This is a genomic window from Rhodosalinus sediminis (assembly GCF_003385555.1).
Taxonomy (GTDB): Bacteria; Pseudomonadota; Alphaproteobacteria; order Rhodobacterales; family Rhodobacteraceae; genus Rhodosalinus; species Rhodosalinus sediminis.
This window is the reverse complement of record NZ_QOHR01000004.1, coordinates 55,912-112,135: the sequence shown is the minus strand read 5'-3', so window position 1 is coordinate 112,135 and position 56,224 is coordinate 55,912. Positions and strand designations below refer to the sequence as shown.

General features: G+C 72.0%; 51 protein-coding genes (2 of these 51 running past the window's edge). 22 read left to right on the top strand and 29 right to left on the bottom strand.

The window, feature by feature from the left end; genetic code table 11:
• A protein-coding gene (pyrC, locus tag DRV84_RS05175) for a dihydroorotase (protein WP_115978813.1) crosses the window boundary here: on the top strand, positions 1–624 show its end. Its footprint begins 657 nt before the window's first position; 624 of the gene's 1,281 nt are visible here — the last part of the coding sequence; its start codon lies beyond the left edge, outside the window; its stop codon occupies positions 622–624.
• Positions 624–1,238 carry a glycerol-3-phosphate 1-O-acyltransferase PlsY gene (plsY, locus tag DRV84_RS05170; protein WP_192881398.1) on the top strand — a complete coding sequence of 205 codons (615 nt, stop codon included), beginning with the start codon at positions 624–626 and terminating at the stop codon, positions 1,236–1,238. The genes pyrC and plsY overlap by 1 nt, the downstream gene beginning before the upstream one ends.
• 31 nt (positions 1,239–1,269) lie before the next feature.
• Here the strand turns inward: plsY and DRV84_RS05165 are convergent, their stop codons facing one another.
• Complete coding sequence (locus DRV84_RS05165; RefSeq protein ID WP_115978812.1) at positions 1,270–2,115, bottom strand: alpha/beta fold hydrolase; 846 nt, start codon at positions 2,113–2,115, stop codon at positions 1,270–1,272.
• Between the two features lie 2 nt (positions 2,116–2,117).
• Positions 2,118–2,723 carry a 2-hydroxychromene-2-carboxylate isomerase gene (locus tag DRV84_RS05160; protein ID WP_115978811.1) on the bottom strand — a complete coding sequence of 202 codons (606 nt, stop codon included), beginning with the start codon at positions 2,721–2,723 and terminating at the stop codon, positions 2,118–2,120.
• Positions 2,724–2,829: 106 nt separating this feature from the next.
• Between DRV84_RS05160 and DRV84_RS05155 the strand changes: the two genes are divergently transcribed.
• Positions 2,830–3,846 carry a ribose-phosphate pyrophosphokinase gene (locus DRV84_RS05155; RefSeq protein WP_115978810.1) on the top strand — a complete coding sequence of 339 codons (1,017 nt, stop codon included), beginning with the start codon at positions 2,830–2,832 and terminating at the stop codon, positions 3,844–3,846.
• 225 nt (positions 3,847–4,071) lie between these two features.
• On the opposite strand, the gene DRV84_RS05150 is transcribed toward DRV84_RS05155, so the two are convergent.
• From DRV84_RS05150 to DRV84_RS05125, 6 genes are all read right to left on the bottom strand, one after another.
• A complete protein-coding gene (locus tag DRV84_RS05150) occupies positions 4,072–4,509 on the bottom strand; it encodes a F0F1 ATP synthase subunit epsilon (RefSeq protein WP_115978809.1) in 438 nt (145 codons plus the stop codon).
• A 55-nt stretch (positions 4,510–4,564) separates the two neighbouring features.
• Complete coding sequence (gene atpD / locus DRV84_RS05145; protein WP_115978808.1) at positions 4,565–5,989, bottom strand: F0F1 ATP synthase subunit beta; 1,425 nt, start codon at positions 5,987–5,989, stop codon at positions 4,565–4,567.
• An 18-nt stretch (positions 5,990–6,007) separates the two neighbouring features.
• Entirely contained in the window at positions 6,008–6,883 is an 876-nt protein-coding gene (locus DRV84_RS05140) for a F0F1 ATP synthase subunit gamma (protein WP_115978807.1), read from the bottom strand.
• A 32-nt stretch (positions 6,884–6,915) separates the two neighbouring features.
• Positions 6,916–8,454, bottom strand: coding sequence for a F0F1 ATP synthase subunit alpha (gene atpA / locus DRV84_RS05135; RefSeq protein ID WP_115978806.1), 1,539 nt, complete (start codon positions 8,452–8,454; stop codon positions 6,916–6,918).
• Positions 8,455–9,015, bottom strand: coding sequence for a F0F1 ATP synthase subunit delta (locus tag DRV84_RS05130; protein ID WP_115978805.1), 561 nt, complete (start codon positions 9,013–9,015; stop codon positions 8,455–8,457).
• 415 nt (positions 9,016–9,430) lie between these two features.
• Positions 9,431–10,162 (bottom strand): methyltransferase domain-containing protein, encoded by a 732-nt coding sequence (locus DRV84_RS05125; RefSeq protein ID WP_115978804.1) that lies wholly within the window; start codon positions 10,160–10,162, stop codon positions 9,431–9,433.
• Between the two features lie 62 nt (positions 10,163–10,224).
• On the opposite strand from DRV84_RS05125, the gene gloB reads away from it, so the two are divergent.
• The 3 genes from gloB (at position 10,225) to DRV84_RS05110 (ending at position 14,448) form a co-directional block, all read left to right on the top strand.
• Positions 10,225–10,992, top strand: coding sequence for a hydroxyacylglutathione hydrolase (gloB, locus tag DRV84_RS05120; protein WP_115978803.1), 768 nt, complete (start codon positions 10,225–10,227; stop codon positions 10,990–10,992).
• 157 nt (positions 10,993–11,149) lie between these two features.
• Positions 11,150–13,477: an ATP-dependent Clp protease ATP-binding subunit ClpA gene (clpA, locus tag DRV84_RS05115; protein WP_115978802.1), complete on the top strand. Its 2,328-nt coding sequence runs from the start codon at positions 11,150–11,152 to the stop codon at positions 13,475–13,477.
• A complete protein-coding gene (locus tag DRV84_RS05110) occupies positions 13,477–14,448 on the top strand; it encodes a M23 family metallopeptidase (protein ID WP_115978801.1) in 972 nt (323 codons plus the stop codon). Before clpA ends, DRV84_RS05110 begins: the two co-directional genes overlap by 1 nt.
• Here DRV84_RS05110 and ade read toward each other — a convergent pair.
• Together ade and DRV84_RS05100 are read right to left on the bottom strand one after the other, a co-directional pair.
• Positions 14,435–16,141 (bottom strand): adenine deaminase, encoded by a 1,707-nt coding sequence (gene ade / locus DRV84_RS05105; protein ID WP_115978935.1) that lies wholly within the window; start codon positions 16,139–16,141, stop codon positions 14,435–14,437. The genes DRV84_RS05110 and ade overlap by 14 nt on opposite strands.
• Before the next feature lie 295 nt (positions 16,142–16,436).
• Entirely contained in the window at positions 16,437–17,084 is a 648-nt protein-coding gene (locus tag DRV84_RS05100) for an RluA family pseudouridine synthase (RefSeq protein WP_115978800.1), read from the bottom strand.
• 109 nt (positions 17,085–17,193) lie between these two features.
• Here DRV84_RS05100 and truB point away from each other — a divergent pair, with 109 nt between their 5' ends.
• Positions 17,194–18,099, top strand: coding sequence for a tRNA pseudouridine(55) synthase TruB (gene truB / locus DRV84_RS05095; RefSeq protein ID WP_115978799.1), 906 nt, complete (start codon positions 17,194–17,196; stop codon positions 18,097–18,099).
• A 61-nt stretch (positions 18,100–18,160) separates the two neighbouring features.
• Here truB and DRV84_RS05090 read toward each other — a convergent pair whose 3' ends face one another.
• The 9 genes from DRV84_RS05090 to DRV84_RS05050 all read right to left on the bottom strand — a co-directional run bounded on the left by DRV84_RS05090 (position 18,161) and on the right by DRV84_RS05050 (position 30,772).
• On the bottom strand, positions 18,161–18,634 hold the full coding sequence (locus DRV84_RS05090) for an Hsp20 family protein (RefSeq protein ID WP_115978798.1): 474 nt from the start codon (positions 18,632–18,634) through the stop codon (positions 18,161–18,163).
• A 139-nt stretch (positions 18,635–18,773) separates the two neighbouring features.
• The gene (locus DRV84_RS05085) at positions 18,774–19,589 is read right to left on the bottom strand and encodes a trypsin-like serine peptidase (RefSeq protein ID WP_115978797.1); all 816 of its coding nucleotides are present in this window, start codon (positions 19,587–19,589) and stop codon (positions 18,774–18,776) included.
• A gap of 58 nt (positions 19,590–19,647) precedes the next feature.
• A complete protein-coding gene (gene glcF / locus DRV84_RS05080; protein ID WP_115978796.1) occupies positions 19,648–20,943 on the bottom strand; it encodes a glycolate oxidase subunit GlcF in 1,296 nt (431 codons plus the stop codon).
• Between the two features lie 2 nt (positions 20,944–20,945).
• On the bottom strand, positions 20,946–22,037 hold the full coding sequence (locus DRV84_RS05075) for an FAD-binding protein (protein ID WP_115978934.1): 1,092 nt from the start codon (positions 22,035–22,037) through the stop codon (positions 20,946–20,948).
• Between the two features lie 83 nt (positions 22,038–22,120).
• Positions 22,121–23,569 carry an FAD-linked oxidase C-terminal domain-containing protein gene (locus DRV84_RS05070; protein ID WP_115978795.1) on the bottom strand — a complete coding sequence of 483 codons (1,449 nt, stop codon included), beginning with the start codon at positions 23,567–23,569 and terminating at the stop codon, positions 22,121–22,123.
• 510 nt (positions 23,570–24,079) lie between these two features.
• Entirely contained in the window at positions 24,080–26,122 is a 2,043-nt protein-coding gene (locus DRV84_RS05065) for a hypothetical protein (RefSeq protein ID WP_115978794.1), read from the bottom strand.
• A complete protein-coding gene (locus DRV84_RS05060) occupies positions 26,119–28,896 on the bottom strand; it encodes a DUF4159 domain-containing protein (protein ID WP_115978793.1) in 2,778 nt (925 codons plus the stop codon). Before DRV84_RS05060 ends, DRV84_RS05065 begins: the two co-directional genes overlap by 4 nt.
• Entirely contained in the window at positions 28,893–29,768 is an 876-nt protein-coding gene (locus tag DRV84_RS05055) for a DUF58 domain-containing protein (protein ID WP_115978792.1), read from the bottom strand. The genes DRV84_RS05060 and DRV84_RS05055 overlap by 4 nt, the downstream gene beginning before the upstream one ends.
• On the bottom strand, positions 29,765–30,772 hold the full coding sequence (locus tag DRV84_RS05050) for an AAA family ATPase (RefSeq protein WP_115978791.1): 1,008 nt from the start codon (positions 30,770–30,772) through the stop codon (positions 29,765–29,767). Before DRV84_RS05050 ends, DRV84_RS05055 begins: the two co-directional genes overlap by 4 nt.
• Before the next feature lie 67 nt (positions 30,773–30,839).
• Here DRV84_RS05050 and DRV84_RS05045 point away from each other — a divergent pair, with 67 nt between their 5' ends.
• Together DRV84_RS05045 and DRV84_RS05040 are read left to right on the top strand one after the other, a co-directional pair.
• Positions 30,840–31,436, top strand: coding sequence for a DUF1285 domain-containing protein (locus DRV84_RS05045; protein WP_115978790.1), 597 nt, complete (start codon positions 30,840–30,842; stop codon positions 31,434–31,436).
• Between the two features lie 268 nt (positions 31,437–31,704).
• The gene (locus tag DRV84_RS05040) at positions 31,705–31,935 is read left to right on the top strand and encodes a DUF2798 domain-containing protein (RefSeq protein ID WP_115978789.1); all 231 of its coding nucleotides are present in this window, start codon (positions 31,705–31,707) and stop codon (positions 31,933–31,935) included.
• Positions 31,936–31,941: 6 nt separating this feature from the next.
• On the opposite strand, the gene DRV84_RS05035 is transcribed toward DRV84_RS05040, so the two are convergent.
• From DRV84_RS05035 to polA, 3 genes are all read right to left on the bottom strand, one after another.
• Entirely contained in the window at positions 31,942–32,859 is a 918-nt protein-coding gene (locus tag DRV84_RS05035; protein ID WP_115978788.1) for a cation diffusion facilitator family transporter, read from the bottom strand.
• Positions 32,860–32,939: 80 nt separating this feature from the next.
• On the bottom strand, positions 32,940–33,356 hold the full coding sequence (locus DRV84_RS05030; RefSeq protein ID WP_115978787.1) for a universal stress protein: 417 nt from the start codon (positions 33,354–33,356) through the stop codon (positions 32,940–32,942).
• Positions 33,357–33,539: 183 nt separating this feature from the next.
• Entirely contained in the window at positions 33,540–36,347 is a 2,808-nt protein-coding gene (gene polA, locus DRV84_RS05025) for a DNA polymerase I (RefSeq protein WP_115978786.1), read from the bottom strand.
• Between the two features lie 346 nt (positions 36,348–36,693).
• Here polA and DRV84_RS05020 point away from each other — a divergent pair, with 346 nt between their 5' ends.
• The 3 genes from DRV84_RS05020 (at position 36,694) to DRV84_RS05010 (ending at position 40,404) form a co-directional block, all read left to right on the top strand.
• Positions 36,694–38,094, top strand: a complete 1,401-nt coding sequence (locus tag DRV84_RS05020; RefSeq protein WP_115978785.1) for a pyridoxal phosphate-dependent decarboxylase family protein — start codon at positions 36,694–36,696, stop codon at positions 38,092–38,094.
• Positions 38,095–38,098: 4 nt separating this feature from the next.
• On the top strand, positions 38,099–38,875 hold the full coding sequence (locus DRV84_RS05015; protein ID WP_115978784.1) for an HpcH/HpaI aldolase family protein: 777 nt from the start codon (positions 38,099–38,101) through the stop codon (positions 38,873–38,875).
• Positions 38,876–39,012: 137 nt separating this feature from the next.
• Positions 39,013–40,404 carry an aminotransferase family protein gene (locus DRV84_RS05010; protein ID WP_115978783.1) on the top strand — a complete coding sequence of 464 codons (1,392 nt, stop codon included), beginning with the start codon at positions 39,013–39,015 and terminating at the stop codon, positions 40,402–40,404.
• Between the two features lie 230 nt (positions 40,405–40,634).
• Here DRV84_RS05010 and DRV84_RS05005 read toward each other — a convergent pair whose 3' ends face one another.
• From DRV84_RS05005 to DRV84_RS04990, 4 genes are all read right to left on the bottom strand, one after another.
• On the bottom strand, positions 40,635–41,276 hold the full coding sequence (locus tag DRV84_RS05005) for a DUF1523 family protein (RefSeq protein WP_115978782.1): 642 nt from the start codon (positions 41,274–41,276) through the stop codon (positions 40,635–40,637).
• A 10-nt stretch (positions 41,277–41,286) separates the two neighbouring features.
• A complete protein-coding gene (locus DRV84_RS05000) occupies positions 41,287–41,553 on the bottom strand; it encodes a hypothetical protein (protein WP_115978781.1) in 267 nt (88 codons plus the stop codon).
• A 416-nt stretch (positions 41,554–41,969) separates the two neighbouring features.
• Complete coding sequence (locus DRV84_RS04995; RefSeq protein WP_115978780.1) at positions 41,970–43,178, bottom strand: aminopeptidase P family protein; 1,209 nt, start codon at positions 43,176–43,178, stop codon at positions 41,970–41,972.
• Positions 43,179–43,553: 375 nt separating this feature from the next.
• A complete protein-coding gene (locus DRV84_RS04990; RefSeq protein WP_115978779.1) occupies positions 43,554–44,336 on the bottom strand; it encodes an alpha/beta hydrolase in 783 nt (260 codons plus the stop codon).
• Positions 44,337–44,417: 81 nt separating this feature from the next.
• On the opposite strand from DRV84_RS04990, the gene DRV84_RS04985 reads away from it, so the two are divergent.
• The 5 genes from DRV84_RS04985 to DRV84_RS04965 all read left to right on the top strand — a co-directional run bounded on the left by DRV84_RS04985 (position 44,418) and on the right by DRV84_RS04965 (position 48,147).
• A complete protein-coding gene (locus DRV84_RS04985) occupies positions 44,418–45,893 on the top strand; it encodes an NAD-dependent succinate-semialdehyde dehydrogenase (RefSeq protein ID WP_115978778.1) in 1,476 nt (491 codons plus the stop codon).
• A 67-nt stretch (positions 45,894–45,960) separates the two neighbouring features.
• A complete protein-coding gene (def, locus tag DRV84_RS04980; protein ID WP_115978777.1) occupies positions 45,961–46,479 on the top strand; it encodes a peptide deformylase in 519 nt (172 codons plus the stop codon).
• Positions 46,476–46,982 carry a peptide deformylase gene (gene def, locus DRV84_RS04975; RefSeq protein ID WP_115978776.1) on the top strand — a complete coding sequence of 169 codons (507 nt, stop codon included), beginning with the start codon at positions 46,476–46,478 and terminating at the stop codon, positions 46,980–46,982. Before def (DRV84_RS04980) ends, def (DRV84_RS04975) begins: the two co-directional genes overlap by 4 nt.
• A 3-nt stretch (positions 46,983–46,985) precedes the next feature.
• Positions 46,986–47,897 (top strand): methionyl-tRNA formyltransferase, encoded by a 912-nt coding sequence (fmt, locus tag DRV84_RS04970; RefSeq protein WP_115978775.1) that lies wholly within the window; start codon positions 46,986–46,988, stop codon positions 47,895–47,897.
• A 4-nt stretch (positions 47,898–47,901) separates the two neighbouring features.
• On the top strand, positions 47,902–48,147 hold the full coding sequence (locus DRV84_RS04965; RefSeq protein WP_115978774.1) for a hypothetical protein: 246 nt from the start codon (positions 47,902–47,904) through the stop codon (positions 48,145–48,147).
• A gap of 54 nt (positions 48,148–48,201) precedes the next feature.
• Here DRV84_RS04965 and DRV84_RS04960 read toward each other — a convergent pair whose 3' ends face one another.
• Positions 48,202–49,041 carry a universal stress protein gene (locus DRV84_RS04960; protein ID WP_115978773.1) on the bottom strand — a complete coding sequence of 280 codons (840 nt, stop codon included), beginning with the start codon at positions 49,039–49,041 and terminating at the stop codon, positions 48,202–48,204.
• 195 nt (positions 49,042–49,236) lie between these two features.
• Here DRV84_RS04960 and ccoN point away from each other — a divergent pair, with 195 nt between their 5' ends.
• The 4 genes from ccoN to ccoP are packed head-to-tail and all read left to right on the top strand — an operon-like array spanning position 49,237 to position 52,690.
• Positions 49,237–50,853 carry a cytochrome-c oxidase, cbb3-type subunit I gene (gene ccoN, locus DRV84_RS04955; RefSeq protein ID WP_115978772.1) on the top strand — a complete coding sequence of 539 codons (1,617 nt, stop codon included), beginning with the start codon at positions 49,237–49,239 and terminating at the stop codon, positions 50,851–50,853.
• A 13-nt stretch (positions 50,854–50,866) separates the two neighbouring features.
• The gene (gene ccoO, locus DRV84_RS04950; protein WP_115978771.1) at positions 50,867–51,592 is read left to right on the top strand and encodes a cytochrome-c oxidase, cbb3-type subunit II; all 726 of its coding nucleotides are present in this window, start codon (positions 50,867–50,869) and stop codon (positions 51,590–51,592) included.
• A gap of 10 nt (positions 51,593–51,602) precedes the next feature.
• The gene (locus DRV84_RS04945; protein ID WP_115978770.1) at positions 51,603–51,815 is read left to right on the top strand and encodes a cbb3-type cytochrome c oxidase subunit 3; all 213 of its coding nucleotides are present in this window, start codon (positions 51,603–51,605) and stop codon (positions 51,813–51,815) included.
• Positions 51,812–52,690, top strand: a complete 879-nt coding sequence (ccoP, locus tag DRV84_RS04940) for a cytochrome-c oxidase, cbb3-type subunit III (protein ID WP_115978769.1) — start codon at positions 51,812–51,814, stop codon at positions 52,688–52,690. Before DRV84_RS04945 ends, ccoP begins: the two co-directional genes overlap by 4 nt.
• Positions 52,691–53,039: 349 nt before the next feature.
• Here ccoP and DRV84_RS04935 read toward each other — a convergent pair whose 3' ends face one another.
• Together DRV84_RS04935 and ald are read right to left on the bottom strand one after the other, a co-directional pair.
• The gene (locus DRV84_RS04935; RefSeq protein ID WP_275668722.1) at positions 53,040–54,629 is read right to left on the bottom strand and encodes a pilus assembly protein TadG-related protein; all 1,590 of its coding nucleotides are present in this window, start codon (positions 54,627–54,629) and stop codon (positions 53,040–53,042) included.
• A 109-nt stretch (positions 54,630–54,738) separates the two neighbouring features.
• Positions 54,739–55,857 carry an alanine dehydrogenase gene (gene ald, locus DRV84_RS04930; RefSeq protein WP_115978767.1) on the bottom strand — a complete coding sequence of 373 codons (1,119 nt, stop codon included), beginning with the start codon at positions 55,855–55,857 and terminating at the stop codon, positions 54,739–54,741.
• A gap of 132 nt (positions 55,858–55,989) precedes the next feature.
• Between ald and DRV84_RS04925 the strand changes: the two genes are divergently transcribed.
• Positions 55,990–56,224 carry the 5' portion of an Lrp/AsnC family transcriptional regulator gene (locus tag DRV84_RS04925; RefSeq protein ID WP_115978766.1) on the top strand. It continues 224 nt past the right edge of the window, so the window shows 235 of its 459 coding nt (coding positions 1–235); its start codon is at positions 55,990–55,992; the stop codon falls past the right edge of the window.

Below are 56,224 nucleotides of genomic sequence, written 5' to 3'. Positions count from 1 at the left end.
ATCGCCCTCGTCGAGATGACCGGCGCGGCGGTGCATTTCGACCAGATCACCACCGCCCGCGCCCTGCCGCCGCTCGAGCGCGCCAAGCGCAACGGATTCGACGTCACCGCGGGCGTCTGCGTCCATCACCTGACGCTGAACGAGCTCGACGTCGCCGACTACCGCACCTTCTTCAAGCTGACGCCGCCCCTGCGCGCGGAGGAGGACCGCGCCGCCGTGGTCGAGGCGCTGCGCAGCGGGCTGATCGACGTGCTCTGCTCGATGCACACGCCGCAGGACGAGGAGAGCAAGCGCCTGCCCTTCGAGGAGGCCGCGGCGGGCGCCGTCGGGCTCGAGACGCTGCTGCCCGCGGCGCTCCGGCTCTACCATGCCGGGGCGCTCGACCTGCCGGCGCTCTTCCGGGCGATGGCGCTCAACCCCGCGCGGCGGCTGGGGCTCGAGGCCGGGACGCTCAGAGAGGGCGCGCCGGCCGATCTGGTGCTCTTCGATCCGGACGCGCCCTTCGTGCTCGACCGCTGGAAGATGCAGTCGAAATCCAAGAACACGCCCTTCGACGGCGCCCGCCTGCAGGGCCGCGTGCGCGGCACATGGGTCGGCGGGCGCCGCGTGCACGGAGACGCCTGATGCCCGCGATCGAGATCGCCCTGCCCCTCCTCGCGCTCTGGGCGCTCGCGGGGTATCTGCTCGGGTCGGTGCCCTTCGGGCTGGTGATCGCGCGCGCGCTCGGCCTCGGCGACCTGCGCGCCATCGGATCGGGCAACATCGGCGCGACGAACGTGCTGCGCACGGGCAGCAAGCCGGCGGCGGCCGCGACGCTGATCCTCGACAGCGGCAAGGGCGCGGCGGCGGTGCTCGTCGCGCGCGCGCTCGCGGGCGAGGACGCGGGCCAGATCGCGGGCCTCGCGGCCTTTCTCGGGCACTGCTTCCCGGTCTGGCTGCGTTTCCGGGGCGGCAAGGGGGTGGCGACCTTCCTCGGGCTGCTGATCGCGCTGGCCTGGCCCTTGGGGCTCGCCGCCTGCGCGACCTGGCTCGTCACGGCCGCGGTGACGCGTTTCTCCTCGCTCGCCGCGCTCGTGGCGGCGGCGCTCTCCCCGCTCTGGGCGACGCTTCTGGGCCGGCCGGATACGGCGGCGCTCCTGATGGCGCTCGCGCTCGTCGTGCTCTGGCGCCACCGCGAGAACGTCGCGCGCCTGCGCGCGGGCACCGAGCCGCGGATCGGCCGCAAGACGGGGCGCTGAGCGCGTCAGGCAGGCGGCCCCGGCCCCTACGTCACCCCGTGGCGGGGGCGGCCCCCTCCGGCGCCGCGTCGAGGAACGCCCGGATCTCGCCGGCGACGACCCCGGGATGCGTGACTGGCGCCATGTGCCCCGCGCCGGGGATCACCGCGCGGCGCGCGTGGGGCAGCCGCGCCGCGAGCGCGGCGTCGATCGCGGCGATATACGCGGGGCTCTCCGCGCCTTCGAGGATCAGCACCGGCGCCGCGATCCGGTCGAGCGCCCCGGGCCGGACGATCCCCGCCGGATCGTCGCGGAGCACGGCGGAGGCCGCCTCCACCACCCGGATGCGCTCGATCAGCGTCGCGCGCTGCGCCTCGGGCAGGCTTTCCCACGGGCGGCCGTCGCCCCATTTCGCCATGAAGAGGCGCGTCGCCAGGGGCCAGTCGCCGCGCGCCGCCGCGGCCGCGTAATCGGCCATCTCGGCGTCGTGGCGCGCCATGAGATCGGGCCGCGCCTCGGCCAGGAGCGCGAAGAGCACCGGCTCGATCAGCGTCAGGCTGCGCACCTTGTCGGGCCGCTCCACCGCGAGCCTGAGCGCCACGGTCGCGCCGAAGGAATGCCCGATCAGGTCGGCCGGCCCCTCGATCAGGTCGCCCGCCATCGCCGCCGCCTGCGCCTGCACGTCGCCCGGCCCGCGCCAGTCGCCGCTCCGGCCGTGGCCCGGCAGATCGAAGGCGGTGAGGCGCCGACCCTCCGCGAGCCGCTCCGCCACCCCGGACCAGAGCGCCGAACTGCCGAGCGAGCAATGGATCAGGAGCGCCGCGCGCGGGCCGGCGCCCCAGCGGCGCAGGACGGTCGGAAAGCCCCCGGCGGTGACGCGCGCGGTCGCCGCCTCCATCCTCAGAGATCGCCCGCGAGGAAGAGGTCGAGGTCCTCGAGCCGGTCCTGCCCCCAGAACCGCTCCTCGCCCACGACGTAGAAGGGGGCGCCGAAGACGCCGGCCTCGACCGCCTCCTCGAGGTTGCGCGCGTAGGTCTCCGCCCCGGCGAGCAGGCCCTTGTCGGCGAGCGCCGGGTCGAAGCCCGCCTGCGCGAGGCAGTCGCGGATCACCGCGTCCTCGGCGATGTCGCGCTCCTCGGCCCAGCAGGCGGCGAGGATGGCGCGCACCAGCGCGCCCGTGTCGCCCGGCCCGCCCGCGTCCACCGACGCCTGCGCGGCGATCACCGCGTAGGAGGCGGGCGCCGCGTTCGTCGGGAAATGCGCGGGCTGCAGCACGATCGGCAGGCCCCGCTTCTTCGCCTGCCGGCGCAGCTCCTGCAGGCGGTAGCTCTGCCGCGCGGGCGCGCGCTCGGCCGGGGGCGTGCCGCCGGTGCGCGCGAAGAGCGCAAGAATGTCGAGCGGCTTGTAGGCGATCCGCGCCCCGTAGCGCGCCGCGATGCGCTCGAGCCGGTCGCCGGCGAGATAGGCGAAGGGCGAGAGCGTCGAGAGATAATAGTCGATCCGCATCGCGCGCCTCCTGTCCGCCGTTCGGGTTTGCGCGACCCTAGGCGCGTGCTAAGCGGTGTCAACGTCACGAATCTGTTACGCCTCCTTCGGACGGAGCCTCCGCCACATGCCCACCCTCGTCGAGCCCAAGCTGATCGCGGGCAACGCAAACCTTCCCCTCGCCCGCGCCATGGCCCGCCGCATGTCGATGCACCGCGGCATGAACGTCGATCTGGTCGACGCGCGCGTCGAGCGCTTCAACGACGGCGAGATCTTCGTCGAAGTGTTCGAGAACGTCCGCGGCGAGGACATGTTCATCGTGCAGCCGACCTCGAACCCGGCGAACGACAACCTGATGGAGCTCCTGATCATGACCGACGCGCTGCGCCGGTCGTCGGCGGCGCGGATCACCGCCGTGATCCCCTATTTCGGCTACGCCCGTCAGGACCGGCGCACCAAGGCGCGCACGCCGATCTCGTCGAAGCTGGTCGCCAACATGATGGTGGGCGCCGGGATCGAGCGGGTGCTGACGATGGACCTGCACGCCGCGCAGATCCAGGGCTTCTTCGACATCCCCGTCGACAACCTCTACGCCGCGCCGGTCTTCGCGCTCGACATCAAGGAGCGCTTCGAGGGGCATCTGGACGAGGTCACGGTCGTCTCGCCCGACGTGGGCGGCGTGGCGCGCGCGCGCGAACTCGCCACGCGGATCGGCGGGCAGCTCGCCATCGTGGACAAGCGCCGCGAGAAGGCGGGCGAGGTCGCCGGCATGACGGTGATCGGCGACGTGCAGGACCGGCGCTGCCTGATCGTGGACGACCTCTGCGACACCGCCGGGACGCTGGTGAAGGCCGCGGAGGTGCTGATGGAGAACGGCGCCAGCGAGGTGCACGCCTACATCACCCACGGCGTGCTCTCGGGGCCGGCGGTGGAGCGCATCACCAACTCGGTGATGAAGAGCCTCGTGATCACCGACACGATCGCGCCGACGGAGGCGGTTCAGGGCGCGCCGAACATCCGGATCGTGCCCACGGCGCCGGTCTTCGCGCAGGCGATCCTGAACATCTGGAACGGCACCTCGGTCTCTTCGCTCTTCAACACCGAGATGCTGGAGCCGCTCTACGAGGGCCAGTTCAAGGACTGACGGCCCTGCCGGGCGACCGCGCGGCGCCGCGCGGTCAAGCGGTTTCGAAACCGCTTGGCGCCGCGCCGGCGCTGCGCGGCACGGGGCCCTGCGCGCGCAACGGCGAGCGCCGGCCCGCACGTCCGGCATCGGCGTTACCGGATTGCAGGGGACGACCCCCCTCGCCTCGACAACGAAAAAGGCCCCGCACCGGCGGGGCCTTGTCGCGTCGCGGGGACGGTGGGCTCAGAGGCTCGCCTGCTTCGGGTCGAGCCCGATGTGCGAGCCGACGGCCACCATGTCCTCGAGCAGCCGGGCGGCGTCGTCCACCGGGCCGGGCTCGTTCGGGTAGGCCTCCTTCGCGCGGTCGCGCGCGGCCTTCGCCTCGGCGATCATCTCGTCGAGATGGGCTTGGGTCATCTCGCCGCGCGGGATCGCGCGCTCGGCGAGTACCGTGATGCCCTCGGCGCCGATCTCGGCGAAGCCACCAGTGACGACGTAGTCGCCCTCTCCCTCGCCGCCGCGCGCCCGGACGAGGCCGGGGCGGAGCGTGGTGATGGTGGGCGTGTGGCCGGGCATCGCCGTCATGTCGCCCTCGACGCCGGGGATATCCACCTCGGTCACCGCCATCGAGGCCAGCCGGCGCTCGGGGCTCACGAGATCGAACTGCATCGTGTCAGCCATGGGCTCTCCTCAGGGGAAGCGCCCCGGCACGGGCCGGGGCGCGGGGTCATCGGGCTCAGGCCGCTTCCGCCGCCATCTTCTCGGCCTTGGCCTTGGCCTCCTCGATGCCGCCAACCATGTAGAAGGCGCCCTCGGGCAGGTGGTCGTATTCACCCGCGACCACGGCCTTGAACGAGGCGATCGTGTCCTCGAGCGGCACCTGCACGCCCGGCGAGCCGGTAAAGACCTCGGCCACGTCGAACGGCTGGCTGAGGAAGCGCTGGATCTTGCGCGCCCGCGCCACGGTGAGCTTGTCCTCTTCCGAGAGCTCGTCCATGCCGAGAATGGCGATGATGTCCTGCAGGGCCTTGTAGCGCTGGAGGATGTTCTGCACGTCGCGCGCCACCTGGTAGTGCTCCTCGCCGACGATCGCCGGGTCGAGCATCCGCGAGGTGGAGTCGAGCGGGTCGACCGCCGGGTAGATGCCGAGCTCGGAGATCGCGCGGCTGAGAACCGTCGTCGCGTCGAGGTGCGCGAAGGAGGTCGCCGGCGCCGGGTCGGTCAGGTCGTCCGCGGGCACGTAGATCGCCTGAACGCTGGTGATCGAGCCCGAGCGCGTCGAGGTGATCCGCTCCTGCAGCGCGCCCATGTCGGTGGAGAGCGTCGGCTGGTAACCCACGGCCGAGGGGATGCGGCCCAGAAGCGCCGAGACCTCGGAGCCCGCCTGCGTGAAGCGGAAGATGTTGTCCACGAAGAACAGCACGTCCGTCCCCGACTGGTCGCGGAACTGCTCGGCGAGCGTCAGGCCCGAGAGCGCGACGCGGGCGCGGGCGCCCGGCGGCTCGTTCATCTGGCCGTAGACGAGGGAGACCTTGGACTTCGACAGGTCGTTCTCGTCGATGACGCCGGATTCCATGAACTCGTAGTAGAGGTCGTTGCCCTCGCGGGTGCGCTCGCCAACGCCGGCGAAGACCGAGTAGCCCGAGTGCACCTTGGCGATGTTGTTGATGAGCTCCTGGATCAGAACCGTCTTGCCGACGCCGGCGCCGCCGAAGAGGCCGATCTTGCCGCCCTTGGAGTAGGGCGCGAGCAGGTCGATCACCTTGATGCCGGTGACGAGGATCTCGGACTCGGTCGACTGGTCGACGAACTCGGGCGCCGAGGCGTGGATCGGGCGGGTCTCGGCGGATTCGACCGGGCCGCGCTCGTCGATCGCCTCGCCGACGACGTTCATGATGCGGCCGAGCGTCGCGTCGCCCACCGGCATGGTGATCGGGCCGTCGGTGTCGGTCACCTCCTGCCCGCGGACGAGGCCCTCGGTCGCGTCCATCGCGATGGTGCGCACCGTGCTCTCGCCGAGGTGCTGCGCCACCTCGAGCACCAGCCGGCGGCCGTTGTTGTCGGTCTCGAGCGCGTTCAGGATCTCGGGCAGATGGTCGTCGAACTCCACGTCGACCACGGCGCCGATGACCTGCGTCACTTTGCCTTTCGCTTTCGCCATGTTTCGTCTCCGGTTCGGTTAAAGCGCCTCGGCGCCCGAGATGATCTCGATGAGCTCGTTGGTGATCGCGGCCTGACGCGAGCGGTTGTACTCGATCGTCAGCTTGTCGATCATTTCGCCCGCGTTGCGCGTCGCGTTGTCCATCGCGCTCATCCGCGCGCCCTGTTCGGACGCGCCGTTCTCCAGAAGGGCCGAGAAGATCTGCGTCGCCACGCCCTTGGGCAGCAGCTCCGCGAGGATCTCCTCCTCCCCCGGTTCGTAGTCGTAGAGCGTCGTCGCGCCGTCGTCCTCCGGCGCGTCGAACTGCGCCGGGATGATCTGCGTCGCCGTCGGGATCTGCGTCACGACGTTCTGGAAGCGCGAGAAGAAGATCGTGGCGACGTCGAACTCCTCCGCATCAAAGCGGTCGAGCACGTCCTTGGCGATGCGCTGCGCGTCGCCGTAGCCCACGCGCTTGACCTCGGAGAGGTCGACGTGGCCCACGAAATGCTCGCTCCAGTCGCGGCGGAGCGCGTCACGCCCCTTCTTGCCGACGGTCAGGATGCGGACGGTCTTGCCCTCCGCGACCAGCGCCTCGGCCTTCTGGCGCGCGAGCTTCGCGATGTTAGCGTTGAAGCCGCCGCAGAGCCCGCGCTCCGCGGTCATCACCACCAGCAGGTGGGTCTGATCGCGGCCCGTGCCGGTCAGCAGCTTCGGCGCCGTGTCGCTGTCGCCCACGCTCGCCGCGAGCTGGCCCATGACGGCGGCGAACCGCTCGGCGTAGGGGCGCGACATCTCGGCGGCTTCCTGGGCGCGGCGGAGCTTGGCCGCCGCGACCATCTGCATGGCCTTGGTGATCTTCCGGGTCGACTTGACCGACTCGATCCGGTTCTTGAGGTCCTTGAGGCTCGGCATGTGGCCTTGGTCCTTTGTCCCTGGGGATCAGGTCAGCTGAAGTCTTTCGCGTATTCGTCGATCGCGGCCTTCAGCTTGTCGGCGGCCTCGCCCTTGATCTTGGGGTCCTCGTCGGCGATCCAGTCGAGAATGTCCTTGCGCTTGCCGCGCAGGTGCTTGAGCAGCCCCTCCTCGAAGCGGCTCACGTCGTCCACCTTGAGGTCGTCGAGATAGCCGTTCGTGCCCGCGAAGATCACCGCGACGATCTCGGCGTTGGTGAGCGGCGAATACTGCGGCTGCTTCAGGAGCTCGGTCAGGCGCGCGCCGCGGTTCAGCAGCTTCTGCGTCGCCGCGTCGAGGTCCGAGCCGAACTGCGCGAAGGCGGCCATCTCGCGGTACTGCGCGAGCTCGAGCTTCAGCGAGCCGGCGACCGATTTCATCGCCGCCGTCTGCGCCGAGGAGCCCACCCGGCTCACCGAGAGGCCGGTGTTCACGGCCGGGCGCACGCCCTGATAGAAGAGGTCCGTCTCGAGGAAGATCTGCCCGTCGGTAATCGAGATCACGTTCGTCGGGATGAAAGCCGAGATGTCGCCGGCCTGCGTCTCGATGATGGGCAGCGCGGTGAGCGAGCCGGCGCCGTTGTCCTCGTTCAGCTTCGCCGCACGCTCCAGAAGGCGCGAGTGCAGGTAGAACACGTCGCCCGGGAAGGCCTCGCGGCCCGGCGGGCGGCGCAGCAGGAGCGACATCTGGCGGTAGGCCACGGCCTGCTTGGAGAGATCGTCGAAGGTGATGAGCGCGTGGCGGCCGTTGTCGCGGAAGTATTCGGCCATGGCGCAGGCGGCGTAGGGCGCGAGATACTGCATCGGCGCCGATTCGGAGGCCGTCGCCGCGACCACGATGGAGTATTCCATCGCGCCGCTCTCCTCGAGCTTCTTGACGAGCTGCGCGACGGTCGAGCGCTTCTGCCCGACGGCGACGTAGACGCAGTAGAGCTTCTTCGACTCGTCGTCGCCGGCGGCGTCGTTGTAGCTCTTCTGGTTGAGCATCGCGTCGAGCGCCACGGCGGTCTTGCCGGTCTGGCGGTCGCCGATGATGAGCTCGCGCTGGCCGCGGCCGATCGGGATCATGGCGTCGATCGCCTTGAGGCCGGTCGCCATCGGCTCGTGCACCGACTTGCGCGGGATGATGCCGGGCGCCTTGACGTCGGCGACACGGCGCTCGGCGCCCTCGATCTCGCCTTTGCCGTCGATCGGCTGGCCGAGCGCGTCCACCACACGGCCGAGCAGGGCGTCTCCCACGGGCACGTCCACGATCGCGTTGGTGCGCTTGACGACGTCGCCCTCGCCGATGTCGCGGTCGGAGCCGAAGATCACGACACCGACGTTGTCCGCCTCGAGGTTGAGCGCCATGCCGCGGATGCCGCCCGGAAACTCGACCATCTCGCCGGCCTGGATGCTGTCGAGGCCGTGCACGCGGGCGATGCCGTCGCCCACGGAGAGGACGCGGCCGACCTCGGCCACCTCGGCTTCCTCGCCGAAGGACTTGATCTGTTCCTTCAGGATCGCCGAGATCTCGGCAGCTTGGATACCCATCTATCCGACCTCTTTCATTGCGTTCTGGAGAGCGGCGAGGCGCGCGCGGACCGAGCTGTCGATCATCACGGAGCCCACCTTCACGACGAGGCCGCCGATGAGGCTTTCATCGACGGCGGCATTGATCTTCACGTCCTGGCCGATGCGCGCGCGCAGCGTCTCGGCCAGCTTCTTCGTCTGCGCGTCGCTCAGCGGCTGCGCCGAGGTGACGTCGGCGGTGACCTCGCCCTTGTGGCGCGCGATGCGCTCGCGCAGCTGCGCGACGAGCGACGGCAGCACGAAGAGCCGCCGCTTCTCCGCCATCAGGCCGAGCGCGTTGCGCAGCGCGGCGGGCAGACCCATCTTCTCGGCGACGGCGAGGATCGCGGCTTTCTGGTCGTCGCGCGTGTAGACCGGCGAGGCGATCAGGTCACGCAGATCGGCGCTCGCCTCGAGCGCGGCGCCAAGATCGTCCACCCCGCGCTCGAGCGCGTCGAGCGCGTCGCTCTCGCGCGCGAGCTCGAAGATGGCGGTGGCATAGCGCGCGGCGATGCCGGAGGAAATCGAAGCAGATTCGGACACGTCCACCCTTCCGCTCTGATGCCCCGGCACGCGACACGGGAGGTGCCGCCCGGGGGCGTTGTGGCGCCCGGCCGGGCGCCGAGCCGCAAAATCGAGGTGCGTGTAGCAGAGGCTTTCACGCCGGGCAACTCCCCAGACCCGCCGCTTTCGGCACCGCGGCGTGCGGCCCGCGCGCCACGCCTGCCCCTGCGGCATCCCGCGAGGGAAAAGCGCCCGTCGCGCCGGCCACGAGGCCGTGCAAGCGAGACCGCCGCGCCGTCAGGCCGGCCACACGTCCCGCAGCGTCGGGCGGGGGGGCTTTCGGGGGACCTTCACGCGGCGCACGCCCTCGGCAACGTCAAGCAGGCCGCGTCTCCGGCCACGTCAAGCAGGCCGCGCCTCCGGCGCGCTCAAGCAGGCCGCGCCTCCGGCGCGCTCAAGCAGGCCGCGCCTCCGGCGCGAGGGCCCCCGCCCGTTGCGGCGCGCGCTCGCGCAAGCCGCCCGGACGTGCCGGGGCGCGGGTGGCGGCCTCCACGAGGAGCACGCCGCCGGCGAGCACCGTGTGCATCCGGCGACCCAGCCGCTCCCACATCGGGCCGGACTTCATCCAGAAGCGCCGCGCCGTCGGCGGCTGGAAGAGCGCCGCGGCGTGGCGCTCGGGCACGAAGTCATGCGCCGTGAGCAGCGCCTCGAGCTGGCCGAGCGAATAGGGCCGGCCGTAGCCGAAGGGCGTCGCGTCCGACCGCGACCAGAGGCCCGCGCGGTTGGGCACGATGAACATCGCCCGCCCACCGGGCCCCAGAACGCGCCGCGCCTCCTCCAGAAGCGCCGCGGGCCGCTCCGAGGTCTCGAGCCCGTGCATCACGATCAGACGGTCGACGTGCCCCGTCTCGAGCGGCCAGAGCGTCTCCTCGCAGAGGACCGAGACGTTGGGCATCCCCGCCGGCCAGGACATCACCCCCTGCGGCCCCGGCATCAGCGCCACGACGCGCCGCGCCTCCCCGAGATAGGGGCGCAGCAGCGGCACGGCGAAGCCGAAGCCCGCCACGGTCCGCCCCTTCGCCTCCGGCCAGAGGGCGGTGAGCCGGCCGCGCACGGCGGCCTGCGCCGCCCGGCCGAGCGCGCGCCGATAGTAGAACTCTCTGAGGTCCTGCACGTCCAGATGCATTGCGGCCCCCCGGGCGGATCGGCCAAGCTGCGGCGAGCATAGCAACGGAGGACCGAAACGCCATGCCCCTCGAGATCGTCACGGTGCCCTGCCTGTCGGACAACTACGCCTTTCTCGCGCACGATCCGGAGACCGGCACCACCGCGGTCGTGGACGTGCCGGAGGCGGCGCCGATCCTCGCCGCGCTCGAGACGCGGGGCTGGCGCGCCGACATGGTGCTGCTGACGCATCACCACGCCGATCACGTCCAGGGGCTCGGCGCGCTCTCCGAGCGCGTCTCGCCCCGCGTCGTGGGCGCCGCCGCCGACGCGCACCGCCTGCCGCCGCTCGACGTGGCGGTGCGCGAGGGTGACACCGTCGAGATCGGCGCCGAGCGCGGGACGGTGATCGAGGTGCCGGGCCACACCGTCGGCCACATCGCGTTTCATTTCCCCGCGAGCCGCGCGGCCTTCACCGCCGACAGCCTCATGGCCTTCGGCTGCGGGCGGGTCTTCGAAGGCACCATGGCGCAGATGTGGGACAGCCTCTCGAAGCTCGCCGCCCTGCCCCCGGAGACGATGATCTACTCCGGCCACGAGTACACGCTGGCCAACGGAAACTTCGCGCGCTCCGTTGAACCGGGCAACGCCCGCCTTATCTCTCGTATCGACGCGAGCGAAGCGGCCCGCGCCGACGGCCGGCCCACCGTGCCCTCGCAACTCGCGCTCGAGCTGGAGACGAACCCCTTCCTGCGCCCCGAAAGCGCCGAGATCCGGGATACCGTCGGCCTGCCCGACGCGCCGGCCCGCGACGTCTTCGCGGCGGTGCGCCGGCGCAAGGACGATTTCTGAGCCCCCACGCGGCGGACGCGCCCCCCGATCGCCCCGATGTGACACTCGGACAGAAGAAAGTTCTTGAAGACCGCCCGTCTTCGACCAAACTTTAACACTATGAGCCCATGGTCGACGGGGCGCCGCCCCGCCCGACCCAGACCAGAGGAGCACACCCGTGCCGTCTTTCTCGACAACGCTGGAACAGGCCATTCACTCCGCGCTGGCGCTGGCGAACTCGCGGTCGCATGAATTTGCCACGCTCGAGCATCTGCTGCTCGCGCTCGTCGACGAGCCCGAGGCCTCCAAGGTGCTCAAGGCCTGCAACGTCGACACCGAGGAGCTGCGCGGAACCCTCGTGGACTTCATCGACGAGGAGCTCGCGAACCTCGTCACCGACGTCGAGGGATCGGAGGCCGTGCCGACCACCGCCTTCCAGCGGGTAATCCAGCGCGCCGCGATCCACGTCCAGAGCTCCGGCCGGACGGAGGTGACGGGCGCCAACGTCCTCGTCGCCATCTTCGCCGAGCGCGAGTCGAACGCCGCCTTTTTCCTGCAGGAACAGGACATGACGCGCTACGACGCGGTGAACTTCATCGCGCACGGCGTCGCCAAGAACCCGGCCTACGGCGAGAGCCGCCCGGTCACCGGCGCCAGCGAACAGCAGGAGGAGGAGGCGCAGGCCGCCTCCGAGCCCGCCGATCAGAAGGAATCGGCCCTCGGCAAGTACTGCGTCGACCTCAACGCCAAGGCGCGCGAGGGCGACGTGGACCCGCTGATCGGCCGCGACACCGAGGTCGAGCGCTGCATCCAGGTGCTCTGCCGCCGGCGCAAGAACAACCCGCTGCTCGTGGGCGATCCCGGCGTCGGCAAGACCGCCATCGCCGAGGGGCTCGCGCGCAAGATCGTCAAGGGCGAGACGCCCGAGGTGCTCAAGGGCACGACGATCTACGCGCTCGACATGGGCGCCCTGCTCGCCGGCACGCGCTACCGCGGCGACTTCGAGGAGCGGCTGAAGGCCGTCGTCCAGGAGCTCGAGGAGCATCAGGACGGCGTCCTCTTCATCGACGAGATCCACACCGTGATCGGCGCCGGCGCCACCTCGGGCGGCGCGATGGACGCCTCCAACCTGCTGAAGCCCGCGCTGCAGGGCGGCAAGCTGCGCACCATGGGCTCCACCACCTACAAAGAGTTCCGCCAGCACTTCGAGAAGGACCGCGCGCTCAGCCGCCGCTTCCAGAAGATCGACGTGACCGAGCCGACCGTCGACGACGCGGTGAAGATCCTGAAGGGCCTCAAGCCCTACTTCGAGAAGCACCACGCGGTGAAATACACCACCGACGCGATCAAGACGGCGGTGGAGCTCAGCGCGCGCTACATCACCGACCGGAAGCTTCCCGACAAGGCGATCGACGTCATCGACGAGGCCGGCGCGGCGCAGCACCTCGTGGCCGAATCGAAGCGGCGCAAGACCATCGGCCAGAAGGAGATCGAGGGCGTCGTCGCCAAGATCGCGCGCATCCCGCCCAAGAACGTCTCCAAGGACGACGCCGAGGTGCTCAAGGATCTCGAGGGCACGCTCAAGCGCGTGGTCTTCGGGCAGGACACCGCGATCGAGGCGCTCTCGAGCTCGATCAAGCTCGCCCGCGCGGGGCTGCGCGAGCCCGACAAGCCGATCGGCAACTACCTCTTCGCCGGCCCCACCGGCGTCGGCAAGACCGAGGTGGCCAAGCAGCTCGCCGACACCCTCGGGGTGGAGCTCCTGCGCTTCGACATGTCGGAGTACATGGAGAAGCACGCCGTCTCGCGCCTGATCGGCGCGCCGCCGGGCTACGTCGGCTTCGATCAGGGCGGGCTCCTGACCGACGGCGTGGACCAGCACCCGCACTGCGTGCTCCTGCTCGACGAGATCGAGAAGGCGCACCCGGACGTCTTCAACGTCCTCCTGCAGGTGATGGACCACGGCACGCTCACCGATCACAACGGCCGTCAGGTGGACTTCCGCAACGTGATCCTGATCATGACCTCCAACGCCGGCGCCATCGAACAGGCGCAGGCCGCCGTCGGCTTCGGCCGCGACCGCCGCGAGGGCGAGGATCAGGCCGCGATCGAGCGGACCTTCACGCCGGAGTTCCGCAACCGCCTCGACGCGGTGATCAGCTTTGGCGCCCTGCCGAAGGAGGTCATCCTGCAGGTGGTCGAGAAGTTCGTGCTCCAGCTCGAGGCGCAGCTCATGGATCGCAACGTCACCATCGAGCTCACCGAATCGGCCGCCGAGTGGCTCGCCGAACGGGGCTACGACGACAAGATGGGCGCCCGCCCGCTCGGCCGCGTGATCCAGGAGAACATCAAGAAGCCGCTCGCCGAGGAGCTGCTCTTCGGCAAGCTCGCCAAGGGCGGGGTGGTCCGCGTCGCCGTGAAGGACGGCGAGCTTGACCTGCAGATCGAGAGCACGCCGAAGCCGCGCCTCTCGTCGAAGAAGCCGCCGCTCCTGACGGCCGACTGATGCGCCGGCGGGCGCTCGCGCTCGCCCTCTGTCTCGCCCCCGCGGCCCTGCCGGCCGCGGGGGCGCCGCAGGTCTCCCTCCCCCTCGACTGTCCGGAGGGGATGGGCTGTTACATCCAGCAATACGTCGATCACGATCCCGGCCCCGCCGCCGAGGATTACGCCTGCGGCCCGCTCTCCTACGACGGCCACACCGGCACCGATTTCGCCCTGCCCACGCGCGCCGATCTCGCCGCCCGCGTCCCGGTCACCGCCGCCGCGCCGGGCACCGTGCGCGCCGTGCGCGACGGGATGCCCGACCGCCTCGCGTCCGAGACCGACGCCGCCGCGCTCGAGGGGCGCGGCTGCGGCAACGGCGTGGCCCTCCGCCACGGCGACGGCTGGGAAACGCAGTACTGCCACCTCGCCCGCGGCTCCATCGCCGTCGCCCCCGGCGACCGCGTGGCCCGCGGCGACCGCCTCGGGGCGGTCGGGCTCAGCGGCCGCACGGAGTTCCCGCATGTGGAGTTCATCGTGCGCCGCGACGGCGCGCCCGTCGATCCCTTCGCCCCCTCCGGCGACACGCGCTGCGGCGCGGCGGCGGAAGACGCGCTCTGGGCCGCGCCGCCGCCCTACCGGCCCGGCGGCCTGCTCGATGCGGGCTTCGCGCCGGACGTGCCCGATTACGCCGCCGTCAAGGCCGGGACCGCCGCGCGGGACGCGCTGCCGCGCGACGCGGGGGCGCTCGTGCTCTACGGTTTCGCCTTCGGCGCGCGGGCCGGCGACGTCGTCGCGCTGCGCATCGAGGGCCCGCAGGGCGAGGTGATCGATCACACCGCCCGGATCGAGCGCGCCCGCGCGCAACTCTTCCGCGCCGCCGGCACGCGCCGCCCCGCCGCCGGCTGGCCCGCGGGCCGCTACCGCGGGACGGTCACCCTCACCCGCGACGGCGCGGAGATCGCGCGGCTGGAGACCGCCGTCACCCTGCGCTGATCACCGCGAAGCGGTCCACGTCCACCAGCCCGTGATCGGTGATCTTCAGATGCGGGATCACCGGCAGCGCCACGAAGGCGAGCTGCAGGAAGGGCTCCTCCAGCGTCACGCCGAGCGCCTTCGCCGCCGCCCGCAGCTCCACGAGCCGGGCGTGCACCGCCTCGAAGGGCGCGAGGCTCATCAGGCCGCCGATCTCCAGCGCGAGCTCCGCCGTGACCGCCCCGGCCTCGGCCACGACGAAGCCGCCCTCGATCTCGGACAGACGGTTCACCGCGACGGCCATGTCGGCGTAATCGACGCCGACGCAGACGATGTTGTGGTGGTCATGCGCGACGGTCGCCGCGATCGCGCCGCGCCCGATGCCGAAGCCACGCACGACTCCGGTCGCGACATTGCCGTTGATCCCGTGGCGCTCCACCACCGCGATCCGCGCGAGATCGCGCGCCGGATCGGGGCGCTTGTCGCCCCCGTCCGGCGCGATCGCCTCGGTCAGATGCTCCGTCAGGATCGTACCCGCGCGCACGCCGATCACCGGCGTCGCAGCATCCGAGCCCTCGCAGCGGAACCGCTCCGCCGTCACCCGCGGCGCGCGGACGCTGTCGCGCGCCACCGGCGCGAGCGTGCCCCGCGCGGCGAAGGCGGCCTCGGTCGCCTCCACGCCCCCGCACCAGACGCGCGCCGCCCGGCACTCCTCGAGCGAGGAGAGCGCCACGATGTCCGCGCGCTTGCCCGGCGCGATCTGCCCGCGATCCGTCAGCCCGAAGGCCTCCGCCGCCGAGAGCGAGGCGGCGCGATAGACCGCGAGCGGCGGCGCGCCCCCCGCGATCGCCGTGCGGATCATGTGATCGAGATGCCCCTCCTCCGCGATGTCGAGCGGATTGCGATCGTCGGTGCAGAAGGCGAGCCAGGGCGCCAGCCGCTCGGTCAGAAGCGGCAGGAGCGCGGCGAGATCCTTGGAAACCGAGCCCTCCCGGATCAGCACGCGCATCCCCTTGGCGAGCTTCTCCCGCGCCTCCGCCGCCGTGGTGGCCTCGTGCTCGGTGCGGATGCCGGCGGCGATATAAGCGTTCAGGTCACGCCCCGAGAGAAGCGGCGCATGCCCGTCCACGTGCCGGCCGCGGAAGAGCTCCAGCTTGGCGAGCACGCCGGGATCGCCCGCGACGACGCCGGGATAGTTCATCATCTCGGCGAGCCCGATGACCTTCGGATGATCCATGAACCCGGCCAGATCGCCCGCCTCCAGCCGCGCGCCCGAGGTCTCCATCGCCGTCGCCGGCACGCAGGAGGACAGGTTCACGCGCAGGTCCGTGACCGTCCGCTCCGCCGCCTCGAGGAAATAGCGGAGGCCCTCGCGCCCGGCGACGTTGGCGATCTCGTGCGGATCGCAGATCGCCGTCGTGACCCCGCGCGGCGTCACGCACCGGTCGAACTCGAAGGGCGTGACCATGGAGCTCTCGACGTGAAGATGCGCGTCGATGAAGCCCGGCACGAGCACGAGCCCGGAGACATCCTCGACCACGCGCCCCTCGTAGTCGGCGCAGGTGCCCACGATCCGGTCGCCGCAGATCGCGACATCCCCCTCGAGCAGCGCGCCGGTCACGACGTCCAGAACCCGCCCCCCGCGCAGCACGAGATCCGCCGGCGCGCGCCCCGCGCCCTGCGCGACAACCCGCGCGAGATCCGGTGACGTCATCTCCATCCTCCCGCCATACGCATCCAAGCATCGCGCCGCGCGCCACGTCACGCAAGCCCGCCTCCACTGACCATGCGGCGCGGCCTGTCGGCCGCACGCTCTCTGGCACTTCGTGCGATCAGGGGGGCGCTGCCCCCCTCGGCCCGGTCCGGGCCTCACCCCCTGGAGTATTTGATCCAAGGTGATGACAGGCAGAGGATCGCCCGGCCCATCATCTTGGCGCAAATATCCCGGGGGTGAATTGGCCGAAGGCCAAGAGGGGGCAGCGCCCCCTCCGCCGCGGCCGCCGCGCGCCTCAGAAGGGCGGCGGCGCGCGGAAACTCGTGCCCGCGCCGCCGTCCGGGTGGTGCAGGCGCAGCTCCTCGGAGTGAAGCATCATGCGCGGGTGATCCCGCGCGGTGCCCTCCGCGTAGAAGGGATCGCCGAGGATGGGGTGGCCGATCTCGGCCATGTGCACGCGGAGCTGGTGGCTGCGCCCGGTCTCGGGCATCAGCTTGACCCGCGTCTCCTCGGCGCCCCGGCGCTGCACGCGCCAGCGGGTCAGCGCGGGCTTTCCGGTCTCGGGGCAGACCTTCTGTTTCGGGCGGTTGGGCCAGTCGACGATCAGCGGCAGCGCGACCTCGCCGCGGTCCTCGCCGAGCGTCCCGGCGACGCGGGCGACGTAGGTCTTCTTCACCTTGCGGCGCTCGAACTGGAGCCCGAGGTTGCGCTGCGCAGGCCGCGTCAGCGCGAAGACCATGACGCCCGAGGTGTCGCGGTCCAGCCGGTGCACCAGCAGCGCCTCGGGGAAGGCCGCCTGCACCCGGGCGAGCAGGCAGTCGGCGAGATGCGCGCCGCGGCCCGGCACGGAGAGGAGGCCCGCGGGCTTGTCGACCACGACGATCTCGTGGTCGGCGTGCAGGATCGCCAGCGGCTCCTGGGGGGGCGCGTAGTCCTCGGACATGGGCCGTGGGGATAGGGGCCGGCCGCGCGCCTGTCCAGCCGTGGATTGACGGGCGCGGCGGGAGGCTTTACCTGCCACGACCTTTCCGGAGGCAGCGACGAGGCGAGGCATGGCACGGCGGCGCAAGGGGCGCGACATTTCCGGCTGGCTGGTGGTGGACAAGCCCGCGGGCACGGGCTCGACCGATGTGGTCAACATGGTGCGCCGCGCGTTCGACGCGAAGAAGGCCGGGCACGCCGGCACGCTCGACCCGGCGGCGACGGGGGTGCTCGCCGTGGCGCTGGGCGAGGCGACCAAGACGGTGCCCTACGTGACCGACGCGCTGAAGGCCTATGTCTTCACCGTGCGGTTCGGGCAGGCGACCGAGACCGACGACGCCGAGGGCCGGGTGACCGCCGAGCACGACGAGCGCCCCTCCGACGCGGACGTGAAGGAGGCGCTGCACGGTTTCGTCGGCGAGATCATGCAGGTGCCGCCGGCCTATTCCGCGGTGCGCGTGGACGGCGCGCGGGCCTATGCGCTCGCGCGGAAGGGCGAGGCGACAGAGCTCGCGGCGCGGCCGCTCTGGGTCGAGTCGCTCGTCCTGCTCGACCGGCCCGACGCGGATCACGCCGTCCTCGAGATGGTCTGCGGCAAGGGCGGCTACGTGCGCGCCGTGGCGCGCGATCTGGGCGAGGCGCTGGGCTGTCTCGGCCACGTCACGGAGCTGCGCCGCACCTGGTCGGGGCCCTTCACCACCGGGGAGGCCGTCACGCTCGCGGAGGTCGAGGCGCTCAGGGGCACGCCGGAGCTCGACGCGACGCTCCTGCCGCTCGAGGCGGGGCTCGGCGAGCTGCCCAAGGTGCGCGCCCCGGCCGAGAGCGTCGGCCGCCTGCGCAACGGCAACCCGGCGACCGTGATCGCGCAGGGCCTCGAATACGGCGAGGAGTGCTGGGCCGAGGCCGAGGGCCGCGCCATCGCCGTCGGGCGCTACAAGGGGGGCGAGCTGCACCCCTCGCGCGTCTTCGCCGGCTGATCGCATGAAAACACCCTCCCCGCGCGGGGAGGGTGCCCGGTGCCGCGCCGGCGGCGGCCGATCAGTTCACGGTCTTCGCGTCGACCACGTCGGTCTCGGTGCCGGCGTCCTCGGCCTTGGTGATCGCGATGCGGCGCGGCTTCAGCGCCTCGGGGATCTCGCGCTCGAGGTCGATGTGGAGCATCCCGTCGGCGTGGCTCGCCCCGGTCACGCGCACGTGGTCGGCGAGGTGGAAGCGCCGCTCGAAGGCGCGGGTGGCGATGCCGCGGTGCAGGTAGGTGCGGCCCTCGTCCTCCTCGGCCTTGCGCGCCGAGACGACGAGCTGGTTCTCCTTGACCTCGACCGACAGGTCGTCGGCGGCGAAGCCGGCCACCGCGATCGAGATGCGGTAGGCGTTCTCGTCGGTCTTCTCGATGTTGTAGGGCGGATAGGTCGGCTGGCTCACGTCGCTGGCCAGCACCCGGTCCATCATGTCGGCGAACCGGTCGAAGCCGACGGTGGCGCGGTAAAGCGGTGCGAGATCGTAGCTACGCATGGTCATCCTCCTTTGAGCGATACCTGGTCGCGCCCTCCCCCATGGGACGGGCGATGCGTGGCCGCGGGGCCCGTGGCGGCGCCCCGCGACCGACGTCGATCTGGGAACCGCTGCGCCGCCTTTCAAGACGGCGGCGCGCTCACTCCGGCGTGACGAATTTCGCGCCGAGGTCGTCCGACCGCTCGCCCGCGCCGAGGCGGCGGACGCGGGGCGCGCTCTCCTCCATCCCGTGGCCGCGCCCGGCGGCGAGCTCGGCCTGAAGGAGGGCGAGCGGCCCCTCGAGCGCGGTGCCGAGCGCGACCTTGCGGCCGGCCATTTCCGCCTTGGCGCTGACCACCGAGACGATGCGCCGCCCCTCGGGGCCGAAGCTGAAGACCGGCGCGCCGGAGGCGCCGAAATCCACCTCGCAGTCCATCACCAGCACGCCGGACTGTTCCGCCTCGACGGCGCAGACTTCCTGCATCGCGGGGGCCTCCGCGCGGTCGCGCGCGTAGGAGACGACGCCGATCCGCGCGCCGGGACCCGGCCGGCGCCCCGTGGCGAAGGGGATCACGGTCGTGTTGCGGATCGGGCGCGCGAGTTCCAGGAGCGCCACGTCGTTCTTCACGCGCAGCGGCCCCGTCTCGCTCTGGAAGACGTAGTCCGGATGCGCGACGGCGCGGCGCACCGCGCGGTAGGCCTCCGCCCGGCCGTGGCGCCACCCCGCGAGGAAGGTGATCGCGCCGAGGTCGTGGCGTGCGCCGCTGGTCTTGTCGTAGAGGCAATGCGCCGCCGTCAGCACGAGGTCCGGCGCGATCAGCGCGCCGGTGCAGAAGCCGGTGCCGCCCATGTCGAGCCGGCCGACCGCCTCCCAGCCGCGGCTCTTCTCGCCGGTGTCGAGCGTCTCGAGCCGGCTCTCGGCGAGCGCGGCGGCGGCCGTGACGAGCGCGAGCGCGACGGCGGCGATCAGGCGCATCGGTGTCCTCTTCCCTCTGGTCCCGCGGCCCGGCGGATAACCGGGCCGTCGGGCGAAATCAGGGCGCCGGCGTGGCGAGCGCGGGCGGCTTCGGCCCGCCGGTGGCCCAGTCGATCAGTTCGACGGTGTGCACGACCGGCACCTCCGTGCCGCCGCCGATCTGCATCATGCAGCCGATGTTGCCCGTGGCGATCACCTGCGGCGCCTTCGCCTCCAGCGTCTCGACCTTCCGAGCCTTGAGCTCGGCCGAGATCTCCGGCTGCATCAGGTTGTAGGTGCCCGCCGAGCCGCAGCAGAGATGGCTGTCGGCCGGCTCCACCACCTCGAACCCAGCCTTCTTCAAAAGGGTCTTGGGCCCGCCCTTGATCTGCTGGCCGTGCTGGAGCGAACAGGCCGCGTGATAGGCGACGCGCAGCGGCTCGGGCGCGTCGGCCGCCGGCGCGAGCTCCTTCAGGACCTCGCTCACGTCGCGGGCCATGGCGCTCACCTCCGCCGCGTCGGCGGCCAGCGGATCCTCGCGGAACATGTGGCCATAGTCCTTCACGGTGGTGCCGCAGCCGCTCGTGTTGATCACCACGGCGTCGAGGCCCGCGCCGCGCTTCTCCCGCATCCAGGCGCGGATGTTGGCCGCGGCGCTCGCGTGGCTCTCGTCCGTCTGGCCCATGTGATGGGTGAGCGCGCCGCAGCAGCCCGCGCCCTCGGCCACCACCACCTCGGCGCCGAGGCGGGTGAGCACGCGGATCGTCGCGTCGTTGATGTCGGTGTTGAGCGCACGCTGCGCGCAACCGGTCATCAGCGCGACGCGCATCCGCCGCGCCCCTTCGGCCGGGAAGACCTGCGGATCGTCGTTGCGGCTGACCGGCGGGATGCGCTTCGGCGCCATGTCGAGCATCGCGCGCAGCCGCGCATCCGGCACCAGCCGCCGGAACGGCCGCCCGAGCTTCGCCCCCACGAGCGCGAGGCGGAAGCGCCCGGGATGGGGCAGCACCTTCGCCAGCAGCCAGCGCAGCGCCCGGTCGCGCCACGGCCGGCGGTAGTGCTCCTCGATATAGGCGCGCCCGTGATCGACGAGATGCATGTAATGCACGCCGGAGGGGCAGGTCGTCATGCAGGCGAGGCACGACAGGCACCGGTCGATGTGCAGCACCGTCTTGTCGTCCGGCACCCGCTCCTGCTCCAGCATGTCCTTCATCAGGTAGATGCGCCCGCGCGGCGAATCGAGCTCGTCGCCGAGCACCTGGTAGGTCGGGCAGGTCGCCGTGCAGAAGCCACAGTGCACGCAGGCGCGCAGCACCTCGTTGGAGCGCGCGAAATCCGGGTCGGTCAGCTGATCGGCGGTGAAATTGGTCTGCACGCTCAGCCCTCCGTGTCGAAGATGCCGCGCGGGTCGAAGCGGCGGCGCAGCCCCTCGGTGAGCGCCGCGACGCCCGGCGCCTCAGGCGGCGCGGCAGGCTCCGGCCCGGTCCCGCGCACCCGCGTCGCATGGCCGTCGAAGGCGCCCAGCCGGGCGCGCAGGTCGGCGCCCTCGGCCACCCGCAGCCAGATCAACCCGCCGCCCCAGTCGAGCAGCGCCGCCTCCGCCCCGGCGCGCGCCACGAGCGCCGGCGCCGCGCTCGGGCGGCAATGCACGCGCCAGACCGCGCCCGGCGCGCCGTGGAAGGCGGCGACGTCGCGCACCCCGGCCCAGACACCGGCCACCGCGTCGGCGTCGCGCACCACCTCCGCCGGGCCGAAGTCCGCCAGCGCCGCCGCCAGCCGCTCCAGCCGATAGTCCACCTGCGCCGCGAAGCCCTCGATCCGGAGCCACGTGCGCCCCTGCTCCGGGTCGTGCGCCGCCCCCGTCACCTCGTAGGGCGAGCCGAGCGCCGCCGCCATCGCCGCGACCGCGCGCTCGACGTCCAGCCCCTCCAGCACCAGCATGCCCTGCGTCTCGGGCGCGGGCAGCACCTTGAGCGCGACCTCCGTGATCACGCCGAGCCGGCCGCGGCTCCCGCAGAGCAGCCGGACGAGGTCGTAGCCGGTGACGTTCTTCATCACCCGCCCGCCGTTGGCCACCACGCGCCCCGTCCCGTCCACGAAGCGCAGGCCCAGCGCGAAATCCCGCGCCGCGCCCGCCGCCACGCGCCGCGGCCCGCTCACGTTGCCGGCCATCACGCCGCCGAGCGTCGGCGCCCCCTCGGTCCCCAGAAGCCCGCGGTGATCCATCGGCTCGAAGGCGAGGCGCTGGCCCTCCCGCGCGAGCCGCGCCTCGACCTCGGCCAGCGGCGTCCCGGCCCCGGCGACGAGCGTCAGCGCCCCCGGCTCGTGCAGCCGCACGCCCGAAAGCCCGGCCGTCGACAGCGCCGTCCCGCGGCCCGCCGCGCCGCTCGTGCCGCCGCCGATCACCGACACCGGCACCGTCGCCGCCGCCACGGCCGCGGCCATTTCCTCTTCCGACGTCGGTGCGATCATGTCTTCTTCTTGGGACAAATATCCTCGGGGGTGAATGGCACGCGCGCCCCGCGCGCGCCAGAGGGGGCAGACAGCCCCCTCTACTCCGCGGCGAGCCGCGCGCCGCGCCGGGCCTCGGAGGCCGCGAGCGGAAAGACCTTCGCGGGGTTCAGGAGCCACGCCGGATCGAAGACGTCCTTCACCTCCATCTGCGCGGCGAGATCGGCGGGCGCGAACTGGTGGTCCATCAGGTCGCGCTTCTCGACGCCCACGCCGTGCTCCCCCGTGAGGCAGCCGCCGGCCGCGACGCAGGCCTTCAGGATCTCCGCGCCGAGCGCCTCGGCGGTCTCCAGCTGACCGGGCGCGTTCGCGTCGAAGAGGATCAGAGGATGCATGTTGCCGTCGCCCGCGTGGAAGACGTTGGCGACGCGCAGCCCGAACTCGGCCGAGAGATCGCCGATGCGGCCGAGCACCCCGGGCAGTTCCGAGACCGGGATCGTCCCGTCGAGGCAGATGTAGTCGCCCATCTGCCCCATCGCGCCGAAGGCCGATTTCCGCCCCTTCCAGATGCGCGCGGCCTCGTCCTCGTCGGCGGCCTCGCGCACCTCGACCGGGTCGTGGCGCCGGGCGATCTGCGTGATCAGGCCGAGCTGGTGGTCGATCTCGGCCTCCACGCCCTCCACCTCGACGATCAGCAGCGCCTCGCAGTCCGGGTAGCCCGCCTGCGCGAAGGCCTCCGTCGCCTCGATGCAGGGGCGGTCCATGAACTCGATCGCCACGGGCAGAACGCCGGCGCGGATGATGTCGGCGACGCAGGCGCCGGCCACCTCGGAAGAGGAAAAGCCCATCAGCACCGGCCGCGCGCCCTCGGGCTTCGGCAGGATGCGCAGCGTCGCCTCGGTCACCACGCCGAGCTGGCCCTCGGAGCCGCAGACGAGGCCGAGGAGGTCCAGCCCACCCGCGTCCATGTGCGCGCCGCCGAGCTCGACCACCGTGCCGTCCATCAGCACCACCGTCGCGCCGAGCAGGTTGTTCGTCGTCACGCCGTATTTCAGGCAATGCGCGCCGCCCGAGTTCATGGCGATGTTGCCCGCGATCGCGCAGGCGAGCTGGCTCGACGGGTCAGGCGCGTAGAAGAAGCCCTCCTCCTCCACCGCGCCGGTGACCGAGAGGTTGGTGCGCCCGGTCTGAACGCGGATCATCCGATCCTCGAGCGAGGTCTCGAGCACCTCGGTCATGCGCGCCACGCCGAGGATCACGCTGTCGGCCGTGGGCAGCGCGCCGCCCGCGAGGCTCGTCCCCGCGCCGCGCGGCACCACCGGCACGCCCATCGCGTGGCAGAGCGCAAGGACGCGGCTCACCTCCTCCGTCGAGCCCGGCAGCACCACGGCGAGCGGCGGGCAGCTGTAGGCGGTGAGCGCGTCGCACTCGTAGGCCCGCGTCTCGGCCGGGTCGTGGATCACCGCCCGCTCGGGCAGGAATTCGGCCAGGCGGGCGACGAGCTCGGCCTTGCGGCCGAGGATCGCGGGATCCGGGGCGGGCATGTCCATGGGGCGTCCTCCTCGGGACAAGGAGTAGTCTTCGCAGAGGGGTGTGGCAAGCCGCGCGCGCCGCGCGGCAGCGGCGATCCCGGGGCGAGCCCGCCCGCGACAGGCGGCGCCGATCGGCCATGCCCCCGCTGACCGCCGCGCGCCGCCCGCCCCGCGTCGGCACGGAGGCCAGCGGGGGCGATGACCGGCGTGTCCGGGTCACGCGCCGCGCCGCGCACGCGGGCCGGGACGATGTAGCCGAGAGCCGGCGGGGCCTAGCTCCCTCGGGCGAGCGGCGCGGCGCGCAGGCGCCGCGGCGGCCGCATGGCGAGGGGCGGCCGCATGGCGAGAGACAGCCCCTCATCCGGCCCCGGAGAGCGCCGCGCGGGTCCGGACCGAAGCGCTCCCGGCCCCGGCCGGAGCGGTGCGCGCCCGCCCCTGCCGCCCGACGAAGCGCGCTCCGTCGCGCCCGCGCGGGCGCTCGTCGCGGGCGTCAGCGAGGACGCCCCGCGAGGGGCGGAGGAGCGACCCTCAGCGCCGCCCCTCGCGCAGCCACGCACCGAGGATCAGTGCCGAGGCCACGAGGAGCACCGCCCAGGCCGGCAGGAGCGGCGTCTGGCGCACGCTCAGCGTCTCGTAGGCGTCGCGCGGCGTGATGCCGATCCAGCCGCGCCCGGCCGCCGGCCGGCCCTCGCGGACGGTGCGCAGCGCGGGCAGCCCCGCCTCGAGCCGCAGGATGCCGCCGTTCACCGCCTCGATCGCCGGCTCCAGCGCCGCGCCGCTCGCGATGGTCTGCACGAACTCCCGCGGCGCGGCGGGGCCGAGGCCGATCACGGCTTCCTCCTCGCCCTGCTCGAGGCGGTAGAGCCCGATCTCGGGGCCCTCGTAGAGCGCCTCGAAGCGGCCGGGCGCCACCTCGTCCAGCGGCAGGGTGACCTCCTCGCCCGAGGGGGTGGTGACCGTGACGGGGCCGGCCTCCTCGGCGAGGGTGCGGCGCGTGATGCGCATGCGCCGGCCCGTCGCCTCGGCGGTCAGCGCCTCCTCCTCGAGCTCGGGCTCCTTCATCATCCAGTGCGCGAGCCGGCGCAGCAGTTCGAGCTGCGGGCCGCCGCCCTCGTAGCCGCGGTTCCAGAGCCAGGCGTGGTCCGACGCCATCAGCGCGATCCGCCCCTCCCCGACCCGGTCGAGCACGAGAAGCGGGCGGTCCTCCGCGCCCTCCATCACCACGTCGCCGGCCTCGGGCGTGACGTCGATCTGGCGCATCCAGCGGCCCCAGTCGCCCGCATCGGGCAGGCCGGCCGTCACGGGGTGGCGCCGGCCCAGATCGCTCACCTCGGGGCGGTAGCCCTCCTCCACCACGCGGGCGGTGGGCGCGGCGGGGATCACCGCCGAGAGCGGCGAGCGGTAGAGGCTGTCGGCGCTCGCGAAATCCGGCCCGGCGGCGACGAGCACCGCGCCGCCCTCGCGGACGTAGTTCGCCACGTTGTCGAGGTAGATCGAGGGCAGGATGCCGCGCCGCTTGTAGCGGTCGAAGATGATGAGGTCGAAATCCTCCACCTTCTCGAGGAAGAGCTCCCGCGTCGGGAAGGCGATCAGCGACAGCTCCGAGACCGGCACGCCGTCCTGCTTCTCGGGCGGGCGCAGGATGGTGAAATGCACGAGGTCCACCGAGCTGTCGGACTTCAGCAGGTTGCGCCAGGTCCGCGTGCCGGCGTGCGGCTCGCCCGACACGAGGAGCACGCGCAGCCGGTCGCGCACGCCGTTGATCTGCACCAGCGCGGCGTTGTTGCGGTCCGTGAGCTCGCCCTCGGCCTCGGGCACCGAGAAGCGGATCACGTTGCGCCCGGCGTGCGGCAGCGTCACCGGCAGGGTCACGTCGCGCCCGATCGGCACCTCGAAGCGCTCGGGCTCCGCCCCGTCCACGGAGATGTCGAGCGGCGCGGTGCGCGCGCCCTCGGGCGCGGCGCCCTCGTCCTCGACGCGCAGCGTGAGCTCGATCTCCTCGCCGAGGATGGCGAAGGCGGGGGCGTTCTTCACGACGAGCCGGCGGTCCCAGTCGCTCTCCCGCCCGGTCAGCAGCAGATGCATCGGCGCGGGCAGATCCGGCAGCCGCTCAAGATCGTGCAGCCGCCCGTCGGACAGCAGGATCACCCCCGCGACGCGGCCCTGCGGCTCGCGCGCGAGCGCCTCCGAGACGGCGGTCATCAGGAGCGTGCCCTCGTCGCCCTCGGCGTCGGGCACCGTGACGCGGCGCACCTCGGTGCCGGGGCGCGCGTCGATTTCGCGGGCCAGCGCCTCGGCGGCCTCGGCGGTGGTCTCCGCCCGCGCGGCGAGGCGCTGCGAGGCGGTGCGGTCGTCCACGAGAAGCACGATGTCGGACAGCGGCGCGCGGTCCTCCTGCTGCCAGGAGGGCTGCGCGAGCGCGGCGAGGATCACGAGCCCCGCCAGCCCCCGGAGCGCCCAGCCCGAGAGCCCGCGCCACGCCGCGAGCGCCACGGCGGCGAGCGCCGCCGCGCCCCCCGCGCCGAGCAGCCAGAGCGGCACCAGCGGGTCGAAGAGGATCGTTCCGGTCATTGGCCGAGCCTGTCGAGAAGGGCGGGGACGTGCACCTGATCGGATTTGTAGTTGCCGGTCAGCACGTGCATCACGAGGTTCACCCCGAAGCGGTAGGCGAGTTCACGCTGGCGCTCGCCGCCGTAGCCGCTGCCTACCGGGTAGAGGGGATCGCCCTGTTCGTTCACCGCCCAGGCCGCGGCCCAGTCGTTGCCGCCGATCACCACGGGCGTGACGTTGTCGTTGAGATCGCGGAAGGGCATCCCCTCGATCCGCTCGGCGTCCGCCGGCGCGGCCTCCACCCAGACGTCGCGGCGCGCGTGGCGGCCGGGGAAATCCTGCAACAGGTAGAAGGTCCGGGTCAGGACGTGATCCTCGGGCACGGGCTCGAGCGGCGGAATGTCGAGCGGCCGCGCGAGCGATTGCAGCTTGCGCCCGTTGGGCGAGGACGCGCCGAAGCCCGCCACGTCGGCGTCGCGCGTGTCGAAGAGGATCATGCCGCCAGAGCGCAGGTATTCGTTGAGCTTGGTGTAGGCCTCGGCCGAGGGGGTCGGCTGTTCGGGCGTGACGGGCCAGTACAGGAGCGGGAAGAAGGCGAGCTCGTCGGTCTCGAGATCGACCGAGAAGGGCTCGGCCGGCTCGACGGAGGTGCGGAAAAAGAGCGTCTCGGAGAGCCCGCGCAGCCCGGCGCGCGCCATGCGGTCGACCTCCGGGTCGCCGGTGACGACATGGGCGAGCGCCACTTCCTTCGTCGCAGCGAGGGCGAAGGCGTCCGCGTCGGCGTCCTCCTGCGCGGCGCCGGGCGCGGGCGCCAGCACCAGCGCGGCCAGCAGCGCCGCCGCCGCCGCGCCCGCGGGGCCGCCGCGCAGCCGCCCCGAGAGCGCGAGCGAGGCGATCACGTCGGCGAGCAGCAGCGCCAGCGCGGCGAGCAGGAAGGCCCCGCCGAGCGGCGTCTCCTGCGGGCGGTCGAGCCCCTCGACCGCGATGCGCTCGGGCCAGACGGCGGGCGCAAGCTCGGTGTCGGCCTGCACCACGTTGCGGGCGAGCGCGCGGTCCTCCCCCGCGTAGAGCCCCGGCCGCAGGTCCGGGCCGAGCGGCGCGGAGACGAGCTCGGGCCCCGGGACGCCGGGCCGCGTGCCCGCGTCCGCGAGCCGTCCGAACCCGTCGAGAAGCTGCTGCGGCTGCCAGACCGTGCCCTCGAGGTCGCCGGGCTCGGGCTGCGCCACGGCCGAGGAGACGGCGAGGCGTTCGAGCATCTGCACGAAGAGCCCCGAGAGCGGCAGGCTCGACCACTCGGCGTTGGCGGTGACGTGGAAGAGCACCACCTGCCCCTGCCCGAGCGCCTTGCGCGTCACGAGCGGCGTGCCGTCGGTGAGCTGCGCGATCACTCGCTCCGAGAGGCCCGGGTCGGGCTGCGCCATGACCTGCGCGGTGACGGTCACGTCGTCCGGCACGTCGAGCCCGTGGAACGGGCTCTCCTCGCCGAAGGGCGCGAGCGCCTTGGGCTCGCCCCAGCTCATCGCGCCGCCCACGGTGCGCCCGCCGGCGCGCAGGCGCACGGGCATCAGGGTCGCTTCCTCCTCGCGGCTGACGTCGCTCGCCGCGAGGCGCGGGCCGGCGAAGCGCAACAGGAGCCCACCGCCCTCGATCCACTCGGTGAGGCTCTCCTGCGCCGCGGGCGCGAGCGTGGCCACGTCGGCGAGCACGATCGCGTCCGGGTTGGCGGGCAGGATGTCGGTGAGCGCGCCGTCGAGAAGCTCCGCCGTCGGCTCCAGCGCGTTCTCGAGGTAGTAGAGCGGCGAGAGAAGCTCGAGCCCCTCGCGGTCCTCGCGGCCCGCGATCAGCGCCACCTCGCGGCGGCGCAGCGAATCGTCCGGCAGCGCCACGGCGCCCGCGCCGCGCACGCCCTCGATCTCGAACCAGGTGAGCCGCGCGCGCAGCTCCGCGGGCAGCGACAGCGCCGTCTCGGCCGTGGTGCCGCCGGCGGCGAAATCGGCCGTGGCGCGCGCGAGCACCCGCGGCGCGCCCGCCGGGTCGCGCCCGTGCGCGGCGATGGTGATCTCGCGCGGGGCGCCGCCCGCGCTGCGCCGGGCGGTGAGCGCGATCGCGCCGTCCTCGAAGACCGGCGGCTCGAGCGCGAGGACCGCGGCGTCCGACTGCATCACGCGCACGCGCCCACGCGCCTCGAGCGCGTCGAGAAGGCGCGCGCGGCTTTCGCGTGCGAGACCGTCGGAGAGCCAGAGCGTGTCGAACTCCCCGTCCCCCAGTTCGGCGAGGAAGGCCTCCACGTCCTCGCCGTCCGGCGTCCAGGGCTGCGGCGCGAGATCGGCGAGCCGCCCGCGCCAGGCGTCGGCGGCCTGAAAGACCGGCGCCCCGGGCGTCGTCAGCCGGGCGAGCGCGACGGTGCGCCCGGCGCGCCCCGCCTCGGCGAGGACCGCCTCCAGCGCGTCCTCCTTGGCGGACCAGTCGCCCGCCGCGCCCCAGGAGCCGTCCGAGAGGATCAGGAGCGGGCCGCGCCCGGCCTCGGCCGCGTCCTCCTCGGGGTTCAGCACCGGCCCGGCGAGCCCCACGATCACCGCCGCCACGGCGAGCATCCGCAGAAGCATGAGCCACCAGGGCGTCCGGTCGCTCACCTGCTCGGCGTCGGCGAGCCCCAGGAGGAGCGCCACGCCCGGAAAGCGCCGGCGGATCGGCGCGGGCGGCACCGCGCGCAGCAGCAGCCACAGCAGCGGCAGCGCGGCGAGCGCCGCGAGCAGCCAGGGCGCGGTGAAGCCGATCGTGCCGAAGAGCGTCATTCAGGGCCCCCGTCCATCCCCTGCCAGAGCCAGAGCAGCGCTGATTGCGCGGACTGGTCGGTGTGGTGGCACTGATACCGCCAGCCCGTCGCCTCGCAGAGCGCGGCGAGATGCGCCTTCCGCTCCGCGAGCCGCTCGAGGTAGCGCGCGCGCAGGTCGTCGGCCTTCAGCGTCTCGTGGGCGAGGCTGCGGCCCACGCTCTCGAAGATGGTGCGCCCGCGGAAGGGAAACGCCTCCTCCGCCGGGTCGAGCACCTGCAGCATGACGCCGCGCACGCCGCGATCCGCAGCCTTGCCCAGCGCAGCCTCGACCGGCGCCGGGTCGCCGAGGAAGTCCGAGAGGAAGACCGCGCTCGACTGCGGCAGCATCGCGCGCGCCTCGGGCGCGCCGTAGTCCTCGATCGCCTCGCGCGAGAAGGCCTCGGCCAGCCGCATGAGCTGCACCTCCCCCCGGCGCGGCGGCAGCTCGCCCCCCGTGAGGCCCACGCGCTCGCCCCCGCGCACGAGCAACACGGCGACGGCGAGCGCCAGCAGCCGCGCGCGATCGGCCTTCTCCGGCAGGTCGGGGGAGGAGGCGAAGCGCATCGAGGCCGCCTGATCGACCCACATCAGCACGGATTGCGCCACCTGCCACTCGCGCTCGCGCACGAACCGCTCGTCCGAGCGGGCCGAGCGGCGCCAGTCCACCATGCGCGCGGTGTCGCCCGCGACCATCGGGCGGTACTGCCAAAAATCGTCGCCCATGCCCGCGCGCCGGCGCCCGTGACTGCCCAGCAGCACGGTGCCCGCCAGCTGATCCGCCCGGGCGAGGAGCGGCGGCAGGGCCCCCGCCTCGGCCTCGGCGCGGGCGCGGAGGGCGAGCGCGTCGCTCACGCGGCGGCCCCGGGCCGGGCGAGCCCCTCGCAGGTCTCGTCGATGATCGCGCCGAGGCTCTCGCCGCGCGCCCGCGCGGCGAAGCGCAGCGCCATGCGGTGGCTGAGCACCGGCCGCGCCATGGCGAAGACGTCCTCCACCGAGGGCGCGAGCCGCCCCTGCAGGAGCGCGCGCGCCCGCACGGTGAGCATCAGCGCCTGCGCCGCGCGCGGCCCCGGCCCCCAGGCGACGCTTTCGCGGATGCGGTCGCTCGCCGTTTCGTCGTCGGGGCGGAAGGCGCGCACGAGGTCGAGGATCACCTCCACCACGCTCTCGCCCACGGGCATGCGCCGCAACAGCCGCTGCGCGGCGATGAGATCGGCGGCGGAAAAGACCGCGTGCGCCTCCTCCTCCTCCGCGCCGGTGGTGGCGAGCAGGATGCCCCGCTCGGTCTCACGGTCGGGGTATTCGACGTCGATCTGCACGAGGAAGCGGTCGAGCTGCGCCTCGGGCAGCGGATAGGTGCCCTCCTGCTCGATCGGGTTCTGCGTGGCGAGCACGTGGAAGGGCTTCGCCAGCGGGCGATCCTCGCCGGCGACGGTGACCTGCTTCTCCTGCATGGCCTGCAGGAGCGCGGACTGCGTGCGCGGGCTCGCCCGGTTGATCTCGTCGGCCATGAGAAGCTGACAGAAGATCGGGCCGGGAATGAACTTGAAGGCCCGCGCGCCGTCGGCGCCGGTCTCCAGCACCTCGGAGCCGAGGATATCGGCCGGCATCAGGTCCGGCGTGAACTGGATGCGGTTGCCGTCGAGCCCCATGACGGTGGCCAGCGTCTCCACCAGCCGCGTCTTGCCGAGGCCCGGCAGCCCGATCAGCAGCGCGTGCCCGCCGCACAGGAGCGCCGAAAGGGTCAGGTCCACGACCGTCTCCTGTCCGATGAAGCGCCGGGTGATCGAGCCGCGCGCCTCGGCGAGCTTTCCTTCCAGCGCCTCGATCTCCGCGACCAGATCGGCGTCCTCGGCCATGACAGGCCCTCCCTTCGTCGTATATCGAGTCTGACAAGTATCGCGCGACGGAAGGAAGGCAAAAAGCATGTCCGCACAAAATCCCGTGACCCCGTCCGCCGAGAGCATCGCCGACGCCGCGCGCGCCGCGAAAGCGGGCAAGGGGCCGCCGCCCGTGCACAGCTGGAACCCGCCCTTCTGCGGCGATCTCGACATGCGAATCGCGCGCGACGGGACGTGGTTCTACCTCGGCACGCCCATCGGGCGCTTCGAGCTGGTGAAGCTCTTCTCCTCGATCCTGCGCAAGGACGGCGACAGATACGTCCTCGTCACGCCGGTCGAGAAGGTCGGGATAACCGTGGACGACGCGCCCTTCGTGGCCGTCGACTTCGAGGCGGAGGGCGCCGGGCGCGATCAGGTGCTGACCTTCGTCACCCACGTCGGCGATCACGCGGTGGCGGGGCCGGATCACCCGATCCGCGTGGAGCGCGACCCCGAGACGGGCGAGCCGTCGCCCTATGTCCTCGTGCGCGACCGGCTGGAGGCGCTGATCGACCGCAAGAGTTTCTACCGCCTCGTCGAGCACGGCACGCGCGAGGAGGTGGACGGCGCGCTCTGGTTCGGCCTCTGGTCCTCGGGGGAGTTCTTCCCCGTCATCCCGGCGGCGGAGCTGCCCGAGGGGTGAGCGCAAGGCGTTTCGAAACGCCTTGCGCCAAGCGGTTTTCAAACCGCTTGGCCCCGCGCTGACGTCACGGTGCGGGCCGGGGCCGCCGCCGCTGCGCGGGGTGGGCCGCCGGAGGGCGGCTCTCCGCGCCTCTCGTCCTTCGCCGCCGCGCCGGGGCGACCGCCCCGGACCATGCCCCGCGCGTTGCGCGCACCGGGAGGCGGGCATGACTTGGGGGCCGCCGCGTCGGGGTTATCTGACCCCGGGTGAAACGATCCGGAGAAACGCCGTGATACCTGCCCGTTACGCCAACCTCCTGTTCAGCTTCCTGCTCTCGGGGATGATGTCGCTGCTGATCACCGGCCTGACCGTGCTGCGCACGCAGGGGCTCTCGGCGGGGCTCCTCGAGGCCTGGTTCTGGGGCTGGCTCAACGGCTGGGCGGTGGCCTTTCCGCTGGTGCTGGTGCTCGCGCCGGCGACGCGGCGGGTGGTGCGCGCGCTCACCGACGCGCCGGTCTGAGCGCGCTCAGACCGGATGCCCGATCGCCCTCGGCTCGGCGCAGGCGGTCTCCGGCGTCTCGAGTTCCAGCGTGCTGTGGGCGAGGCCGAAGCGGTCCTCCAGCATGGCGCGCAGGGCGAGGCGCACCTCCTGCGGGGGCCGCGTGCCGTCGAGCACCACATGCGCCTCGAGCGCGGCCTCGTGTTCCTGCATGCGCCAGAGATGCAGGTGATGCACGTCGCCCACGCCCGCGACCCCGCGCATGGCGCCCAGAACCTCCTCGGTGTCGAGGCCCTCGGGGCTCGCCAGCATGAGGATGCGCACCACGGGCACAAGGCCGAGGGCCGACTGCCAGAGGATGTAGGCCGCGATGGCCAGCGTCACCGCCGCGTCGATCCAGTGCCAGCCGAAGGCGAGGATCAGGCCGCCCGCCACGATCACGCCGACCGAGGCGAGCGCGTCGGACAGGTTGTGCAGGAAGGCCGCGCGGATGTTCACGCTGGATTTCGCCATCGCCCAGGTGAGCGCCACGGTCGCCACGTCCACCGCGAGCGCGAGGCCGGCCACGATCACGACGATCCAGCCCGCCACCGGCTCCGGCGCGACGAGCCGCGTGACGCCCTCGGCCAGCAGCCAGACCGCGATGACGATGAGCGTCGTGTAGTTGACGAGCGCCGCCACCACCTCCGCCCGGCCGTAGCCGAAGGTCATGGCCGCGTCCGCCGGCCGCCGCCCGATGCGCCGCGCGGCGAGCGCGATGCCGAGCGACAGCGCGTCGGAGAGATTGTGGATCGCGTCCGCGACGAGCGCGAGCGAGCCCGAGATCACCCCCGCCACGACCTGCGCCAGCGTCAGCGCGAGGTTCGCGCCGACCGCGAGGCCGACGCGCGCGTCGCCCGCGGCGGGGTCGACGTGGTGGTGGTGGTGATGGCCGTGCCCGCTCATGCCCCGGGCCTAACAGCGGCCCGCGCGCCGATCCAGCGACGACGCCCGGCAGGGCGGAGGCGCGGCCCGCCCGACATGGATCAGGGCGTGCGCACGAGATAGACGGAGCACGGGGCGTGCGCGGCGATGTGGCTCGCCGTGGTGCCGATCAGGTAATCCTGGATCCGCGGGTTCGCCGCCTCCATCACGATGACGTCCACCGCCTCCTCGGCGGCGAGCTTCAGGATCTGGCGGTGCACCGCGCCCTTGCGCACGACGAGGCGCGGCTCGACCGGGCCGGGCGGGTGGTCGCGCACGAACTTGCGCAGCTCGCCGCTCCAGTAGCCGACGGAATCGCGGATGTTCAGGTTGCGCTCCATCTCGGGCGCGACGGTCGCCACGATCAGCTCCGCGCCGCGGCGCACCGCCATCTCGCAGGCCTCCTCGTAGGCGTCCTGCTGCAGCTTCAGGTGGCGCAGATTGACGGGGCAGAGGATCTTCCGGGTCTCGCGGGCCATGGCGTGTCTTTCCTTTCGTCGCGCCGGTGCGGCGCTCACCCCTGCGCCGGGCGCGGCCGCCGCGCGCGCCTGTTCGCGGCGCTTTCGCCCGCGATCGCGTCACCGGTGGCGCACACCTTCGCGGCCCGGCGGAAACGCCGCCGGAGCCGCTCGCGTTCCGCGGCCCTCAGTGCGCCGCGGCCCTCAGTGCGCCGCGGCCCAGTTCGCGCCGGTGCCCGCGTCGGCCACGAGCGGCACCGAGAGCTTGACCACCGGCTCCGCCGCGCCCTCCATCACCTCGCGGGCGGCGGCGATGAGCGCGTCCTCGGCGCCCGCCTCCACCTCGAAGAGCAGTTCGTCGTGCACCTGCAGAAGCATCTCGGCCGGCAGCCCCTCGATCGCCGCGGGCATGCGGACCATGGCGCGGCGGATGATGTCGGCCGCCGTGCCCTGGATCGGGGCGTTGATCGCCGCGCGCTTGGCGAAGCCCGCGCGCGGGCCGCGGGCGCCGATCTCCGGCGTGTGGATCACCCGGCCGAAGAGCGTCTCCACGCGGCCGTGCTCCTTGGCGAAGGCCACCGTCTCGTCCATGTAGGCGCGGATGCCCGGGAAGCGCTCGAAGTAGCGGTCGATGAAGCCCTGCGCCTCCCCGCGCGGGATTCGCAGCTGCCGGGCGAGGCCGAAGCCCGAGATGCCGTAGATCACGCCGAAGTTAATCGCCTTGGCGCGGCGGCGGATCTCGGGCGTCATCTCGTCGAGAGGCACGTCGAACATCTCCGAGGCGGTCATCGCGTGGATGTCCTGACCCTCGCGGAAGGCCCTCTCGAGCTGCTCGATCCCGGCGACATGGGCGAGGATGCGAAGCTCGATCTGGCTGTAGTCGAGGCTGACGAGCACCTTGCCCTCCTCCGCGACGAAGGCCTCGCGGATGCGCCGGCCCTCCTCGGTGCGGATGGGGATGTTCTGAAGGTTCGGATCGGAGGAGGCGAGCCGCCCGGTCGCCGCGCCCGACTGCACGAAGGAGGTGTGCACGCGCCCCGTCTCCGGGTCGATGTGCTCCTGCAGGGCGTCGGTGTAGGTGCTCTTGAGCTTCGAGACTCCGCGCCAGTCGAGCACCTTGCGCGGCAGCTCGTGCTCGGTCGCCAGATCCTCCAGCACGTCGGCCGGCGTGGCGTAGGCGCCGGTCTTGCCGCGCTTGCCGCCGGGCAGGCCCATCCGGTCGAAGAGGATCTCGCCCAGCTGCTTGGGGCTGCCGACGTTGAAGCTCTCCCCGGCGAGGTCGTGGATCTCCGCCTCGAGCGCCGCCATCTTCTGCGCGAAGGCGCCCGACATGCGGCTCAGCGTGTCGCGGTCCACCTTGACGCCCGCCATCTCCATCCGCGCGAGCACCGGCGCGAGCGGGCGCTCCATCCGCTCGTAGACGCGCGTGACATGCGCCGCGTGGAGCTGCGGCTTGAAGCGCTCCCAGAGGCGCAGCGTCACGTCCGCGTCCTCGGCGGCGTAGGGCACGGCCTTGTCGATCGGCACCCGGTCGAAGGTGATCTGGCTCTTGCCCGAGCCGATGAGCTCCTTGATCGGGATGCAGGCGTGGCCGAGATAGCGCTCCGCGAGCGTGTCCATGCCGTGCCCATGCAGGCCCGAATACATGGCGTAGGACATCAGCAGGGTATCGTCGACCGGGGCCACGCGGATGCCGAGGCGGGCGAGCACCTTGGCGTCGTATTTCACGTTCTGCCCGATCTTGAGCACCGCGTCGTCCTCGAGAAGATCGCGCAGCGCGGCGAGCGCCTCCTCCATCGGGATCTGCCCCTCGGCGAGCGCGTCGCCCCCGAAGAGGTCGTCGGCCCCGTCGGCCTTGTGCGCGAGGGGGACATAGGCCGCCTCGCCCGGGGCGAGCGCGAGCGAGACGCCCACGAGGTCGCAGCGCATCTCGTCGAGGCCCGTGGTCTCGGTGTCGAAGGCGACCCGGCCCCGCGCCCGGGCGCGCGCGATCCAGTCCGCGAGCGTGGCCATGTCGCGGATGCAAAGATAGGCCGCGGGATCGAAGGGCGCGTCGGCCGGGGCCTCCGGCCCGGCGTCCGCCTCCGTCTCCTGCGGCGCCGCCTCCGGCACCACCGGCGGCTCGACGCCGAGGGCGTCCGCGATCCGGCGGGTGAGCGTGCGGAACTCCATCTCCGTCAGGAACCCGAGAAGCGTCTCCGCGTCGGGCTCCCGCAGCTCGAGGTCGTCGGGCCCGAACTCGAGCGCCACGGCGTCGTCGAGCTGCACCAGCGACTTCGACAGGCGGATCTGGTCGGCGTAATCGACGAGCGTCTGGCGGCGCTTGGGCTGCTTGATCTCCTCGGCGCGCGCCAGAAGCGTCTCGATGTCGCCGAACTCGTTGACGAGGAGCGCCGCGGTCTTGACGCCGATCCCCGGCGCGCCGGGGACGTTGTCCACGCTGTCGCCGGCGAGCGCCTGCACGTCCACCACGCGCGCGGGGTCCACGCCGAACTTCTCGCGCACGCCGTCCACGTCGATGCGGCGGTTCTTCATCGCGTCGAACATCTCGACGCCGCCGCCGACGAGCTGCATCAGGTCCTTGTCCGAGCTGACGATCGTCACGCGCCCGCCCGCCTCGCGCGCCTCGCGCGCGAGCGTCGCGATGATGTCGTCGGCCTCGAAGCCCTCGAGCTCGATGCAGGGGATGTTGAAGGCCTCGACCGCGCGCCGGGTGAGCGGGATCTGCGGGCGCAACTCCTCCGGCATCTCTTCGCGGTTGGCCTTGTAGGCCTCGTAGAGATCGTTGCGGAAGGTGTGGCTGCCCTTGTCGAAGATCACCGCCAGATGCGTCGCCGCGTCCGGCCCCTCGTTCGCGTCGATATAGCGCTGCAACATGTTGCAGAAGCCCGCGACCGCGCCGACCGGCGCGCCGTCCGAGCGCCGCGTGAGCGGCGGCAGCGCGTGATAGGCGCGGAAGATGAAGGCCGAGCCGTCGATGAGGTGCAGATGATGGCCCTTGCCGAAACTCATGCGCGGGTCTCCCTTGGCGTCGCGCGCCCTTGTGCCACGCATCCGCGGCGTGGGCCAGTGGCGCCGCGCCGGGCGCGGCGCCGCGGGAGGGGGCGCTGCCCCCTCTTGGCCTGCGGCCAATTCACCCCCGGAGTATTTGGGCCAAGATGATGGGCCGGGCGGTCCTCTGCCTGTCATCACCTTGGGTCAAATACTCCGGGGGGTGAGGCCCGGACCGGGCCGAGGGGGGCAGCGCCCCCCCCCTGATCGCACGAAGTGCCAGAGAGCGTGCGGCCGAAAGGCCGCGCCGCCATGTTGACTTCGAAGATGTCCCAGGGGAACGGCGGGGTGAGCGAGGGAGGGTGCGATGGACTGGGAGACGTTCGAGGGCTGGGGCCGGCGGATCGCGGCGTGGGCGGCGGACTATCGCGGGACGCTGCGCGAGCGGCCGGTGCGGGCGCCGCTGGCGCCGGGCGCGACGCGGGCGGCGCTGCCGGCGCGGCCGCCGGAGACGGCCGAGGCGATGGAGGACATCTGGGCGGATTTCGAGCGGATCGTCATGCCGGGGATCACCCATTGGCAGCATCCGCGCTTCTTCGCCTATTTCCCGGCCAACGCCGCGCCGGCCTCGGTGCTCGCGGAGTGGATCACGGCCGCGCTCGCGCCGCAGTGCATGCTCTGGCAGACCTCTCCGGCGGCGACGGAGATGGAGACGCGGATGATGGAGTGGCTCGCGGAGGCGACGGGCCTGCCGCCGGCGTTCCGGGGCGTCGTTCAGGACAGCGCGAGTTCCGCGACCCTCGCCGCGCTTCTGGTCATGCGCGAGCGCGCGCTCGGCTGGGCGGGGAACGCGCAGGGACTCGCGGGGCAGCCCGCCGTGCGGGTCTATTGCTCGGGGGAGGCGCATTCCTCCGTCGAGCGCGCGGCCTGGATCGCCGGGATCGGGCGCGAGAACCTCGTGACGCTGCCCGTGCGCGGCGCGCGCCGCGGCCTCGACGCGGAAGCGCTGGAGCGCGCGATCCTGCGGGACGCCGCCGCGGGGCTGCGGCCGGCCGGCGTCGTCGCCTGCACGGGCGCGACGGGCACCGGCGCCTCGGACGACGTCGCCGCGGTCTGCGCGGTGGCCGAGCGTCACGGACTCCTCGTCCATGTCGACGCCGCCTGGGCCGGGAGCGCGATGATCTGCCCGGAGTTCCGGCATCTCTGGGCCGGGGTGGAGCGGGCCGATTCGGTCGTTTTCAACCCGCACAAGTGGCTCGGCGCGCAGTTCGACTGCGCGGCGCATTTCCTGAAGGCGCCGGAGGATCTGACGCGCACGCTCGCCATCCAGCCGGAGTACCTCAGGACGCATGGCGCCGACGGGGTGGTCGATTATTCCGAGTGGTCGATCCCCCTCGGCCGGCGGTTCCGGGCGCTGAAGCTCTGGGTGCTGATCCGGGCGGAGGGGCTTTCGGGCCTGCGCGCGATGATCCGCGACCACGTGCGCTGGAGCGCGGCGCTCTGCGCGCGGCTCCGTGCCGAGCCCGGCATCGAGATCGTGACCGAGCCGGTGCTCTCGCTCTTCACCTTCCGCCTGACCGGAGAGGACGCCGACGCGCGCACGCTGGCGCTGTTGCAGCGGATCAACGACGACGGGCGCATCTATCTCACGCCGACGAAGGTGGACGGCCGGCAGGTGATCCGCTTTCAGGCGGGCGCCGTCGAGACGACAGCCGAGGACGTCGAGACGGCCTTCGACGTGATCACCGAACTGGCCCGGGAGGTCTGAGCCGATGCCCGCACCACAGAACGCCTTCAAGGCCGCCCTCGCCCGGGGCGAGACCCTCTTCAGTTGCTGGCTCGGCTTCGCCCATCCCTACCCGGCGGAGGTCGCGGGGCACGCGGGTTTCGACTGGCTGCTGATCGACGGGGAGCATGCGCCGAACGACCTGCCCTCGATCACCGCGCAGCTTCAGGTGCTCGAACCGCTGCCGGCGCATCCGGTGGTGCGGCTGCCCATGGGCGAGGACTGGGCGATCAAGCAGGTGCTGGACGCGGGCGCGCAGACGCTGCTGATACCGCTCGTCGAGTCGGCGGAGGCGGCGCGCGCTCTCGTGCGCGCTACGCGCTATCCGCCGGAGGGCATGCGCGGCATGGGCGCCGCGCTCGCGCGGGCGTCGCGCTTCGGGGCGATCGCGGATTACGCCACCACGGCGAACGCCGAGATCTGCCTGCTCGTGCAGGTGGAGACGCGCGCGGGGCTCGCCGCGCTCGACGCGATCCTCGGCGTCGCGGGGGTGGACGGCGTCTTCATCGGGCCGGCGGATCTCTCGGCGGACATGGGCTACCCGGGCCGCCCCGACGCGCCGGAGGTGCAGGCGGCGATCGAGGACGCGCTCGGCCGCATCCGCGCGGCGGGCAAGGCGCCGGGGATCCTCTCGGACGACGAGGCGGCGGTCGAGCGCTACCTCGCCTGCGGCGCGCAGTTCGTCGCGGTGGGCGTGGACGTCGCCATCCTCGGCGCTGCGCTGCGGGCGCGCGCGGCGCGCTGGACGGGGCGGGGATCGTAGCGGCGGCGGCCCCTGCCAGCGCGCCCGGGCCGTCGCCCCGCGCGGCGAAACCTCTCGCCACGGCAGGGCCGAACCGCTAGCATCCCCGTAAAACAGGAGCCGCCGGGCGCGCCCGGCCAGCCAAGAGGGAGGTCCGCATGGACGGCAACCGCCACGACAACGACCTGACCGGCGTGATCGAGGCCGACCGCGCGCATGTCTGGCACCATCTGGTGCAGCACAAGCCCTTCGAGACCGGCGCGCCGCGCGTCATCGTCGAGGGGCGCGGCATGTCGGTCTGGGACCAGAACGGCAAGGAGCACCTCGACGCCGTCTCGGGCGGGGTCTGGACGGTCAACGTGGGCTACGGGCGCGAGCGCATCGCCGACGCGGTGCGCGACCAGCTCGTCAAGCTCAACTATTTCGCCGGCGCCGCCGGCACGATCCCGGGCGCGCGCTTCGCCGAGGCGCTGATCGACAAGATGCCGGGGCTGAGCCGCGTCTACTACTGCAACTCCGGCTCCGAGGCGAACGAGAAGGCCTTCAAGATGGTCCGCCAGATCGCGCAGAAGCGGTACGGCGGCAAGAAGCACAAGATCCTCTACCGCGACCGGGATTATCACGGCACCACCATCGGCTGCCTGAGCGCGGGCGGGCAGGACGAGCGCAACGCCCATTACGGCCCCTTCGCGCCGGGCTTCGTGCGGGTGCCGCACTGCCTCGAGTACCGCCGCCACGAGCAGGAGGGCGCGCCGGAGGAGAACTACGGCCTCTGGGCCGCCGACCAGATCGAGGCGGTGATCCTGCGGGAGGGGCCGGACACCGTGGGCGCGCTCTGCCTCGAGCCGGTCACCGCGGGCGGCGGCGTGATCCCGCCGCCCTCGGGCTACTGGGAGCGGGTGCAGGAGATCTGCCGCAAATACGACATCCTGCTGCACATCGACGAGGTGGTCTGCGGCGTGGGCCGCACAGGCACCTGGTTCGGCTACCAGAACTACGGGGTGCAGCCCGACATGGTGACCATGGCCAAGGGCCTCGCCTCGGGCTACGCCGCGATCGCCTGCCTCGTGACCACCGAGGAGGTGTTTTCCATGTTCAAGGAGGCGCCGGAGGACCCGCTGGACTACTTCCGCGACATCTCGACCTTCGGGGGCTGCACCGCGGGGCCCGCCGCCGCGCTGGAGAACATGGCGATCGTCGAGGAGGAGGGGCTCCTGGCGAACACCCGCGCGATGGGCGACCGGCTGATGGAGCGCCTCGGCGAGCTGAAGGACAAGCACGCCGTCGTGGGCGACGTGCGCGGCGCGGGGCTCTTCTGCGGCGCGGAACTCGTGGCCGACCGGCACACGAAGGAGCCCGTGGACGAGAAACTCGCGCAGAAGGTGGTGGGCGAATGCAACGCCGCCGGCGTCATCATCGGGGTGACGAACCGCTCGCTGCCGGGGCGGAACAACACGCTCTGCTTCTCGCCCGCGCTGATCGCCACCGCCGACGACATCGACCACATCGCCGCGACCGTGGACGACGCGCTGACGCGCGTCTTCGGCTGAGCGCGCCCGGAGACCTGCGCGCCAAGTCCCTTGCAAGGGACTTGGCCAAGCCCGTTCCAACGGGCTTGGGCGCTCCCCGGCCGCCCGCGCGCGCGGGTCGATGGGTGCGGCCACGAGCGCCGCGAACCAGCGCGCCCCTCGGGCGCCCGCCGCCACGGAAGAGACCTCCACCCCGGGTGAGAGCTGCGCGGCCCGGCGCATCCGGCCGCAGCGGCCGCGGCCTGTCCCGGTCAGCCCGGCTCGTTCTTCCACCAGCGGCGCAGCCGCGCGAGGCGCTCGGCGACGCCGTCCGAGACGTCGGCCATGCTGTCGCCCATCTCCTCGAGGACCGGATCGAGGCGCCTGCGCCGGAAGCGCCGCCAGCGCACCCAGACGCCCCAGACGAGCGCGGCGAGCAGCACGAGGATCACGATGTTGAGCCACGGCACGATCCGCTCCTCCGGCCCCGCTGCGAGGCGGAGATGCACGGCGTTCGGATAGATCGACAGGAGCTCGTTCCGCCAGCCGTAGTGGCGCACCACGACCCAGCGCGGCGCCTCCTGCGTCGATTTCAGATCCGCCGCGTCGGCCTGCAGGTTGGCGGAATCGAACTTGAAATAGGGCGGCCAGCCCCAGCCCGTGTCCTCGTTGCGGTAGATCATCGGCCGCCCGTCGGTCAGCCGCGACTGGATGAAGAAGACGTCGCGCCCCTGCAGGTCGGTCGCCATGCCGGGGGATTCGGAGGCCCAGAAGAGCGCGTTCTCGCCGTAGTCCACGCGCGTCTCGTACGTGTCGGTGATCCGCACGACGTCGTGCTGCGGCAGCGTGTAATGCAGCACCGCCGCCACCAGCCCCCAGACGGCGAGGATGAAAAACCACTTCACGTAGACCATCGCCGCCTCCTTACCGGTAGTTCGTGATGTAGACGATCAAGGTGACCGCGAGCGTCGGGATCACGTAGACCCCGAGCAGGAGCTTGCGCCGGATCGCGCCGTCGTACCGCTCCAGCCCGCGGCGGACGAAGGCCTCGCGGTCGCCGATGCGCCCGCGCTCGGCCCAGCGCTCCTCGAGCTTCTCGCGGCGCACGGCGCGCGACCAGAGCGAGAGGCTCACGTAGATCACCGTGAGCGCGATGAAGCCCAGAATAACCAGCCGCGCGAGTGCCGCCATGCCGCCCTTCCTTCCGGCGTCCCCCGCCGTGATACGCGCCCCCGGCCGCCGCCGCAACGCGGCACTTGCGCCGGCGGGTGGGAGAACGGAGGGGGGAACGCGGCGCACGCCCACTCTTTGCAGGCGGCCGGCGGTCCAACGGGCGGCGCCCGCCTCCTTGCACCCGGCCGCCGCCGCAACGCGCCACGCGCGCCTGCGGCTGGGGCAGACCGGCGACGGGCGCCCGCGACCTCGGCGCACCCGCCCCTCGAGGACGCCGGCCGCCCGAGGCGACGCCTCCCCGCAGGTCCCGCAGCGCCCGGCCCGGCGCACCACCTCCATGCGCGCTGCGCGCCGCCAGGCGCCGATCGCGGGCGGCGCATGACGCAGAGCCGCCGGCCGCGCATACCGCGGCCGCCCTCCCCCGTCGCCCGGCCTCAGCCGATCACGTTGTGCGCCGGGCCGTAGGGGAAGCCCGTGATGTTCTCCGGCGCGCCCTCGGTCACGATCAGGATGTCGTGCTCGCGATAGCCGCCGGCGCCGGGCTCTCCCTCGGGGATGGTGAGCATCGGCTCCATCGAGGCGACCATGCCGGGCTCGAGCACCGTCTCCACGTCCTCGCGCAGCTCCAGCCCCGCCTCGCGGCCGTAGTAGTGGCTGAGCACGCCGAAGCTGTGACCGTAGCCGAAGCTGCGGTATTCCAGCAGCCCGCGCTCGGCGAGAAAGGCGTTGATGCGCTGCGCGACCTCGGCGCAGGTCACGCCGGGCCGCAGGAGCGAGATGCCGTATTCATGCGCGGCGACGTTGGCCTCCCAGACGCGCAGGCTCGCCGCGTCCGGCTCGCCGAGAAAGAGCGTGCGCTCGAGCGCGGTGTAATAGCCCGAGATCATCGGGAAGGTGTTGAGGCTCAGGATGTCGCCCCGGCGCAGCCTGCGCCCGGTGACCGGGTTGTGCGCGCCGTCGGTGTTCAGCCCCGACTGGAACCAGACCCAGGTGTCGCGGTACTCGGCCTCCGGAAAGCGGCGCGCGATTTCGATCTCCATGGCGTCGCGCCCGGCCATCGCCACGTCGAGCTCGCGCGCCCCCTCCGCGATCGCCGCGCGGATGGCGTCCCCGCCGGCGTCGGCGACCGCCGCGCCCTGCCGGATCAGCGCGATCTCGGCGTCGGACTTGCGCATGCGCTGGCGCATCGTGGCCGGCGCGAGGTCGGTGATCCCCGCCGGCGCGAGATGCGCCTCGAGCTCCGCCCGCGCGGCAAGCGTCAGGTGATCGCCCTCGATCCCCAGCCGCCGGCCGACCCCCGCGATATGCGCCACCGCGCGCCAGAAGTTGCCGCGCGCCCAGTCGGTGTAGGTGAGGTTGTCGCCATGACAGCGCCGCCAGGGCTGCCCGCCGTCGATGCCCGCGCTGACGGTGACGGAGGTCTCCGGCGTGACGACGAGCCCGTAGGGCCGGCCGAAGGCGCAGTAGAGAAAGCCCGAGTAGTAGGCGACATTGTGCATCGAGGTCAGCACCGCCGCCTCGACGCCGGCCTCGGCCATCGCGGCGCGCAGCCCGGCGAGACGCGCCTCGTACTCCTCCCCCGCGAAAGGCAGCGGCGCCTTGTCGCCATTGTGAAACCGGTAATATGCGGGACGTTCGCTCATCGCGCGACCCTCCTCTTGCAGGAAAGGTCCCGGCGTTCAGGACGGACGCGGGGCGCACCCGATCCGGTGTGACGACGCCATCGCCCTGCCCCGCCCCCTATCTGCCCAACGAACGGCCCGGGCGCAAGGCCCGGGCCAACGGGGAGGGGGCGCTGCCCCCTCTTGGCCTTCGGCCAATTCACCCCCGGGATATTTGAACCAAGAAGAAGAGATCGGGCCAGCGCCTTTCCCCGCGCTTCTTCTTGGCCGAAATATCCCGGGGGGTGAGGCCCGACAGGGCCGAGGGGGGCAGCGCCCCCCTGACCGCACGAAGTGCCAGAGACCTTGCGGCCGAAAGGCCGCGCCGCAGGGTCACGGGGTCCGGCCGGGCGGCGGTCAGGCGAGGAGCGCGCGGGTGAGGTCGCCCTCGGGCTCGGCGAGCGGGGCGATCACGTCGAAGTGGTGGCGGCCCTCCGGCGCGCGGAGTTCGGCTTTCCAGGCGCGCGCCAGCCGTTCCGCCTGGTCCCGGAAGGCGGGCAGTTCGGCGCCGCCGACCCAGACGGTGACCGGCGCCTCCGGGACGGGCTGGTGGAGGGGGCTTTCGGCGGTGGCCTCGGCGGCGTCGATGCGCAGGGTCGCGTTCATCGAGGTCTGCATGAGCGGCGCCAGATCGGCCACGGGCGAGATCGGCACGATCCGCGCGATCCGGGTGGCGAGGTCGGCGGGCAGCAGGCCCGGCGCCCCCATGCGCGCGACGAGGTGCCCGCCGGCGGAATGCCCGGCGAGGCGGATCGGCCCGGCGACGCGGGCCGCCATCACGGGCAGCGCGCCGGCGACGGCGCGGGTGATCCCGGCGATGCGGACCTCGGGGCAGAGCGGGTAGGACGGTATCGCCACCGCCCAGCCGCGGGCGAGCGGGCCGGCGACGAGATGCGACCATGTCGACTTGTCGAAGGCCTTCCAGTAGCCGCCGTGCACGAAGACGACGAGGCCGCGCGCCGCGCCCTCGGGGTGGAAAAGGTCGAAGCGCGCGCGCGGATGATCACCGTATGGCAGGTCGAGCTCCGCCCGCTCGCCGAGACCGTCGCGGAAGGCGGCCGCGGCGGCCGCCCAGCGCGGCGGGTAGGCGGCCGCGTCGGGCACGTGATCGGTGTTGGAATAGGCGGCGTCCATGTCCATCGGGAACTCCGGCTTGCGGCGGCGGGTTGTGTCCGGCCAGACTGCGCGCCGGACCGCACCCCTTTATTGCCGGAGGACAGCATGCTCGACCAGACCACCAACCTCGGATCGCGTCTGAAGGACCCGGCGCTTCTGGAGGAGCGGGCCTTCGTGGCGGGCGCCTTCGCGGAGGGCGAGGGCGGCACCTTCGAGGTGACGAACCCGGCGCGCGGCGACGTGATCGCGCGCGTCGCCGACTGCTCGCGCGCGCAGGTGGCCCGCGCGATCGACGCGGCGGCTGCCGCACAGAGGGACTGGGCCGCGCGCACGGGCAAGGCGCGCGCGGCGGTCCTGCGCCGCTGGTTCGAGCTGATGATGGAGCACCAGGAGGACCTCGCCGTCATAATGACCGCCGAGCAGGGCAAGCCGCTCGCCGAGAGCCGGGGCGAGATCGCCTATGCCGCCGGTTTCATCGAGTTCTCGGGCGAGGAGGCCAAGCGCATCTACGGCGAGACGATCCCCGGCCATCAGCGCGACAAGCGCATCACCGTGATCCGGCAACCGGTGGGCGTGGCGGCCTCGATCACGCCGTGGAACTTCCCGGCGGCGATGATCACGCGCAAGGCCGGACCGGCGCTCGCCGCGGGCTGCGCCTTCGTCGCGCGGCCCGCCTCGGAGACGCCGCTCTCGGCCACCGCGCTCGCCGTGCTCGCCGAGCGGGCGGGCGTGCCGGCGGGCGTCTTCTCGGTCGTGCCCTCGGGGCGCGCCTCCGAGATCGGCCGGGAGTTCTGCGAGAACCCGACGGTGCGCAAGCTCACCTTCACCGGCTCGACCGAGGTCGGGCGGCTCCTGTTGCGGCAGGCGGCGGACCAGGTGAAGAAATGCTCGATGGAGCTCGGCGGGAACGCGCCCTTCCTCGTCTTCGACGACGCCGATCTCGACGCCGCCGTCGAGGGGGCGATCGCCTCGAAGTTCCGCAACAACGGGCAGACCTGCGTCTGCGCCAACCGCATCTACGTGCAGTCGGGTGTCCACGACGCCTTCGCCGAGAAGCTCGCCGCGCGCGTGGCCGAGCTGCGGGTGGGCGACGGGCTCGAGGAGGGCACCGATCTCGGGCCGCTCATCAGCCCCGAGGCCATCGGGAAGGTGCAGGAGCACATCGCGGACGCGACGGACAAGGGCGCGCGGGTCGTCCTCGGCGGGGGCGGGGACGACATGCCCGGCGCCTTCCTGCGGCCCACCGTGCTGACCGGCGCGACGCAGGAGATGGCCGTCGCGCGGGAGGAGACCTTCGGGCCGCTGGCCGCGCTCTTCCGTTTCGAGACGGAGGAGGAGGCGATCCGGCTCGCCAACGACACGATCTTCGGGCTGGCGAGCTACGTCTACGCCCGCGACATCGGCCGCGTGACCCGCGTGCAGGAAGGGCTCGACTACGGCATCGTCGGCGTCAACACCGGCCTGATCTCGACCGAGGTCGCGCCCTTCGGCGGCGTCAAGCAGTCGGGCCTCGGCCGCGAGGGCGGGCACTACGGCGTGGAGGAGTTCCTCGAGATCAAATACGTCTGCACGGCGGTCTAGGTCGGCGCCCGGCGCGGCGCGCGGCCCGGCGTTGCGCGGGCGCGCGCGCTCGCCTATGTCATCGGCCATGAAGCGCCCGATCCTCATTCACCCCGACCCGCGGCTCAAGAAGGTGGCTGCGCCGGTCGACGATCTCTCCGACGCGCGGCGCAAGCTGGCCGAGGACATGCTCGAGACGATGTACGACGCGCCGGGCATCGGCCTCGCCGCGCCGCAGGTGGGCGTGGCGGAGCGGCTGATCGTGCTCGACTGCGTCAAGGAGGAGGGCGCGGCGCCCCGCCCGCTGGTGATGTTCAACCCCGAGGTCGTCGCGGCCTCGGAGACGCTCAACACCTACGAGGAGGGCTGCCTCTCGATCCCCGAGCAATACGCCGAGGTCACCCGCCCCGCCGAGGTGCAGGTCCGCTGGATGGACGCCGACGGACACCCGCGCGAAGAGAGCTTCGACGGGCTCTGGGCGACCTGCGTGCAGCACGAGATCGACCATCTGAACGGCAAGCTCTTCATCGACTACCTCGGCCCGATGAAGCGGCAGATGATCACCCGGAAGATGGTCAAGCTGAAGCGTGAGAAGGCCAAGGCGTGAGCGCGCGCCCCGCCCCGCGCCCGATCCTGCGCTGGCCGGACCCGCGGCTGCGCCGCCCCGCCGCGCCGGTCGAGGCGGTCACCGACGCGACGCGGGCGCTCTGGGACGAGATGATCGCGGTTATGGAGGCGATGCCGGGCGTCGGCCTCGCCGCGCCGCAGCTCGGCGTGATGGAACGCCTCGCCGTCGTGGACGCGAGCGAGGCGCGCGGGCAGGCGATCCGCATGGCGAACCCCGAGATCCTCGACACCTCGCGCGAGACGGCCGAGCGCACGGAGGCGAGCCCCTGCCTGCCCGGCGTCTCTGCGGTGGTGCGCCGGCCCGCGCGGGTCACGGTGCGCTTCCTGAACGAGGCAGGGGTCATCGACCGGCGCGAGTTCGAGGGGCTCTGGGCCGTCTCGGTGCAGCATCAGATCGACCACCTGGAGGGGCGGATGTTTTTTGACCGGCTGAGCCGGGTGAAGCGGGACATGATCCTGCGCCGGGCGAAGAAGGCGGGGTAGCCGATGCGCGTGATCTTCATGGGAACGCCCGATTTCGCGGCAGAGGCGCTCGCCGCCGTGCAGGACGCGGGCCACGAGATCGCCGCCGTCTACACGCAGCCGCCGCGCCCCGCCGGCCGGGGCAAGGCGCCGCGCCCGAGCCCGGTGCAGGCCGCCGCCGAGGCGCGCGGCCTTCCCGTCCGCCATCCCGTCAGCCTGAAGCCGGAGGCGGAGCAGGCAGCCTTCGCCGCGCTCGGCGCGGAGGTGGCGGTGGTCGCGGCCTACGGGCTGATCCTGCCGCGCCCGATCCTCGCGGCGCCCGCGCGGGGATGCCTGAACATCCACGCCTCGCTTCTGCCGCGCTGGCGGGGCGCGGCGCCCATCCAGCGCGCGATCATGGCCGGCGACCGGGAGACGGGCATCGCGATCATGCAGATGGAGCCCGGCCTCGACACCGGGCCGGTGCTGCTGGAGCGGCGCACGCCCATCGGCGCGGAGGAAACGGCGGGCGCGCTGCACGATCGCCTCGCGGCGCTCGGGGCGGAGGCGATCGTGGAGGCGCTGGCGCGGCTCGACGATCTCGCGCCGATGCCGCAGCCCGAGGCGGGCGTCACCTACGCCGCCAAGATCGACAAGGCCGAGGCGCGGGTGGACTGGACCCGCCCGGCCGAGGAGGTGGACCGCCTGATCCGCGGGCTCTCGCCCTTCCCCGGGGCCTGGACCGAGGTCGTGGGGCAGCGCGTCAAGCTCCTCGGCTCGCGCGTCGCCGCGGGTTCGGGCACGCCGGGCGAGGTGCTGGACGACGCCTTCACGGTGGCCTGCGGCACGGGCGCGGTGCAGGTGACGCGCGCGCAGCGCGAGGGCCGCGCGCCGCAGGACGCCGCGGCCTTCCTGCGCGGGCTGGCGCTGCCGCCGGGCACGCGGCTCGGGGCCTGAGGGCATGTTTCCGACGCTGATCGGCACCGTGGTGATCGCCGGGATCGTCGGCTACCTGTCGGAAAAGACGGGCTTCACGCGCAACGGCCTTGTGCAGAGCGTCATCATCTGCGTGGGCGGCGCGTTCCTCTTCTACTTCGTTCGAGTGATGTTCGGCGTGAGCTTCGGCCCGCCGGGCGTGGACGCCGTGCTGAGCGCCGTCGGCGCGCTTCTGATCGTGCCGACGCACTGGCGACCGCCGCGCCGCTGAGGGCGCCGAGGCGCCCCGCGGACCGGCGCGATCCGCGGGGCGCGCGCGGGCCCATCAGTGGGACATGACGAGCGGCACGGTGGTCGATTCGAGCATGTTGCGCGTCGCGCCGCCCATGATCGCCTCGCGGAAGCGGGAGTGGCCGTAGGCGCCCATCACGATCAGGTCGGCCTCGATGTCGCCCGCGTGCCGGGCGAGCACGTCCGAGATGCGCGGCAGGGTCTTGGCGAGCACGTCGATCTCGACCTTGACGCCGTGGCGGGCGAGGAACTGCGAGAGCATGCCGCCGGGGTCGGAGCGGTTGGCGCCGTGGGCGGGCGGATCGACGACGACGATGTTCACCGCCTCGGCCCGGGTCAGGATCGGCAGCGCGGCGCGCACGGCCGAGAGCGCCTCGGCGCTTTCGTCCCAGCCGATCATGACGCGCCGGGGCTGCAGGCGGGCGTCGTAGCCGTCGGGCAGCACCATGACCGGCACGCGGCCGTCGAAGAGCGCGCCCTCGATGATCGGCTCCAGCTCGGCGCCGTGCCCCTCGCCGTAGGGCTTGGGCAGGATCACCAGATCGGAGAAGCGCGCGTGCGCCGCGACGCTGCGGCCGATGTCGGCGAGCTGCGCGACGCCGGTCTCGACGTTCCAGCGGATGTCGAGCCCCGAGAGGGTGCCGCGCACGTGCTCGGCGGCGGCCTCGGCCTCCTTCTGGGCGCGGGCCAGCGTCTCCTGAAGGATCATCGCGTTGGCGCCGGCGTAGTAGTAGCCGGTCTGCGTGCGGTCGACGCCGAAACAGGCGACCTCGAGCTGCGCGTCCTCCGCCCGCGCCATCGCGATGCCCTGCGCGAGCGGCCCCTCGGCCAGCGCGGGGTCCGTGACCACGGTCATCAGGGTCTTGTAGGCCATCCGGCTCTCCTTCGTATGCTTCGCGGCGAGCCTAGGTGGCTGCGCGTTTTGCCACATTGATCCGGGTCAAGGCGCGCGCCGGGCCGCATTGATGCAGATCAAGGTGCTCTTTCCCGTGCGTCCGCATACGTCGGTGTGCGAACACGTCCGCGCGGGAGGGTGACTCGTGCGGGCCGACGGAAGGGAAACGACCATATGTCGAATTACATCAAGCTGATCGCGTATGGCCTCGTCACCATCTTCGCGATGATGGCGGCCAACTTCGCGCGCGATATGGCCTATCAGGTTCATGCCATAATCGTCATGCTCGTCGCCGGCGGGCTCTTTCTCTGGACGCTGCGCCACACCGACGAGCCGGTGGTCGCGGACGGTCCGGACCTGCAGCGGAGCTACATGGACGGGGTGGTGCGCGCGGGCGTGATCGCGACGGCCTTCTGGGGCGTCGTGGGCTTTCTGGTGGGCACCTTCATCGCCTTCCAGCTCGCCTTTCCGGGGCTCAACTTCGACTGGTCGGAGGGTTTCGCCAACTTCGGGCGGCTCAGGCCCCTGCACACCTCGGCGGTGATCTTCGCCTTCGGCGGCAACGCGCTGATCGCGACGTCCTTCTACGTGGTGCAGCGGACGAGCGCCGCGCGCCTCTGGGGCGGCAACGCGGCGTGGTTCGTGTTCTGGGGCTATCAGCTCTTCATCGTGCTCGCGGCCACCGGCTACCTGCTGGGTGCGACGCAGTCGCGCGAATACGCCGAGCCCGAGTGGTACACCGACTGGTGGCTGACGATCGTCTGGGTCGTCTACCTCGCCATCTTCCTCGGCACGATCGTGAAGCGGAAAGAGCCGCACATCTACGTCGCCAACTGGTTCTACCTGAGCTTCATCGTGACCGTCGCGATGCTGCACGTCTTCAACAACCTCTCGGTCCCGGTCTCGATCTGGGGGTCGAAGTCGGTCTCGGCCTTCGCCGGCGTGCAGGACGCCATGACGCAGTGGTGGTACGGCCACAACGCGGTGGGCTTCTTCCTGACCGCGGGCTTCCTCGGGATGATGTACTACTTCATCCCGAAGCAGGCCGAGCGCCCGGTCTTTTCCTACAAGCTCAGCATCATCCACTTCTGGGCGCTGATCTTCATCTACATCTGGGCGGGTCCGCACCACCTGCACTACACGGCGCTGCCCGACTGGGCCTCGACGCTGGGCATGGTATTCTCGATCGTGCTCTGGATGCCCAGCTGGGGCGGCATGATCAACGGCCTGATGACCCTCTCGGGGGCCTGGGACAAGCTGCGCACCGACCCGGTGATCCGGATGATGGTGATCTCCGTGGGCTTCTACGGCATGTCCACCTTCGAGGGGCCGATGATGTCCATCAAGGCGGTCAACTCGCTTTCCCACTACACCGACTGGACCATCGGGCACGTGCATTCGGGCGCGCTCGGCTGGAACGGCATGATCACCTTCGGCGCGCTCTACTTCCTCGTGCCGCGGCTCTGGAACCGGGAGCGGCTCTACTCGCTCAGCCTCGTCTCGTGGCACTTCTGGCTCGCCACCATCGGGATCGTGCTCTACGCCGCCTCGATGTGGGTCACCGGCATCATGGAAGGCCTGATGTGGCGCGAGGTGGACGCCAACGGCTTCCTCGTGAACAGCTTCGCCGACACCGTGGCCGCGAAGTTCCCGATGTATGTGGTCCGGGCCCTCGGCGGGGTGCTCTACGTCGCCGGCGCGGTGATCATGTGCTACAACCTCTGGATGACCGTCCGGCGGTCCCCGGCCAAGGCGGCCGCGGGCACCCCGGCCGCCGTCCCGGCCGAATAAGGAGGGCCGACCGATGGCAATTCTCGACAAGCACAAGATCATCGAGACCAACGCGACCCTGCTGCTGATCTTCAGCTTCCTGGTCGTGACGGTGGGCGGGCTCGTCCAGATCGTGCCGCTCTTCTACCTCGAGAACACGATCGAGGAAGTGGAGGGCATGCGGCCCTACAGCCCGCTGGAGCTCACCGGGCGCGACATCTACGTCCGCGAGGGCTGCTACGTCTGCCACAGCCAGATGATCCGCCCTATGCGCGACGAGGTGGAGCGCTACGGCCACTACAGCCTCGCCGCGGAATCGATGTACGACCATCCGTTCCAGTGGGGCTCGAAGCGCACCGGGCCGGACCTCGCCCGCGTCGGCGGGCGCTACTCCGACGCCTGGCACGTGGACCACTTCCGCGATCCACAGTCGGTGGTGCCGGAATCGGTGATGCCGAAGTACGACTACCTCGAGCGGACGATGATCACGCCCGAGCACATCGAGGATCTGCTGCGCACGCATCGCACCGTCGGCGTGCCCTACACCGACGAGATGATCGAGAACGCCGCCGCCGACTTCCGGGCGCAGACCGACCCGAACGCGGACCACGAGGGACTGCTCGCGCGCTATCCCAAGGCGCAGGCGCGCAACTTCGACGGCCAGCCGGGGATCTCGGAGGCGGACGCGCTGATCGCCTACATGCAGATGCTCGGCACGCTGGTGGACTTCTCCACCTTCGAGCCGGTCGACAGCCGCTGAGGAGGGACGAATGGAAGAGTACAACTTCCTGCGGACCCTCGCGGACAGCTGGGGCCTGCTGGCGATGTTCCTCTTCTTCCTGGGCGTCGTGATCTGGGTGTTCCTGCCCGGCCGCGGCAAGGCCCACGAGGAGAGCAAGACGATCCCCTTCCGTCACGAGGACGCCCCGGCGCCCGACGACGGCGACGCGGACGACGCGCAGCGCGAGGAGGCGCGGAAATGAGCGACAAGCAGCACAAGCAGGAGCCGGAGACCACGGGCCACGAGTGGGACGGCATCCAGGAATACAACAACCCCCTGCCCCGCTGGTGGCTCTGGATCTTCTACGCGACGATCGTCTGGGCCGTCGGCTACACCATCGCCTATCCGGCCTGGCCCGGTCTCAAGGAGGCGACGCCGGGGCTCTTGGGCTACTCCAGCCGCGCCGAGGTCGAGAAGGAGATCGCCGCGGCCGAGGCCGGCAACGCCGAGATCAACGCGCGCCTCGCCTCGGTCGAGCTGACCGAGGTGGTCGAGGACCCCGAGCTGAACAGCTACGCCACGCAGGCCGGCGGCGCGGTGTTCCGCACCTGGTGCGCGCAGTGCCACGGATCGGGGGCGGCGGGCGTGCAGGCGGCGGGCTATCCCAACCTCCTGGACGACGCATGGCTCTGGGGCGGCACGATCGAGGACATCCACACGACGATCGCGCACGGCATCCGCAACGAGGACGACCCCGCCGCGCGCTGGTCGCAGATGCCCGTCTTCGGCGACATCCTCTCGGAGGAGGAGATCGTGCAGGTCGTCAACTACGTGATGACGATGTCGGGCGGCACGCCGCAGGACGCCGCGGCCGCCGAGGCGGGCGCCGAGATCTACGAGATCCAGTGCGCGGCCTGCCACGGCGCCGAGGGCGGCGGCGACCGCTTTCAGGGCGCGCCCGCGCTCAACGACGCGATCTGGCTCTACGGCGGCGACTACGACACGCTGATCGAGACGGTCACCTACTCGCGCTTCGGCGTGATGCCGCCCTGGCAGAACCGCCTCGAAGAGCACGAAATCCGCGCGGTGGCGGCCTACGTCCACCAGCTCGGCGGCGGCGAGGCCAGCCGCGATTAAGCGGCCAGAGACACCCGGGGGCCATCCCTGCCCCCCGGGCCGAAGCGCCGGTGTCCCGTCCTGTTCGCGCGTTTCCTAGGGACGCCGGCGCTTCCTTTCTCCCCGATGCGGCCCTGTGGCCACCCTGCCCCGCCGGGGACGCCGCAGCGGGCGACCACGCCGGCGCCGGTCTTTCCCCTGATACACAGGCCGACGGCCGCGGCACGCGGATCGTCAACGCAGGTTCAGCGGACTGGTGGACTGTTCAGCGGCCCGGCAGGCGATCATCTCTTGCAGGCAAACCTGACGGGCCGGACCATTTCCACGGCCCGCCCCGCACCGCTCTCTTCGGCGCAGGACCCCGCGCGCATCACTCCACGAGGCGCACCTGCCGCACCTGCCGCGCGATCGCTGTGAAGGCTTCCGAAATCTCCAGCCCCTCCACGCGGAAGAAGTGCCCCGCCGACGAGGCGCAGTCCCGCAGGACGCCGGCTGTACGGTCGTTCACCATGAAACCAATAGCGTAGACCACGATCCCCGCATCTCTGGCAGCACGACAAGCCTGCGCCATGCGGGAATCCTTTGTACCCGTGCCGAATCTCATAAACGGAACCCAGTCTCGTTCGAGGTCCACCCCGGCGTAGCGCGCCTCGCGCCGTAGACGTTCGCGGGTCACAGCACTCATCTGCCCCCAGACATCCCGTCTATCCATGCGCAGCGCGTCGTCACCCCCCACCGGTCCGCTTCGACGGCTTTCCCATCTCGGCACGTAAAACCCGTCATCGTGGTTGCCGACCGACAGAATACCGCTGTCGGGGTCGATCCAGAAATCGCTCGCTCCGCTGTATAGCCCTGGATTCAGCTGGTCATGAGACGTGTTGGCGCCGTCACTCATCACCACCATCACTTTCAGGGAATTCTCGTGATTGTGGTCGAGCGGCCTCGTCGCGAAGTCAGGATCCACGATCCCCTCGCGCGCGAGCTCGGAAATCACGGGACGAAGTGAGGGATCGAGCAAAGCGGAACCCCACTTAACCCCGATTTCCGTTGACGTAAGATTATGGGTCGAGAACGCATCGATATGACGTTTCAACGTCTCCGGGTCACCGCTCAGCGGCAGGATTTCCCTGTCCTCGTCATCAGGGCAGACGGAGCGCGTTTCGTCATGAAACCTCCAGAAACCGACGGAGTCGCGCTGATTCCATTGCCACCACCACCGCGCGGGGTCCGTGCTTGGATCAAGGTGCGCCGCCTGCTGCAACGGCGCCGACAAGGCGATCGATGTCTCTCCATAAGACGCCGCATCGAAGTCCACGCAATGCGAATAGTCGTGAGCATCACTACGATTGAACGCACCGAGCAACTCAGCGCCGGCGTTGACCTGCGTGGAATAGGGCACGAGCGATATGGAGGTGCGACCGGGCTCGGAATCCTCGAAGACAGTGTCGACGAAATCGCCCGCGGCGTCTTTGAGGTTGCGTAATTTTGTTCCTCTCATCGAACCGGACACGTCGAGAACAAGCGAGATCTCGATGTCATTCACCGCCTCTTCCGCGGTCGAACCGGTGGCGATCGGCAGGCTGTCCTGTCCGAGCAGGCCGAGCAGGATCGTATCCTGCGACATCTGCGCCCGCACCTCCACGTTCCGGAAGTTGAGGCCCTCGGTGACCTCGACGGCCTCGAGGCTGTCCTCCAGCCCGGCCCGGGTGAGGTAGCTGCGCACCACGGCCTCGGGGTCCTGCTCCTGATCGAGGTCGGCGGCGGCGAGCACGGCGCGGTCGAGGGTGGACTGAAGCTGCGCGCGGCGCGTCTCGGCGAGCATCAGGTCGACGCCGAGCGCCGCGACCATCAGCATCATCAGGAACATGAAGATCGACCAGACGGCGAGCGCCCCGTCCTCCGCCCGGTGGAAGGCGCGGAGCGCGCCGCGCCCCCTCCAAAGTCGTCCGTTCCGCGCCATGGCCACGCCCTCCGTCACGCCCCGGGGCCGGCGCATACCGACCCGGGTATGAGCGGAACACGCAAGGCGCGGCGAATTTAAGGCAAACCGATGAAAATGGGCAGGCGCCTCAGCCCTTCAGGACGACCCGCGGCGCGACCACGTCGATCCCGAGCGCCCGGCCGACGGCGTAGTTCGTCAGCTGCCCCGCGTGCACGTTGAGCCCGTCGAGCAGGTGGGGATCGTCGGCGCAGGCCTGCCGCCAGCCCTTGTCGGCGAGCGCCAGAAGGAAGGGCAGCGTCGCGTTGCCGAGCGCCTGCGTCGCCGTGCGCGACACCGCGCCGGGCATGTTGGCGACGCAGTAGTGCATGATCCCCTCCACCTCGAAGACCGGATCGTCGTGCGTCGTGGGCCGCGAGGTCTCGAAGCAGCCGCCCTGATCGATCGCCACGTCCACCACCGCCGCGCCGGGCTTCATCGTGGCGAGCTGCGCGCGGGTGACGAGCTTGGGCGCGGCGGCGCCGGGGATCAGCACCGCGCCGATCACGAGGTCCGCCTCCGCGACCAGCTCGGCGTTGGCGCCACCGCTCGCGTAGCGCCCGCGGAACAGGTGGCCCCAGGCCTCGTCCAGCCGGCGCAGCCGCGGCAGGGAGGTGTCGAGCACCGTCACCTCCGCGCCCATGCCGGCGGCCACGCGCGCGGCCTGCGTGCCGACGACGCCGCCGCCGATCACCGCGACCTTCGCCGGCGGCACGCCGGGCACGCCGCCCATCAGCACGCCGCGCCCGCCGTTGGCCTTCTGCAGGGTCCAGGCGCCCATCTGCGGCGCGAGCTTGCCGGCGACCTCGGACATCGGCGCGAGAAGCGGCAGCCCGCCGTCGCGGTCGGTCACCGTCTCGTAGGCGATCGCCGTGACGCCCGAGGCGAGCAGGTCGCGCGTCTGCTCCGGGTCGGGGGCGAGGTGGAGATAGGTGAAGAGCACCTGCCCCGCGCGCAGGCGGCGGCGTTCTTCGGCCTGCGGCTCCTTCACCTTCACGATCAGCTCGGCCTCGGCGAAGACCGCCTCGGCCGTGTCGACGAGGCGCGCGCCGGCGGCGGTATAATCCGCGTCCGCGAAGCCCGCGCCGCGGCCGGCGCCGGCCTCCACCAGCACGTCGTGGCCGTGCGCAACCGCCTCGCTCGCCGCCTCCGGCGTCAGGCCGACGCGGTATTCCTGAGGCTTGATCTCTTTCGGGCACCCGATCTTCATGGCGAAACCTCCTCCATCCATCGGCAGCCTGCCCGATGCGCGGCGCAATCGCGTCGGAAATCCTCTCGCCATCGCGGGTATTTCCGCGATAATCTGCGGCGAAAAAGGGCATCAGGCGCAGGACCTTCCGCGATGCAGATCGACGACACCGACCGGCGCATCCTCCGCGTGCTTCAGCGCGAGGGGCGCGTCTCCAACGCCGAGCTGGCCGAGCGGGTGCATCTGTCGGCCTCGGCCTGTCACCGCCGCGTGCAGCGGCTGGAGGCGGCGGGGATGATCCGGGGCTACGTCGCGCTGCTCGACGCGCGCCGGCTCGGCGTGCCCGCGACGGTCTTCGTCGAGATCACGCTGACCACGCAGGCCGACG

Coding starts and splice junctions, on each gene's coding strand:
- fmt (WP_115978775.1), top strand. CDS start 46,986: ATGCGCGTGATCTTCATGGGAACGCCCGATTTCGCGGCAGAGGCGCTC.
- atpD (WP_115978808.1), bottom strand. CDS start 5,989: ATGGCGAAAGCGAAAGGCAAAGTGACGCAGGTCATCGGCGCCGTGGTC.
- DRV84_RS04960 (WP_115978773.1), bottom strand. CDS start 49,041: ATGGCCTACAAGACCCTGATGACCGTGGTCACGGACCCCGCGCTGGCC.
- ccoN (WP_115978772.1), top strand. CDS start 49,237: ATGTCGAATTACATCAAGCTGATCGCGTATGGCCTCGTCACCATCTTC.
- DRV84_RS05165 (WP_115978812.1), bottom strand. CDS start 2,115: ATGGAGGCGGCGACCGCGCGCGTCACCGCCGGGGGCTTTCCGACCGTC.
- DRV84_RS05005 (WP_115978782.1), bottom strand. CDS start 41,276: ATGGTCTACGTGAAGTGGTTTTTCATCCTCGCCGTCTGGGGGCTGGTG.
- DRV84_RS04990 (WP_115978779.1), bottom strand. CDS start 44,336: ATGGACATGGACGCCGCCTATTCCAACACCGATCACGTGCCCGACGCG.
- DRV84_RS05110 (WP_115978801.1), top strand. CDS start 13,477: ATGCGCCGGCGGGCGCTCGCGCTCGCCCTCTGTCTCGCCCCCGCGGCC.
- DRV84_RS05085 (WP_115978797.1), bottom strand. CDS start 19,589: ATGCGCCTGATCGCCGCCGTCGCGCTCGCGCTCGTCACGGCCGCCGCC.
- DRV84_RS05020 (WP_115978785.1), top strand. CDS start 36,694: ATGGACTGGGAGACGTTCGAGGGCTGGGGCCGGCGGATCGCGGCGTGG.
- DRV84_RS05015 (WP_115978784.1), top strand. CDS start 38,099: ATGCCCGCACCACAGAACGCCTTCAAGGCCGCCCTCGCCCGGGGCGAG.
- atpA (WP_115978806.1), bottom strand. CDS start 8,454: ATGGGTATCCAAGCTGCCGAGATCTCGGCGATCCTGAAGGAACAGATC.
- DRV84_RS04995 (WP_115978780.1), bottom strand. CDS start 43,178: ATGAGCGAACGTCCCGCATATTACCGGTTTCACAATGGCGACAAGGCG.
- polA (WP_115978786.1), bottom strand. CDS start 36,347: ATGAGTTTCGGCAAGGGCCATCATCTGCACCTCATCGACGGCTCGGCC.
- DRV84_RS05030 (WP_115978787.1), bottom strand. CDS start 33,356: ATGGCCCGCGAGACCCGGAAGATCCTCTGCCCCGTCAATCTGCGCCAC.
- ccoO (WP_115978771.1), top strand. CDS start 50,867: ATGGCAATTCTCGACAAGCACAAGATCATCGAGACCAACGCGACCCTG.
- DRV84_RS05065 (WP_115978794.1), bottom strand. CDS start 26,122: ATGACCGGAACGATCCTCTTCGACCCGCTGGTGCCGCTCTGGCTGCTC.
- DRV84_RS04965 (WP_115978774.1), top strand. CDS start 47,902: ATGTTTCCGACGCTGATCGGCACCGTGGTGATCGCCGGGATCGTCGGC.
- DRV84_RS05125 (WP_115978804.1), bottom strand. CDS start 10,162: ATGCATCTGGACGTGCAGGACCTCAGAGAGTTCTACTATCGGCGCGCG.
- gloB (WP_115978803.1), top strand. CDS start 10,225: ATGCCCCTCGAGATCGTCACGGTGCCCTGCCTGTCGGACAACTACGCC.
- DRV84_RS05160 (WP_115978811.1), bottom strand. CDS start 2,723: ATGCGGATCGACTATTATCTCTCGACGCTCTCGCCCTTCGCCTATCTC.
- DRV84_RS05045 (WP_115978790.1), top strand. CDS start 30,840: ATGTCCGCACAAAATCCCGTGACCCCGTCCGCCGAGAGCATCGCCGAC.
- DRV84_RS04985 (WP_115978778.1), top strand. CDS start 44,418: ATGCTCGACCAGACCACCAACCTCGGATCGCGTCTGAAGGACCCGGCG.
- DRV84_RS05100 (WP_115978800.1), bottom strand. CDS start 17,084: ATGTCCGAGGACTACGCGCCCCCCCAGGAGCCGCTGGCGATCCTGCAC.
- DRV84_RS05150 (WP_115978809.1), bottom strand. CDS start 4,509: ATGGCTGACACGATGCAGTTCGATCTCGTGAGCCCCGAGCGCCGGCTG.
- DRV84_RS05070 (WP_115978795.1), bottom strand. CDS start 23,569: ATGGACATGCCCGCCCCGGATCCCGCGATCCTCGGCCGCAAGGCCGAG.
- truB (WP_115978799.1), top strand. CDS start 17,194: ATGGCACGGCGGCGCAAGGGGCGCGACATTTCCGGCTGGCTGGTGGTG.
- DRV84_RS05140 (WP_115978807.1), bottom strand. CDS start 6,883: ATGCCGAGCCTCAAGGACCTCAAGAACCGGATCGAGTCGGTCAAGTCG.
- plsY (WP_192881398.1), top strand. CDS start 624: ATGCCCGCGATCGAGATCGCCCTGCCCCTCCTCGCGCTCTGGGCGCTC.
- ccoP (WP_115978769.1), top strand. CDS start 51,812: ATGAGCGACAAGCAGCACAAGCAGGAGCCGGAGACCACGGGCCACGAG.
- DRV84_RS05010 (WP_115978783.1), top strand. CDS start 39,013: ATGGACGGCAACCGCCACGACAACGACCTGACCGGCGTGATCGAGGCC.
- ald (WP_115978767.1), bottom strand. CDS start 55,857: ATGAAGATCGGGTGCCCGAAAGAGATCAAGCCTCAGGAATACCGCGTC.
- DRV84_RS05155 (WP_115978810.1), top strand. CDS start 2,830: ATGCCCACCCTCGTCGAGCCCAAGCTGATCGCGGGCAACGCAAACCTT.
- DRV84_RS05060 (WP_115978793.1), bottom strand. CDS start 28,896: ATGACGCTCTTCGGCACGATCGGCTTCACCGCGCCCTGGCTGCTCGCG.
- DRV84_RS05090 (WP_115978798.1), bottom strand. CDS start 18,634: ATGCGTAGCTACGATCTCGCACCGCTTTACCGCGCCACCGTCGGCTTC.
- DRV84_RS04945 (WP_115978770.1), top strand. CDS start 51,603: ATGGAAGAGTACAACTTCCTGCGGACCCTCGCGGACAGCTGGGGCCTG.
- ade (WP_115978935.1), bottom strand. CDS start 16,141: ATGACGTCACCGGATCTCGCGCGGGTTGTCGCGCAGGGCGCGGGGCGC.
- DRV84_RS05035 (WP_115978788.1), bottom strand. CDS start 32,859: ATGAGCGGGCACGGCCATCACCACCACCACCACGTCGACCCCGCCGCG.
- DRV84_RS05050 (WP_115978791.1), bottom strand. CDS start 30,772: ATGGCCGAGGACGCCGATCTGGTCGCGGAGATCGAGGCGCTGGAAGGA.
- def (WP_115978777.1), top strand. CDS start 45,961: ATGAAGCGCCCGATCCTCATTCACCCCGACCCGCGGCTCAAGAAGGTG.
- DRV84_RS05000 (WP_115978781.1), bottom strand. CDS start 41,553: ATGGCGGCACTCGCGCGGCTGGTTATTCTGGGCTTCATCGCGCTCACG.
- DRV84_RS04935 (WP_275668722.1), bottom strand. CDS start 54,629: ATGGCGCGGAACGGACGACTTTGGAGGGGGCGCGGCGCGCTCCGCGCC.